This is a genomic window from Algoriphagus boseongensis, from assembly GCF_004362805.1.
GTDB classification, from domain to species: Bacteria; Bacteroidota; Bacteroidia; order Cytophagales; family Cyclobacteriaceae; genus Algoriphagus; species Algoriphagus boseongensis.
Genome location: NZ_SNYF01000005.1, coordinates 1,125,933 through 1,183,603, shown reverse-complemented (window position 1 = coordinate 1,183,603; position 57,671 = coordinate 1,125,933). Strand labels below are relative to the sequence as shown.

Here is a 57,671-nt window from a genome sequence, read left to right as displayed (position 1 = left end):
TCTATACAATAGCGGCTCCTGTTACTGAGTTTTTTGCCCCTCAATTAACTGCATTGGGACTAGATGTGGCAGGAATAAATTCAAACCCAAAGCTCGTAAGTACCTTGACTACTGACGGAAAAGGGAATACTATTTATTTTAATAATATTTTGAATAAGGCTCAGTTTGATTTGGAGGGGAATATTTCCTTTGAGGCACAAATCGAGATTGTCGGTGGGACAGGAATCTTCGTAGATGCCACGGGAACTGGAACTGTTTTTGGAAATGTTAGTGGCGCAAATGGCCAGGGAACGACGCTTGTAAAAGCTCAAATCCAGTTTAACAAATAACAACTCAATCACCCTTTACAAGTAAAAGCGGCTCTGAAATCCAGAGCCGCTTTTTTGTTTTATAAGGATACCCCTCTTTTCCAGGGGATAAAATCGTAATTCTTTTTTTCCTCTGCCTTTGTTAGAACCTCTCCGCTAGCCACTTGGATAATAAGTTCCAGCAATCTGTCTCCAGCTTCCTCCAAGGTTTCTTCACCTGTAATTATGGTACCCGCATTGAAATCTATCAAATCAGGCATCTTTTGGACAAGTTTTGAATTGCTTGATACCTTAATTACCGGACAAATTGGATTTCCTGTTGGAGTACCCAATCCAGTAGTGAAAAGAATGATATTTGCTCCGCTACCTGCCAAACCTGTTGTGCTTTCCACGTCATTTCCGGGGGTACATAGCAAATTCAAACCTGGGGTTTTGATGTATTCGGTATAATCCAAAACATCTGAAATGGGAGCAGAACCTCCTTTTTTAGCCGCTCCACAGGATTTAATAGCATCTGTTAGGAGTCCATCCTTAATGTTCCCAGGACTTGGGTTCATATCAAAACCGCTCCCCACACGTTTTGCAGCGTCATTGTAGGTTTCCATCAAATGGATGAATTTATCTGCCAATTCAGGAGTTTTACACCGACTGATTAGGTTTTCTTCAGCTCCGCAAAGTTCGGGAAACTCTGAAAGTATGGCTGTTCCGTCTAAAGCCACCAATAAATCAGAAACCCTTCCTAAAGTCGGATTAGCGGAGATTCCTGAAAATCCATCCGATCCGCCGCATTCCAGACCAATTACCAATTTGCTAAGAGGTGCAGGCTCTCTTTGAATTTTATTGGCTTCCACCAACTGATCAAAGGTCTCTTTAACAGCTTTTTCTAACAAAACTTCTGTAGTGCCTTCATTTTGTTGGTCACAGATTACTAGAGGCTTGTCGCAGCCTAAACCTTTCAATTTTTCCTGAAGGATTCTGACCTCCGCATTTTGGCAGCCTAAGCTCATAACTGTTGCTCCAGTCACGTTGGGATGATGAATGTATCCCGCTAAAAGTGCGCAGAGAGATTCTGCATCTTGTCTGGTTCCTCCGCAACCCATGGAGTGGGTTAAGAAGCGGATTCCATCCAGATTTGGGAAGATTTTGGAGCGAAAAGTCTGACTTTTTTGCGAAACCGTTTCCGTAAATTTTTCACCTTTCCAACCCGAAATTAATTCCTTAAGCTGGTCTTCGAAGGGGTTTGATTTGGAGAATCCCAGGGCTTTTTCAAAGGCCTCCTCCAGCAGTTTTATATTGGTGTTTTCACAAAAAACCATTGGGAAAACCAGCCAAATATTTGATGTACCTACTTGGTTATCAGTTCTTTTGTATCCTAAAAAAGTCCGATCTCTCCACTTGCTTACATCAGGGGGAGACCATTGGTATTTCCCAGTTTGAACCTGATAAGATTTCGTTTTATGTCGGATATTTTTCAGGGTAATTGCATGTCCGCAAGGAATTTCCTCGGTCGCTTCTCCCACGATAGTTCCATACATGAAAATGTCCTCCCCGAGCTTTAAATCTGTGATCGCAAATTTGTGTTTTGCAGGTACAAACTCCTGAATATGAATCGTTTTCCTATTGATCTCAACTAAATCTGAAGCATGAAGATCGGCCAAAGCCACTCCGACATTGTCTAAAGAATCCAAAAGCAGGACGGTGTTGTTCATTTGTATTATTGCTTAACTTGGTCAAATTAGAGAAAAATATTCTTCTATGAAGAAAGTAATAACCTTAGGTGAAGTCATGCTTAGACTTTCACCTCCCGGAAACCAGCGTTTTTTCCAAACTGATTCCTTTCAGGTCGAATTTGGTGGCTCTGAAGCAAACGTGGGAGCAGCTTTGGCTTATTGGGGTTTGGATGTGGCCCATGTCACTGCATTTCCAGATCATGAGATCGGTTGGGCTGCAAAGAGTCATTTGAGAAAAAATGGAATTGACACCAGCTTCGTGGAGTATGCTCCTGGTAGAATGGGAGTTTACTTTTTGGAAAATGGAGCTATGCAGAGAAGTAGCCAGATCATTTATGATCGAGCTGGTTCTGCTTTTGCAAACTTGAGTCCTTCTGCGCTTAACTGGGATGAAATACTTGAAGGAGTAGCTTGGGTTCATTGGTCTGGCATTACACCAGCTTTATCCCAAAACTGCGCTGATTTGACACTCCAGGGTTTAGAAAAGGCCTTTGAAAAGGGAATAAAAATCAGTGGGGACCTTAATTACCGAAGCAATCTTTGGCAATATGGGAAAGCTCCTCATGACATTATGCCCAAATTGATGGAGTTAACCCAAGTGATGATCGCAGGAACCCGCGATTTCAATCAATGCTTGAATGAAAACCATAAAAATTTCACTGAAGCCAAGAAGGATGCTTTTGATCGCTTTAAAAATTTGGAATATATAGTCAAGACTGATCGGGAATCTCATAGCTCTTCACATAATACTATGAGTGGGACTCTGTTTGGGAGCAAGAAATCACATTCCTCTAAATCCTATGAATTGACTCACATTGTGGATCGGGTAGGGACCGGAGATGCTTTTGCTGGCGGGCTTATCTATGGATTACTTCATTTTAAGCCTAAAGAAGCTATCGAATTCGCTATGGCAGCTGGTGCACTCAAGCATAGTGTTCCAGGTGATATTTTGATTTGTTCAGTCCAAGAAGTTATAGACCTCGCTAACGGAGAATCAGTTGGTAAAATAAAACGGTAATGAGAAATCCAACGCCATTTATCCAGCGCATGCATGCAGGTGGCATGATGCCAATCTTTTTCCATCCAGATGAGCAAGTTTGTTTGGACTTACTATTTGCTGCTTATGAGGGAGGAGTTCGGGTGATTGAAATGGTAAATCGTGGAAAAGAGGCCAAATCGATTTTTCCTAAAATCCGTGAGGCTGCTGACAGAATGCCCGGGCTTTACTTGGGCGTCGGTACAATCTACCATCCTTTCGAAGCTGAAGAGTTTATTGATATGGGGGCTGAATTTGTCGTGGCACCCGTGATGAATCCAAAACTTGGTGAATATTGTGCTAAGGTGGATGTTCCTTGGATCCCGGGATGCGGAACCGTTTCCGAGATTTTTTTTGCGCAAGAACTTGGTTCCCAATTAGTAAAAATCTATCCTGCAAACATTTTAACACCAGAATTTGTACCAGCCGTTCATGCCGTTTTGCCTAAAATCGAAATCATTCCAACAGGAGGTGTAGAGCCAACTGCCGAAAGCCTTACCAAGTGGTTTAAAGCAGGAGTCCTTTGTGTAGGTATGGGTTCTCAACTTTTCCGAAAGGATTTGATTGCAAAAGGAGCCTTTGGAGAAATTCAGGATATGGTTAAGAATGCAATGAATATTATCGAATCCATTCGAGAATCAAAACCCTAATGACCAGAATAAAATCTTTAGTAGTTGCCCTTTTCCTAATATCCTTCTTTATAGGGTGCAAGAGTGATTCCAGGGTGAAAATCATCAAAATGGGTCATGCACAAGTCGTGTCTCATCCTGTTCACAACGCAATGGTTTTTCTTGCCAAAAGATTGGAGGAAAAGTCAGGTGGAAAGATCAAGGTAAAAGTTTATCCAAATCAACAATTGGGTACGGAAAGGGAGCTGTTGGAATTGCTACAAATCGGAAGTTTGGGCATGACCAAGGTTTCTGCAGCATCCTTAGAGGCATTTTCCCCTGAAATCAGTGTCTTTGGCATTCCCTTTCTATTTCGGGACGATGAGCATATCCAACAGATTCTTTATGGGGAAATAGGAAGAGAACTTCTTTTAAGCTGTGAAAAGTTTTGGCTGAGAGGTTTGTGTTTTTATGATGCTGGAAAAAGAAGCTTTTATACCAAGGACAAGCCAGTAGAAAAGCCTGAAGATTTGATTGGATTAAAAGTTCGAGTTCAAGAATCGAAAATGGCTATCAATATGATTCGTGCCATGGGTGGTTCGCCCACTCCTGTAGCCTATGGAGAATTATATACCGCACTTCAGCAGGGGATAGTAGATGCTGCTGAAAATAATCCACCGAGTTTTTACAACTCCCGCCACTATGAAGTCTGCAAGTACTATTCAATCGATGAGCATACGGCTGTTCCGGATGTAGTATTGGTGAGTACCAAAGTCTGGGAGGAATTAAATGAGCAAGAGCAGCAGTGGCTACAGGAAGCTGCTGATGAGTCGGCGGTTTATCAGGCAAAACTTTGGAAGGAATCTGTGGATGAATCCATGAGAGAGGTTCAAAAAGCCGGAGTTCAAATCAGCTATCCTTCAAAAGAGCCATTTGCTGAAGGAGTCAAGGCTTTGTATGAAACCATTAAAGCAGAAAGTCCAGAATTGAGAATATTAATCGACCGGATCCAAAATACCCGAGAATGAAATTAAAATTGATTTTAGACCAATTTATCCAATGGTTGATCGCTGTGTTGATGGGCCTGATGGTAATAAATGTGACCTGGCAGGTATTTTCTAGATACGTGCTAGGTGACCCGAGTTCATTCACAGATGAATTGTCAAGATACATGATGGTTTGGTTGGGATTAGCCGGAGCGGCCTATGTGTCAGGAAAGAATGGTCATTTGGCCATTGATATTTTACCTGAAAAACTAAAGGGAAATCAATTGTTGTATTTGCAGCTTTTCATTCATGGAATGGTGGTGTTTTTTGGTGCAGTGATCATGATTTGGGGAGGTGGAAATTTGGTTTACATCACTCAGATTCTCCAGCAAAAATCAGCTACTCTGCAAATCCCCTTAAGCTGGATTTATGGGATTGTACCCATTTCTGGAGTTTTGGTAGTCTACTACCATCTTTTTCACATTGTTCAACTACTAAAAAACAAAGAGTAAGATGGAGTGGATCAGTATCGCAATTTTGGTTTTAAGCTTTGTAACGCTCCTGATTTTGGGAGTTCCAGTGGCTTGGAGTTTGGGACTTTCCAGTTTCTTTACCCTAATTATCACCGTGGCTGCTTTACCAGCTTCCACTACCATTGCCCAAAGGATGGCCACTGGCTTGGATAGTTTTGCCTTATTGGCAATTCCTTTTTTTGTGCTGGCTGGAGAAATCATGAACAGGGGTGGAATAGCCAATCGATTGATAGATTTTGCCAAAGGTCTCACAGGACGTCTCCCGGGTGGTCTTTTGTATGTAAATATTATTGCCTCCATGTTATTTGGGGCAATTGCGGGCTCGGCTGCTGCTGCTGCCTCAGCATTGGGGAGTATTTTGGGAAAAAGAATGGATGACGAAGGATACCCGAAGACTCTTGGCGCTGCTGTGAATATCACTTCCTCCACAACAGGATTAATCATTCCTCCTTCTAATGTCTTGATCATTTACTCCCTTGCAAGTGGAGGAGTATCTATAGCTGCATTGTTTGTTGCGGGGTATTTACCCGGTCTTTTACTTGGACTTTCTTTAATGGCCTGTGCGGCGATTTTTATCAAAAAGAATAACTTACCGAATGGAGAAACAGTGACCTTGGCTCAATTGGGAAGGTCTTTTTGGAGAGCTGTTCCAAGTTTGTTCCTATTGATTGTAGTGATTGGAGGAATTGTAATCGGTGTTTTTACCGCAACTGAAGCCTCAGCAATTGCAGTGGTTTATACCTTGGTTTTATCTTTTGCCTATCGGGAATTAAAGCTAAAAGAGCTTCCGGGGATTTTGGTAAGAGCATCTGAAACTACAGCTGTTGTTTTGCTACTTATCGGTACTTCTATGAGCATGTCATGGGTGATGTCTGCAGAAGATATTCCTCAAATGATCAGTGATTTTATGCTCAATGTGAGTGATAATAAATGGGTGATTCTGATATTGATTAATCTGATTCTATTGGGTGTGGGGATCTTTATGGACATCACTCCAGCTGTCTTGATTTTCACTCCAATCTTCTTACCTGTGGTGACCAAGGTAGGTGTGGACCCAGTTCATTTTGGAATCATGATGGTGGTTAACCTTTGTATTGGACTTTGTACTCCTCCTGTCGGCTCTCTTTTGTTCGTTGGGGTATCAATCGCTAAAATATCCCTTACTCAGGTTATTCGACCGCTATTGCCATTCTTTTTGGCGATGATTTTGGCCTTGGCGTTGATTATGATATTCCCTGAAATTACCTTGATTTTACCGAGGATATTTGATCTCCTTTAAAACAAAAAGCCCTCGGGAGAGGGCTTTTTTGTTAGCAGTCTTTTAAAAGACTAATAATTTAAGCAGTATTTTATTTGATATTGAAAGGAGCAGTTAACTTTACTAACTATTTATTTATAATTCGATTTCAATAGAGGTGTCCAAGCTACAAAGATCCAAACAAGCGATAATTGTCTTCCAGAAAAACTTTACACTTGGTAAAGTGAAAACTCGGTTAGCTGACACAATGGGTTCTGAAAAAGCTTTTGAAATTTACCAGGAGCTAGTAGATCTTACGTATCAATCTATTTATTCCCTTGATGCCCAGGTGTTTTTATTCTTTTCCGATTATGTCCCTGAGGATTTTACTCAGTCCGATTGGATATTGAAAGTTCAATCAGGAAAGGACCTAGGAGAACGGATGGAGAATGCCCTTAACTCGGTTTTCGATTTGGGATTTCCTAAAGCCTTGATTATAGGAACCGATTGCCCTTATTTAAATTCGACAATTTACCTGGAAGCCTTTGAGAAATTAAACTCTTTTGACTTGGTAATCGGGCCAGCTGAGGACGGGGGATATTACCTTTTGGGATTGAAAAAAAATGTTCCAAACATATTTAGAAATATGGAATGGAGTACCCCTAAGGTTTTTATTGAAACTGTTTCAAGAGCTAATTCAGAAGGATTGAGTTATCAATTTTTGCCTCGTCTTTCGGATATAGACACCGAGGAGGATTGGAATCAATTTTTGAAATCTAAACCGAATAATCCTTCAAAGATGAATTAGGCTAATTTAAGTTCTGAGACTTAAAAATCCTCTCAGCCAAGTTCACCAACCTATTAGCATAGCCGGATTCGTTATCGTACCATCCCACCACTTTGACCAAGTTGCCTTTTGCTGAGGTTAGGGCTTCATCAATAATGCAGGAATGAGGGTTTCCGATGATGTCCATGGATACAATTGGATCAGACTCCACCAGAAGATATCCTTTCAGTTCTCCGCTTTCAGCTTCTTTAAACGCCTTATTAATTTCTTCCGCGGAAACCTCAGTTTTCAACTCTACAATAAGATCTGTCAAGGACCCGTCAGGAACAGGAACTCGCATGGCAGAGGCTTCTATTTTTCCAGAAGTTTCAGGTAGGACTCTATCCAGGGCTTTACCAGCATTGGTAGTCGTTGGAATTATGGAATAAGCAGCTGCTCTTGCACGCCTTAAATCCCGGTGAGGCGCATCATGAAGATTTTGGTCATTGGTATAGGAATGAACGGTGGAAGCATATCCCTTGATCACTCCAAAATTTTGATCCAATACTTTGACCATAGGAGCGAGGCAGTTTGTGGTACAGGAGGCGTTGGAAATGATGGTTTCATTTCCAGTGAGAATATGGTCATTTACCCCAAGAACCACCATTGGAATGCTATCATCTGCTGCTGGAGCAGAGATGATTACTTTTTTTGTACCGGCAAGTACATGTTTTTCTGCTCCAGCTCTATCTGTAAATCTCCCCGTACATTCGATAACCAAATCAATTTTCAATTCCTTCCATGGGAGCTGCTCAGGATTTCCGAGTTGAAAAAGCCGGACAGATTGCTCATTTATGTTTAGAAATGGAAGATCCAGATGGATTGACTTTTCAAACTTTCCATGAATTGAATCATACTTGAGTAGGTGTGCTATTGATTCCGGATTGGCTAAATCGTTGATTGCAACCAATTCCATATTAGGATGATCAAGAATAAGTTTGGCAGTGTATCTTCCGATTCTACCAAAACCATTAATAGCAACTCTTACTTTTTTTGATAGGGTATTCATGGGTATTATTTTCAAAGACGAAATTAGCTAAAAGTCTTAAAGCTAAATCAATTGATTTTTTAGGGCTTTGGTTCAGTGGATTACCGAAATTCCAAAGAAATTTTTGCGGCTATTTTGGCTTTATAAATCTGACCGCCTATATTTGCACAACCTTTTGAAAAAGCACGTTTTTCGGGGTCTTTAATGGTCCGTTCGTCTAGGGGTTAGGACGTATCCCTTTCACGGATAAAACACGGGTTCGATTCCCGTACGGACTACAACAAGCTGAAAATCAATTTGATCTTAGGCTAATTTGAAATTTTTACCCCATGGTCCGTTCGTCTAGGGGTTAGGACGTATCCCTTTCACGGATAAAACACGGGTTCGATTCCCGTACGGACTACTAAGACATCAAAGCTCAATCACCGAGTAGTCTTAAACTTATTTTTGTTTTATGGTTGTTAGTGGTTAAAGTGAACAAAAACCCGATCCTTGATCGGGTTTTTTGTTTTTAAAACCATTTATACCAGCGGCAACTATCTCTTTTGCAATTTTTTTATTTTGCCAAATTAATTGCCGTCAGTTATGCCCAAGACCTATTCTAATTCCAAGCTTTTTGCTCCTTTAGCTTTCTCACTTCTTTTAATTGCCTGTAAAAAGGAAGAACCATTCGATCTCAGAATTCACACACTCACCAAAGAAGAGATTGCTCCCTTAGTGGAAGTAGCCAAAAATTCAATCAATCCAACCCTTGCTGAGGGTTTGAAATTGGAAATTTGGGCAGTGGATTCCTTGGTAAAAGATCCAATTGCCCTTCAGGTAAATGATGAAGGAGATATCCTTTATTCCAGATCTCCTAGAAGAAATAACTCAGAATTCGATATCCGAGGCCACCAATCCTGGGAAATCAGATCTATAGCCATTCAGACTATAGATGACAAAAGAGCCTTCCTTCGAGATGAGCTTTCTCCGGAAAGAAGCTCAGAAAATACATGGCTTAAGGACCTCAATGGAGATGGTTCCCATGATTGGAGAGATATGACCATCGAAAAAAATGAGGTTTACAAACTTCGTGATACCGATGGTGATGGTTTGGCTGATTGGTCACAATTGATGGTTCAGGACTTCAATGACGAGGTTGTGGATGTGGCTGGAGGAATCATGGAGACTGAAGATGCGCTCTATGTGGCTGCAGGTCCAGATATGTGGAAGCTCATAGACAAAAACGGGGATGGGATTATGGACGAGAAGCAATCCCTTTCCTATGGCTATGGAGTACACATTGGGTTTGGTGGACATGGAATGTCCGGAGTGGAAATGGGCCCTGACGGAAGAATTTATTGGGGAATCGGGGATATAGGTTTTAATGGAAAAGGTCCTGATGGGACAGAATGGAAATATCCAAATAGAGGAGTAATTGCCCGTGCAAATCCTGATGGAAGTGATTTTGAAATTTTTGCTATGGGTGTAAGAAATACCCATGAATTCGTTTTTGACCAATACAACAACCTGATATCTGCTGATAATGATGGCGACCATGCAGGAGAAAAAGAAAGATTGGTTTACCTCACCAATGGTTCAGATACAGGTTGGAGAATCAATTGGCAGTTTGGAAAATACAGAGATCCTGAAAATAACACCTACAAAGTATGGATGGATGAGAAGCTTTTCTTGCCAAGATTTGAAGGGCAAGCAGCTTATATTACTCCTTGTATTCAGAATTATGTAAGTGGCCCAACTGGGATGGTTTTTAATCCAGGTGCCGGTTTGGGAGAAAGATGGAAAGATCACTTTTTCGTTGTTGAGTTTGTGGGTAGCCCAGCTAGTTCCGGTCTTCACGCTTTCCAGCTTCAGCCAAAAGGAGCGAGTTTTGAATTGACAAAAACTGAAAAAATTGTTGGAGGATTTTTGGCAACAGGAATTGATTTTGGTCCGGATGGAGCTTTGTATATGGCCGATTGGATCAATGGTTGGGATGATAAGTTTTATGGTCGAGTATGGAAACTTACCGATGAAACAGCCAAAGGATGGACTTTGCAACAGCAAACTGCGGCAGAAATCAAGGCTGACTATAAGAAGCATTCCGAAAAGGAACTTCAATCCAAACTTTCCTTTGAAGACATGAGAATTCGAAGGAAAGCTCAATTTGAGTTGGCGAAAAGAGGAAAGAAAGGCTTTGAAACCTTCAAGGCTGTAATTCAAGATAAGTCCAATCAACTCGCAAGAATTCACGCCATTGTTGGAATTAGCCAGATGGCCAGATTGGAAAATATGGATTACGCAGATGCTTTGGTTCCGTTATTGAATGATTCAGATCCGGAGATCAAAGCCCAGGCAGCAAAATGGCTTGGAGATATTCGCTATTCCAAAGCAGGAGATCCTTTGATCAAAGGGTTGGTAGATGAAAATGCCCGTGTACGTTTCTTTAGTGCAGAAGCCTTGGGAAGAAGTAAAGAGGCAAAAGCTGTTCAACCCCTGATTTCCCTTTTGGAAGCGAATAACGATGTGGATGCCTATATCCGTCATGCGGCCTCTTTGGCTTTATCAAGAATTGGACAGGTAGAACCTATCGCTTCACTTTATAATCATCCTTCAAAGGCTGTCAGAATGGGAGCTGTTTTGGCCTTAAGAAGACTGGAATCCCCTGAATTAGCCAAATTCTTGAATGATTCAGATGAATATATTGTAACTGAAGCGGCAAGAGCCATTCATGATGATTTTTCTGTTCCGGCTGCTTTGCCGGCTTTGGGATCGATTTTGAGTACTACCCCTTTCCAAAATGAGCCTTTGATTCGAAGAGCTATTAGTGCAAACCAGCGGGTTGGAAATGCTGAAAACCTTAACCAAATCCTAGCTTATTTAGGAAAGCCAAATGCACCTGAAGTGTTGAGAAGAGAAGCACTGGCGGCTATTGGGACCTGGGCTAAGCCTTCTTTAGTAGACCGGGTAGATGGTCGATACAGAGGTCCCGTGACCCGTGATCCGGCTTTGATTCGTGACCAGGTAAAACCAGTTTTGGTTTCACAAATCAATGCCAAAGAGGAAAACCTTCGCTTAGAATCGGCCAAGGCTCTCGGTAAGCTTGAAATAAAAGATGCTGAAGGATTGCTTTTGACCAAACTTAAGTCCGATCCTTCTGATCAGGTAAAGATCCAGGCGCTAAACTCCTTGGTTGCCTTGAATGCCAGTAATTTGGGAGAAGCCATTTCCTTGGCAATGAAAGATCAATCCCAAGCTGTTCGGGTTGCAGGTCTAGGACATTTAGCTCAAACTTCTCTGCCAAATGATCAAAAAGTTGCCTTGTTGACAGATATCATCCAAAACAGAACCAACCCTGAAAAGCAAACTGCTTTATTGACCTTGGGAGGTTTGGAAGGAAGTCAGAGCTTACCTGTTTGGAATACATTGCTTGCTGATTTTGATCAGGGCAAACTTCCGGAAGTCACTTGGATAGAACTTGAGGAAGCAATAACCGCGACAGGATCTGCTGAATTGAAGACAAAATTTGAAGCTGCATTGGACAAAAAAGCAGGAGATGAACCTTGGAAGAAATTTGCTGGAGCATTGGCTGAAGGGAATTTTAGAGCTGGCAGAACTACCTTCTTTGAAAATCAAACTGCCCAATGTATTCGCTGCCATGCTTACGACGATATGGGTGGTAATGCAGGTCCTCCTTTGGATGGTATAGGGAATAAGCTTTCACGGGAGGAATTGCTTATTGCCTTGGTAGAACCTAGTAAGCGTCTGGCTCCTGGCTATGGTTTCATCACGATTGAACTGAATTCGGGTGATAAAATCAACGGTACCTTGATGGATGAATCCAACACTGAATTCAAAGTAAAGATTGGAGCTGAAGAAAAATCCATTTTGAAATCCGAGGTCAAATCCTCTCAAATGGCCGCATCCAGCATGCCTCCTATGGGAACTCTCCTAAGCAAAAGAGATATCCGAAATTTGGTTACTTATTTGAGTAGTCTGAGAAGATCAGAATGAAAAAGTGGCTGATTGTCTCTTTAGGAATTATTGGGTTTATCCTGTTGCTATCGCCTTGGATTCTGATCCTTTTTGCAAAAGGGCAATTGCATGACGCTGGAATCCCTCAAAGGAACAATCTGATTGAAGATGAGCCGAAGCAACGAGTTTTGGCTCTTTTTCCCCATCCTGATGATGAGGTGACCGTAGCGGGAACATTAATGAAACTTAAAGATCAGGGTCATGAAATTTATCTGGTTTGCCTGACCAGAGGGGAAAAAGGAAAATCTGCCGGAATAGAAGATGAAGTGGAACTAGCTAGACTTCGTACGGAAGAAATGAAAAACTCTGCTGCTGAAATAGGAGTAGATCAGCTTCTGCTAAAAGACTATCCAGATGGAGGATTAACTGCAATAGGCTTGGACTCCCTGAAAGAAATAGCGAAGGAAATCATTCTGGAGATTCAGCCCGATCTATTGATTTCCTATGATTCTAAAGTCGGACTATATGGACATCCAGATCATCGGCTTTCTGGATTGGCTGTTGAAGAGGTTTTTAAGGAAAACTTGACTAGTCCCGATTTTTCTCCCAAGAGACTATTTCAAGTTACGCTTTGTAGCAATCAAATTGATGTGGCTCTAAAACTTTCCTCGGGATTTCAGAAAAACTACCCGGATGACCTTTCCCAAGGATTGCCCTATCCTGATTTTTCAGTGAATACTCAGCCTTATTTTCGCAGCCTGCTCAAGGTTATGGCTGCCCATGAAACCCAGCAGGCGGTCTTGAAAGATCTGATGCCCTACCATAAGGAGGTTCCAATCTGGATTTATTCCCGAATTTTTGATCGGGAGTATTTCCATGAGGTGAAGTAGATTTGGTTTTTTTCACGATTCAAAAAAGGGTACTTTCGCCCCATGCAAAATTTACCTCCTTGCCCAATTTGTAAATCAGCATACGCTTATGAAATGGGTGATCTTTTAGTATGTCCTGAATGTGGGCATGAGTGGAGTCCTGAAGCTGAGCAAGAAGAAGTTTCTTCCGAGTTGGTGGTCAAAGACTCCAATGGAAATATCCTTCAGGATGGAGACTCTGTGGTTATCATCAAAGATCTTCCAGTAAAAGGAGCTCCTAAACCCATAAAATCTGGTACCAAAGTGAAGAATATCCGGCTTGTCGAAGGAGATCATAATATCGACTGCAAGATAGATGGATTCGGTTCAATGGCTTTGAAATCGGAATTTGTCAGAAAGGCCTAAACTTCCAGCTTTAGAACACTCTAATTAAACCACATTGGGACATAGGGATTTCCTTAATCCAATTTCAGATTTAGGGGATTGCTTCTGGGGAATCAGCATTTCAATTAAGTAAGACTTGAAAATCGCCCCTCGCAATGACGTAACATCGGACACTCCCGCATCCCACTAGTTGAAAAGATTGCTTCGGGGCATCAGCATTTCGATTCAGTAAAGCTTGAAAATCGCCCCTCGCAATGACGAGACATCGGACATCCCACATCGGTCATCCCACATCGGTCATCGGACATCCTACTTCAATACTTCCCGACCTCCTTACTTCCCAACTTTCTATACAGGATAATTTTCTTTCACGAAAGCCTCGGCATTGTTGTAGCAAAAATCGTCTACCCATTTTTCTACATCTTCACGGGATTTAAACCGAGATAAGTGCGTGTTTTTGGGATCTTTTCGATCTCTTTCTATTTCAAAAACCAAATTGTTGGCCATTAGCTCATATTCCAATGCGGTAGGATAGGGGTTAACCGGATCAATCAAGCCTTCAAAATCTGTCCCGATTGTGATGCATTTCCACACATTTTCTTTATCAGATTCGGAAAGTTTGGGGTTTGAATAGGCACTCTTGATTATTCCCTCGATATTTTCCCAAATCAACTGAATTCCATTTCTTTTCTGGGTTTGGTTTTTGTCGTCTTCCAAGTCTGCTTTAGTGATTCCCAGAATTCTTTGATCAAATGAAATCCCAAACAGGCCTCTGGTTTTGACTATCATTTCCACATCCTCATCGCACATATTGATATTCCAGGCATTGAATTTATTGCTTGGATCAGTATAGTCATCCTTTTCTAGCTTCTCGTTTTTGATGTGGTCTTCCAAAGTTTTGACTCCAGAATACCCACAATGGGATGCGATGATGGGGATTCGATCTCCTTTTTTCAAGAGATAATTGACCATTTCGTAAAAGTATTGCCTTGATCTGGCTGCCATATGCTTGACATCGATCAATATTCTGTACCCAAGTTTTGGATCAATTTTTAAGTTGCTATCCAAGCCAAGTGTCTCTCGAATGATTCGTTTTCCATTTCTTCTAAATCCCTCATTCATGTGCTTTTTCTGGCTCATCAGGATTTTTCCCATACCGGGAATAGAATGGGCATGACCACAAAGGTGATTGTCAAAATGGTGTGAAAATGTGATGAAGAAAACCGGAACCTCCCACATGTTTTTGATGAATTGAATGCGGTCCGAGATGTCCTGAACTGATTTGCATTTATCCGTCCCAAGGGAATGAGCTCCCTCAATGGTTAGAATCATGGTGATCTCCGTATCATCTGCCAGGGACTTGTTTAGCTCCTCTTTATTGGCTGGAATTCGGTAGCAGGCATCTTCTGCGACATAAGATTTCGGATCTGCTTTTGCCCGCTTTTCGGCAGCTTTTTTATCTCCAAAAAGTGCCTGAGGAACATGTATTTCATTCTTTTTAATCCGTTTACCGGAATCAATCAACACAAAATCCTTTTCCCGATTTAGGGATTCCCAGTAATCGTAAGTATCCGATTGAAAATAATCCACCACCTTATCCGGGATTCGCATGTAAGCCGTTTGCAACAAATCCCTGCGGATTCCCTTGTCTCCCAAGATTCCTCTGGCTACAAAATTATACCACTTGTCTTCCTTGATTTTGGGATCCATTCCCAAAACAAACTGCCTTTCAAGAGGATAAAGGGAATTGAAAGTAAGACGAAGGTTGGAATTCCAGCATTTGACCAAATCAATCTGGCTGTAGCTTGCCCCCATCTTTCCTTTGTCTTTGTTTTTGGAATTGGAAGCAATCACAGTCCAGGGGCTGAACTCTCCTTTTTTGGTAAATTTTTTCTCCTTTTCCTGTATGTGGAAATGAGCGCGCATGTGATTGTGGCAGTGGAGATCAGAAAATTTTCTTTTCATGGGATTAAAAAGGCTAGATGAAATAATTGAGTTTCAGAAAAACCTGAGGAAAATGGAATTTAAAAGACTCTAGGAATCCGAAAACTGAGAATAAGTTGATTATAAATCACCTGAAAATCAAGGGTGTTTGGTTTTAAAAATTCAAGTTGAGAATGGAGTTAAACCATTAAAATGGTTTTCATACGTGGTGGTGAAATAATATAGCCCCGGGTTTACCCGCGATAACTATCGGGGCCGGGGCTATTTATTGTTTAAAAAAGAGTCTATGTGCTTTTCCTAAAAATCTATTTTACATTTGAGACTACTTTGATTTAAATGAGCTACGAAGGCCTATTTAAAAATCCTGACAAGAAACTTTTGGCCTTGAGGGTACTGAGGAAGGCTAATAGCATCCTTAGAATTACCTCTACCGTTTTGATTTTCTTTTTTTGGATCCTTGACCTGGGATTTCCTGAAAGAACCATTAGAGAGCTGGAATCCTTGGTTTATGGAATTGGCCTCTTGATTCTGGGACAGAATTACTTCTATCGAATATTATTCATCTACAAGGAATCCAGCAAGACTCGACTTGGCTTTGAAATATTGCTTACAGCCTTACTCCATTTCTTCGCCTTGGTTCAGTTTGGATGGATAAATACCACTTCCTGGCCTCCGGGTTTGGAGACCAATCTGACCAATGTGCTGATCTTTTTGCTGTTTTTTATTGATCTGAGTAGGATTATTGTCGAGATCAATAAATTTTCTATCCATCCAGCACTGATTTTTATCCTTAGTTTTCTTATGGTCATCTTAGTGGGGACTATTCTGCTCAAACTCCCCAATTCGACCACCGACGGGATTTCATGGGTGGATGCATTGTTTACCTCTACTTCAGCAGTCTGTGTGACCGGATTGATTGTGGTGGATACAGCCACTGCCTTTACCGGCTTGGGAAAGACTATCATTCTTTTTCTGTTTCAAATTGGCGGCCTGGGCATGATGACCTTCACCAGCTTTTTTGGGTTCTTTTTCAAAGGAGGAAATTCCCTTCAAAGCCAATTGTTTCTAAAGGATTACATCAACGAAGACAATATCGGTCAGGTAGGATCTACCTTGATCAAAATCATTGTTTTTACCCTAGGACTGGAAGCTATTGCAGGGGTCATTATTTATTTCTCCATCAATAAAAATCTCTTTGATTCGGCATCAGAACAGGTATTCTTTTCTGTTTTCCATGCTGTCTCTGCTTTTTGTAATGCAGGTTTTTCCACCCTTAGCAATGGTCTTTACGAAGAAGGATTTCGAACCGAATACCATACCCATTTGGTTTTGGCTTTTGCAATCATTTTGGGAGGTATTGGCTTTCCGGTGATTGTGGCTTATTTCCAATTTGTCAAAGGATTTTTCAATCGCTGGTTTCATGTGATTACAGAGAAGGAGTCCTTTTTTCACCATGCTCCCAGAATGGTCAACATCAATACCAAGCTGATCTCCTACACCACCTTGATATTGTTGTTGGTCGGGTTTGTAGGTTACTGGTTTTTTGAGGCCAATCACTCTTTGAAAGGCTTGAATGGGTATGGCAAAGTGGTCACTGCCTTTTTTGGTTCGGTAACTCCTCGGACAGCAGGTTTCAATACCGTGGATATGCGTTCCTTGGCGATGCCCACCGTCTTGATTTACCTGATATTGATGTGGATAGGTGCGTCCCCCGGTTCAACGGGCGGTGGCTTAAAGACCAGTACCTTCGCAGTGGCAGTATTGAGCGCCTTCAGTGTGGCCAAAGGAAAAGATAGGGTAGAGGTCTTTCGCCGCCAAATCGACTACCAAACGGTCCATAAAGCCAATGCAGTAATTTTCTTATCCTTTATTGTCATAGGATCAGGGGTTTTCATGGTTCTTTTCTTCAATCCAGAATTGGCGGTTTTGGATGTGGCCTTTGAGATATTTTCGGCCTTTTCCACGGTAGGATTGAGCTTGGGGATTACTGCCCAATTAAGCACAGGCTCCAAATTGGTGGTCTCGCTGATCATGTTTTTGGGAAGGGTGGGCACCTTGACTGTTTTAGTCGCTTTTATCAAAAAAGCCCGAACCTTGCGGTACAAATATCCCAAGGAGGGCGTCTTTATTACCTAAATGTAGCAGCATATGAAATACATCATTGTAGGAATGGGAAACTTCGGGGGCTTTTTGGCCAGCCGACTTACCGAACTCGGACACGAAGTGATCGGAGTGGATTCCAGTGAAGTCAAAATAGATCAGGTCAAAGACAAAATCACTCATGCCATCATCATGGATGCCACGGATACCGAGACGGTCAAGACTTTGCCCTACAAGGACACGGATGCTGTAATCATCGCCATCGGTGAAAATGTGGGAGCCTCGATCATGGTCACAGCTATTTTCAAACAGCTCAATGTAAAGCGCCTGATCAGCCGCTCGATCAATGATGTCCACGAAACAGTCATCAAGGCCATTGGGGTATCAGAAATAGTTCACCCAGAGGAAGACTCAGCAGAGCGAATGGCGAAGAGGCTTCAGATGCGAAATGTATTGGATTCTTTGGATCTCTCGGACGATTACAATGTCATTGAAGTGAAATGTCCTTCCAGATATATAGGGATGACCCTGATAGAAACCAATCTGAGAAAGGAATACCAAGTCTCGGTAATTACGATCATCCGGGAATTGGAGCGAACCAACATGTTTGGAAATAAATCCACGATTCGAAAAGTCGCCGGGGTAGTAACTGGAGAAACCCGCATCCAGGAAGGGGATATCCTAGTTCTCTTTGGCTTGGCCAAGGATATAGAAACTATCTTGGCAATGTGATTTTTATGAATATAGCCCATGGATTACCCACGATAACTATCGGGGCATGGGCTATAGAAGGTTTTGGGTTTAGATATAAGGCTTACCAAGCAATTCCGTAATCATCCCCATAGTCGCTGGAACCACCCCAGAAGGTGCCGTGCTTCCAGTCAAACCAGATCGCATTGATTGGTCCTGAGGTTTTGTTCCAAAGGTCAATGGTGTATCCTCTTTTTGCTAGGTCTTTTCTTACCCAGTCTGGGGTGTCTTCTCTGAGGGTGATTGCTCCTGGTCTGATTTCATGATCTCCAAAGCTGCTTTGCATTTGGTAGGAATTGAAGTTTGCTGCTTCTGTTGCTTCCTGTACATCCATTCCAAATTCCACCACATTGAGGAAGAGTTGCAGCAGGTTTTGATCCTGAGAATCCCCCCCCTTGTACCGCAAAAGACAGATAAGGTTTTCCATCCTTCATGGCTAAACTTGGAGTAAGCGTAACTCTAGGTCTTTTTCCTGGTTCAGGAAGGTTATAAGGGTTTAGGTTAGGATCCAGGACAAAGCTTTGCATACGCTGCGATAGTCCCACACCACTGTTACCGGCAACTACTGCAGGAATCCAACCCCCACTTGGAGTCACCGATACCACCCAACCTTCTGCATCGGCTGTTTCTACGGAAGTGGTTCCGCTTTGGAAAGCTGAAAGAAAATTCTCATCCACTGTGGAATTGAAATCAGCTGAATTAAGGGAAGCTAAGGCTTCTTTGTTTTTGTTTAGTATATCCAGGTAGGGATTGGTTTCACCCTGAAATGGGTAGGGGTCACCTGCTGTGATTTTAGGATCATTGACATCCCGGATTAGTTTAGCTCTTTCTTTGGCATATTCCTTAGAAAGCAGACCTTTCATCGGAGATTTTACAAAAGCCGGATCACCGTAATAGAAATCACGATCTGCAAAAGCCAAACTCATGGCTTGGTATACAGTATGGATGTAATTGGAAGAATTATATCCCATAGACTTCAGATCGAAGTTTTCCAAAATATTCAAAGACTGCAATAAAGCAGGGCCTTGAGTCCATTCCTGAAGTTTATAGACATCGATGCCCTTGTAGTTCACATGCAAAGGCTCTTCGATTTTTACTTTCCAGTTCGCTAGATCAGTTTCGGTGAAAAGCCCACCTTGCTCTCTGGTTCCTCTAACGATTTCTTTGGCGATATCTCCCTTGTAAAAGCGATCATAAGCTGCCTGAATGGCTTCTTTTCTGGATTTTCCGGCTTTTAAGGCATTGCGTTCCGCTTCAACCAATTTGGAAAGGGTTTGATATAGGTCTTCCTGAACAAATATTTCCCCCGGAGATGGAGCCTCTCTTTCTTCTCCCAAATGGGTTAAGAAAATCTTTTTAGAATAAGGCCATTCCTTGATTCTTGCCTTTTGGGCTTCAATAGCATTGGCAGTTTGTGCTTCAATTGGATACCCCTTTGCCAGTTCCATCGCAGGCTTAAGTACCTGCTCCAAACTCATGGTGCCATATTCTGAAAGCATGGTCATGATCCCACCTGGAGTTCCTGGAGTAGTTGCGGCCAGAGGGCCATATTGAGGAGGGTAATCCATCCCTTGGCTTTTGTAAAATTCCACGGTAGCACCTGTAGGAGCATAGCCCATGGCATTGATGGCGATTACCTTCTTGGTTTTTGGATTGTAAATAAGGGCTTGAGTTTCTCCTCCCCAAGAAAGCACATCCCACATGGTTGATGTTGCAGCTATCATGGCGCAGGCGGCATCCACGGCATTTCCTCCTTGTTGGAAAATTGCTGCACCTGCTGTAGCGGCTAAAGGTTTACCAGTGATAGCTACCCAATTCTTTCCATGAAGAATCGGTTTGTTGTTCGGGGTGCTTCCTGCTCCCAGTCCGGGCAATCCCTGACCTTTCACATTCCATGAAAGCAGCACCAAGGCGATAAAGTAAAGTTTTCTCATTTGGGTGATGGTTTTTCTTTTTGTACAAAGTATCAAGTATCTAGTCCAAAATACCATTTCGAAAGTACCAAGTACTAATCTCTGAAATCAAGTATTTTTTGAGCAGCGGCTGAATCAGATTAAAATCTCTCTCCACTTTAAACTCTTCACTTTAAACTTTTCCCTTTAAACTCTTTTAATCTGTTTCATCCAGAAGCTGTGACATAATCGGCACAAAGCCTGGGAAAAGAGAATTGTAGTAGGTGAAAAGGGTGAAAACCGAGCTTTTTTCCTTGAAATTAATGGAGTTCTCTTCTGCGAATTTTTCCATTTCAGCAGCCTTATCACCAAATATTTCAAATATTTCTTTTCGCTTTTTAGGAACTGGATAGAGGTCTTTTCCTTTCAGGTAGTAGTAGACATTCCGTTTGATAATTTCATCGTTTCGGTTGCCCACCATTAAGGCCACATTGTAATTGGATTCTTTGAAAACAGCCAGTGTTCTCCTCATTAAGGGAAGTTCACCTTCGACAATCACCTCAAAAAAGCCCGAAATAGGCGCACCCTCTTCTCTAAAGTCCATACCGTTGACGAAGTATCTGGGTACTTTATAGGAACTGTCCATCCAAACGATGTTTTGTACCCTAAATCCCTGCATGGTAGAGACTAGGTTGTTTTCAGGTTCCATCAATTCAAACTGGTTAGAATTGATATTATATCTCGCCCGAAAACCTTCCAAAACTTGCTGATCACGATAAAGTAGGATAGAGGCCAGATTCCACTTGGTATCCAGGTAAAAATTACCTACTACCTCCTTTGGGGCAGGTGGAATTCCATAAAACATATTGCCTCCCACGAAATTGGGACGCTCAACCAATAAACGGCTGACATTAGCCGATCTGATGGTTTTTTGGAGTGCGGCTCCAGTTCCTTCACTTCCGAATTTCACCATTGGAATCACTCCTAAATCCAAGTCCTGATCCAAGCGGATGATCTTTTCATAAATATTATATCCGGGATAGCTGATGGCTAAGGTGTACTTTTCAGCCAAAACATTTTCTATACTAAATGAGCCTCCTGAATTTGTATTGGTACCGTATTGGGTATTTCTTAGCACTACTGTTACACCCCCTAGCGTTTCTTCAGTTTGGGAATCCACGACTCTTCCTCGGATTTGAAAATTCTGACCCTGCCCAAAAAGAGGCACTAAAATCAGGATACTCCAGATTAAAAATTTAAAGGATGTAGATAGTTGCATAGTGATTAGTTGGTATTCGATAGGTAATATACTTCAAAAGGACAATTCATGCTAAATCAATCTCCAGAAGGGGCAGATTGTTTTGCAGGTTAGCATTAGCGGATTTTAGGGCTTATATTTGAGAGTATTGGTTTTTGAAACCAAGCTCTTTTTACCCGTTAAATCACCTATACTTTGGATTTTAGAACATTCCAATTCGAGGAAAATCTTCAGGATGGTCTCGATGCCATGGGCTTTGAACAGCCTACCCCCATACAGGAAAAAGCCATTCCAGTTATTATGGAAGGAAAAGACCTGATCGCCTGTGCCCAAACTGGAACAGGAAAGACTGCCGCTTTTATTCTTCCCATTCTCAATAAAATTTCCAAAACAGGTTCTGAAAAGCTTAATACCTTGATTTTGGCTCCAACCCGTGAACTCGCAATTCAGATTGACCAGCAAATTCAAGGTTTTGCTTATTTCTTGGGAATCAGTTCCATTCCAATCTACGGAGGTGGAGATGGAGTAGTTTGGGAGCAACAAAAAAGAGCACTGGAAACCGGAGCTGAAATTGTGGTTGCTACACCGGGAAGATTGATTGCACTGCTTGCAGGTGGAAAAATGGATCTTTCCTCTCTTGAACACCTTATCTTAGATGAGGCAGACCGGATGATGGATATGGGGTTTTCTGATGATATTTTAAAAATCGTCAATTACTTGCCTCAAAAAAGGCAAACCGTACTTTTCTCGGCTACCATGCCTTCGAGAATTCGGCAATTCAGCATGAAAATCCTGAATAAACCGGAGGAGATTTCCATTGCCATCGGAAAGACTGCGGAAGGGGTGACTCAATCCATGTATTCCGTCTATGATCCCCAAAAGGAGGATTTGGTACGACATATTCTTTCCCAGAAACCCTACGAGGCAGTTATCATTTTTGCCTCGACTAAGGAAAAAGTGAAGGCTTTATACAAGGTTTTGAGAAAAGATTTTGATGTGGAAGCTTTTCACTCTGACTTGGAGCAAGTGGAAAGAGAAAAGATCATGTCCAACTTCAAAAACAAAATGGTCAAGATCTTAGTGGGTACAGATATTATTTCCAGAGGAATTGACGTGGTGGGAATTGAGTTGGTAATCAATTTTGATACCCCAAGTGATCCTGAGGATTATGTGCACCGAGTAGGAAGAACTGCACGTGCGGATAAGGAAGGAGAGGCCATCACTTTTGTCAATCCTAAAGATCAGCACAAGTTTGTGCGGATTGAGAAGTTGATTGGAATGAATGTCACTCAGATTCCTTTGCCAGAAGGCCTGGGAGATGGACCTGTGTATTCAGGAGAAAAAGCAAAATCAGATTCTTCAAGTTCTGGGCCAAAGTTCAAGGATAAGAGCAAAAAGAAAAAGAAGAAGCCATTTAAACCCAGGGAGAATGAACCTGCCGGAGAGGAAAGAAAACAGGAGCCCAGAGAAAATAAGCCTATAGAAAACAAACCCGCTCAATCTCCTCCAAGCAATTCTGGTGAGGCCAAGCCTAGTAAATTTGGTCAAAGAAAAAATGTGATTGATTCCTGATTTTCAGGACTTTTATTCTGGATTTTGTGAAGTACTTCTGGTAACTTGGAAGTACTTTTCCATTTTTAACCCATTCTATTATGCAATATCTCAAGCTCAGATCCAGAGGAGAATTTGTTTCATATCTCCAGGAACTTCTCACAAAATTAGGCTATGAAATCCCCGCCACGGGATATTTTGGCAATATGACCGACGCTGCTGTCCGGGATTTCCAGAAGAAAAATGACCTCGTCGTAGACGGGGAAGTAGGAATCAAGACCTGGACGGTTTTGATTGAAAAAACTCGTCCCGCCCAGCAATTGGAAAGCAAGTTTTTGGGAGAAGGAGATTTAAAGGATTTTGCCTCCAGACATAATCTTGAACTGGCAGCAGTCAAAGCAGTCAATGAAGTGGAAAGCAGCGGAAAGGGATTTTTGGTAGATGGAAGACCGAAAATACTTTTTGAAGGCCATGAGTTTTGGAAGCAGTTGAAGGCTAGGGGAATCAACCCGGCTTCCATTTCGAATGCATCCAATTCAGATGTGCTGTACTCTAAATGGACCAAGGTGCATTACATCGGAGGAACAGGGGAATATTCCCGTTTAGAAAAAGCGATTGCTTTATCTCCAGATCCAAGATTTAAGGAAGCTGCATTGGCTTCGACCTCTTGGGGAAGCTATCAGATTATGGGCTATCATGCGACCAAGTTGGGATATCCCACTGTTCAGGCTTTTGTGGATGAAATGTACCAGCACGAGCGAAATCAGCTTAAGGCTTTCGGAAAATACATTGAGGCTTTTGGTTGCATCAATCATTTACGATCAAAAAACTGGGCAAAATTTGCATATTGCTACAACGGACCACAGTACGCCCAAAACAAGTACGACGTCAAAATGGCCAATGCCTATAAAAAATACCAAGCTTAATTTATGACTTTAGAAGAACTTAATCGGCTATTTCAAAGAGACTTAGACAAATTAAAACAAGAACTCGAACTCTATTCAAATGAGGAAAACCTCTGGAAAGTAGAAGGAGAAATAGCTAATTCTGCGGGCAATTTAGCCATGCATCTCATCGGGAATTTGAAGCACTTTATTGGATTTGATCTGGGAGCTGTTCCTTATGAAAGAAATCGTGAAAGAGAATTTGGGGCAAAAGGGGAACCTCGAGATGGTTTGATTGCAGAGATTGATGAGGTAAAGAAGATTCTTGAAAATACTTTACCAAAGCTTCATCCCAAACGATTAGACGACATGTCTATCCACGCTTTTTTCGGACATTCCATGACCATAGGTTTTTTCCTGATCCATCTGTATGGGCACTTCAATTATCATTTGGGACAAATCAATTACCATAGGAGATTGCTCGATAGGAACTAAAAATTGTTAAAAAAGAAACGGTGGCAGAAAGAATCTAAACAGTTCGGCCACCGTTTTTTACTTTTAGATGAATGGAAAGTCTAACCTTAAATCTGGTCTTGTTTATGGGGATTTTAATCCTCCTGAATGTTCCTGCCTATTTTTTGGGCTTAAGGTTTCAGGGTAATGAACCCCAAAAGCGGCTTTGGTTTGAGCCACCTGGATTTGTGATTCCATTAGTTTGGGTCGGATTATTCACGCTTTTGGCCATACTTCGTCACCAATTGCTTCTGGAAGGCCAAAATCAGTTGGCCATGATGATTGTGATTTTGGCTGTGGTATGTGCTTCCTATGCCTATTACACTTTGGGATTGGAAAAACTGACCGGAATCTCCGCCTTGAAATTTGGTCTAGCAGGAAACATTCTAGTGCTTTTAGCCGCGTTTTGGGTAGGAGTTCAGGTAGCTGACCTTTCCTCCAATCTTTCTTACCTTATTTTTCCGATCGTTGCTTGGACATTTTTTGCAACCATGATAATTATAGGTCAGCTTCGTCGAGCTTAATAATCAAAGCTTAGGAGACTTTTTTGTCGAAAAGAAAAATCAGAAATCCGACTCCTACAATTCCCAGACCTGAAATACTCTCCCAAGGTTTGTCCCAAAACAAATAAATCAATACCGAGGTGCTAAAAATCAGGTAGAGATACTGGGGGATAGGCTTAAATGGTGTGATAAAGCCTGTTTCCTTTTTGATTTTCAAGGAGGAAAATACCGTTATCGTTCCCATCAACTGAAGAACAAAACCTGCATAAACCATGACTTGCTCAAAGGAACCTGAGAGGAAAAGAGCCAAACTGAATAAGGTGTTTAATAGAATCGCCCGAACCGGAATTCCATGGGAATTGACTTTTGCCAAAGGACTCCAAAGCCGAAAATCTCTGGCCATCGCATAGGTGATTCTTGGCCCAACCCAGCTGTAGCCCGAAATTGTGGCAATCAACTGAAGAGCGATAAAGAAACTGACCCATAAGGCTCCGGAGTTTCCAAACAGATTTCCAAAAGCAATATCGGCCACCTGGACTTTTCCAGTAAGTTGATCCACTTGAGCATGCTTAAGCAAAATGACCTGAAGCAAAACATAAACTACCATGACTAGCAGAGTGGAAGCAATTAATGCCTTGGGAAGATTTTTCTGGGGTTGGTCTACTTCTTCGATAATATAGGCAGCGGAATTCCACCCCGTATATGCATAAAATACATAGATCAAGGAAACAGCGAAGCCAGGGAGGATCACTTCATTTTTCCATGAAGAGGAAAAATCAAACGAATCAGGACTTACCCGAGATGAAAAAAAGAAACCAAGGCCTATAAGAACTAGCATGAAAAGAACTTTTACCAAGGTGAAAAGGTCTTGGAAAATGGCTGACTTACCGATGGAAATGGTATGAAAAAGTGGAATAACTAACAGGAAAAATAGTCCGGGAAGAATTGTTTCTCCCAACATGGGTGTCAGGTAATTGTTCATTGCCATGGCAGCAATGGCAATGGGCGCTGAAAATCCTACTGTCAAAGAAACCCAAGCATAGCTATAGCCGATGGCTGGATGAATGGTCTCTGAAAGGAATATATAGTCGCCCCCAGTCTTCCGGAAATGGGTCCCCAATTCTGCATAAACAAAAGCCCCAATCAGGGCCATGATTCCCCCGAGAATCCAAAGCAGGAGAATAGACCAGGTATTTTGAACTTCAGCCAATTGAAATCCCAAACTGGTGAAAACACCTGTTCCGATCATGTTGGCGATGACTAATCCAGCGGCTGTTTTCCAGGAGATTTTTGAAAGGGATTTCATTGGGATCAAACTTCTTGAAACTTTGGGATTAAAAAAAAAGCACCCTGAAAAATCAGGATGCTTTTTTTGAAAAGGTTTGGGATGATTAATTCTTTATGGCTTCGAAAAGATCGATTTGGGTTGCTTTGACTTTTTCTTCATAAGCTTTCCAATCTCCACTCATGAATTCATTCACTTTTGCGATAGCTTCTTTGGCAGCTTCCTGACCATGATTTAGCAAGCGTTGTTCAGTCGCTCCAGGCGCTCCATAGCTTGAGCTAGCATAGCTTCTAGGTGCAAAAACACGGTTCATGGTAGTAGGATAGAGGTTTCTGACAATACCTTGACCTTCTCTTCTAGGCCCATTAAATGCTTCTCTTGCGGTGTCAAGTTTCTTTTTGATCTCCTTAGTAGCATCGGCCAAAGCTTTCGCTTCATCGGTCTTCACATCTTTGATCAAAGCATTGACCTTGTCGATTACTTTTTGAGCTTCATCCAGTTGTTTGGTAGCAGCGCTGACCTCAGATGAAAGGGATTCAACCTCCTTAAGGAAATTTTCTCTGGCTTGAAGATTTGCCAATTGGTATTCGATTCTAGGATCCATGTTTACTTTGATCGAAGTCTCAGAAGATTCCCCTCCGTATTCGAATACCACTTTGTAGGTGCCTGGAAGTGCATCTCCACCGGATGGTTCAAAGAAACCGGATCTACGTCCGCCTCCGCCTTGACCACCACCAAAACCACCGCTCATTTCTGCAGTTGATTTTCTGTCCAGATTCCATATAATTCTATTCACTCCTTTTTCAGGAAGTGTTTTCAAGGTTCTAATTTGTTCGCCTGAAGCGTTGAAAATTTTCACTGTGACAGAGTCTAACTTTTCCTTGTCATCGTTGATGAAATAGCTCAAACGACCACCAGTCTGACGGTTTTCTCCGGCATATTTTGCGTCTGCTGCAAATCTTTCCCCATGAGGCTGCTGGATTTCTACCTGATATGCTTCTGGAGCAGGGAACGCAGTGATTTTTCCAGCTGGAGCTTTTCCTGAATTCTTGGCAAAAGCTCTCAAAGGACGGATGTCATCTAAAATGTAGAAAGCTCGTCCAAAGGTTCCGATTACCAAATCCGCTTCTCTTTCCTGGATGGTCATGTCATAGGTAGACACTGCCTTAGGATAGCCATGTTCCCACTTGTTCCAGGTTTTAGCCTTGTCAAAGGAAACATACAATCCGAATTCAGTTCCAAGGAAAACCAAGTTTGGTTCTTCAGTATCCTGCTTGATAGAAAGGGTATATCCCCAAACCTTGCTGTCGTCAGCGATTCGAGTAAAGGTCTTTCCAAAATCAGAACTATGGTAAGCATAAGCGCTGAAGTCATTGTTTCTGTAGTTGTTGGCCACAACCCAAACTTCTCCAGCATTGTATTTAGAGGCTTGAACTTGAGGAATCCACGAATTTTTTGGAAGGCCAGTCATTTTGGAAACCACATTGGTCCAGGTTTTTCCACCGTCCTGAGTTACTTGGAGATTTCCGTCGTCAGTTCCTACCCAGATTACATTTTTATCAACTGGGGATGGAGCAATTGCAATGATGGTGGTATGATTTTCCGCACCGGTAATATCATAAGTCAAGCCTCCTGTGAATTGCTGTTTTTGCTTTGTAGAGTCGTTGGTGGTCAAATCTGGTGAGATGATTTCCCAAGTTTCGCCTGAATCAGTTGATTTATGCAGGAATTGAGAGGCATAGTACACCGTGTTAGGATCATGAGGATCCTGAGCAATCGCCGCATTCCAGTTAAATCTCAAGAAAACATCCTTGTCAGGGTGAGTAGGACGGATAGTTCGGTTGTGTCCAGTTAGTTTGTCAAATCGGGAAACATTTCCTCCCTGAGACATGGTATAGCCATATCTTGAATTTCTAGGATGGGATACCACATCAAAACCATCCCCGAAAGAAACTTCCTGCCAGTAGGTATTTCTGATTCCGTCATTTCTCCAGATATAAGCAGGACCCGTCCACGAGCCATTGTCTTGCATACCGCCATAGACGTTATAAGGAATTTCATTATCCACATTTACATGGTAGAATTGTCCAACAGGAAGGCCTTCTGCAAACATCCAGGTTTTGCCCATGTCGCGGGAAATATTCAATCCACCGTCATTTCCATCAATCAAAAGTGAAGGGTCATTTGGATTGATATACCAAGCATGGTGATCTGGGTGGACTCCGGAATATTGAAGCAATTGACGGAAAGATTTTCCTCCATCTTCAGTGACACCTACTCTTGAGTAAAGCGTGTAAACTCTATTTTCATTTTTTGGATCTGCATGAATTTCGAAATAGTAGAATGGTCGGTCGCCGATTTCATCTTTATCATTGATCATGCTGAATTTTTCTCCTCCGTCCTCAGAAACATACAGGGCGTTTTTGGAGGATTCGATCAAGGCGTAAACCTTATTGCTATTTGCTTTGGAAATAGCCAAGCCCATTCTTCCCAATTTTCCTTTTGGTAAGCCGTTATCCTCAGCGTTAAGCTTTTTCCAATTTTCTCCACCATCATAGGTTACATATAGGCCTGAAGATTCTCCTCCGGACTCAAAAAACCATGGATAGCGGCGATGTTGCCACATGTTGACAAAAAGTTTGTTGGGGTTGTTAGGGTCCATGATCATTTCGCCAACACCGGTCTTGGTGTCGATATAAAGGATTTTTTTCCAAGTCTTTCCGCCGTCGGTAGTCTTGTAAAGGCCACGATCTTCTTGCTCACCCCATGGAGAACCGATAGCTCCCACGAATACTGTGTTTGGGTCATCTGGGTGTACAATGATTCTGTGAATAGCTCGGGTCTTTTCCAAACCCATCAATTGCCAGGTCTTTCCCGCGTCGAGAGATCTATAAACTCCATAACCCATATTGAGTGAGTTTCTGGGATTTCCTTCTCCAGTTCCTACCCAGATTACATTTGGGTTTTTCTGATAAATGGAGATCGCACCGATAGAGTGCACGCGTTCATTGTCAAAAATCGGTTCCCATTTGATTCCCCCTGAGGTAGATTTCCATAAGCCCCCAGAAGCTGAACCTGCATAAATGATGTTTGGGTTTTCGGCTACAGCGTCAATGGCTGTAATCCTCCCACTCATACCGGCAGGACCGATACTTCTAGCCTTCATGGATTTGAATTGGTCCATGTCCACCTGCTGCGCAAAAGTGCCTAAGCACAGCATGCTGGCCAAAATCAGTAAATAAATTTTTCTCATGTATTTGGTGGTTTTTATTCTAAAGGTAAATAAGCGAAAAGAGCTGGGATTGGGATGAAAAATTTGATAAATGACTGCCAAATGTCCATTCACCCATTCTTTTTGATTACTGGTTTGGGAAGGGAAAGAGATTTCCTTTTCTTAGCAAGAAAAAAAGTTTCTATGCAATTAAGTAAATGGAAGCCTTTGGTCGGGCTTTTTCTTTTTGTAGGTATTGCTTCTGGATTTGCTCAGACGGGTAGATTTCAGCAAGCTGTAAAGTATAAAATGGATGTCCAAATGGATGTCAAAACCAATCAGTACACCGGTACTCAGGAATTGGTGTATACCAATAACTCTCCGGATACCTTGACCCGGGTATTTTATCATTTGTATTACAATGCTTTCCAACCTGGAAGCATGATGGATGTCAGATCCAGAACGATAGCTGATCCAGATCGAAGAGTGGGGGATAGAATTTCAAAGCTAAAGTCTGATGAAATCGGATACCTCCATGCCAAATCTTTGACCATGAATGGCAAGCCTGTTCAATTCAAGGAGGTAGAAACTATCTTAGAAGTGACTCTTCCTGAACCGATTTTGCCAAATACTTCTACAACTTTTCAAATGGAATTTGAAGGACAGGTTCCATTGCAAATCCGAAGATCAGGCAGAGACAGTGAGGAAGGGGTTCGGTATTCCATGTCTCAGTGGTATCCAAAAATGGCCAACTATGACGAGCAGGGATGGCATGCAAATCCTTACATAGGAAGAGAATTTTATGGAATTTGGGGAGATTTTGATGTGAAAATCACCATTGACAAAACTTATGTACTCGGAGGAACCGGGTATTTGCAAAACCCGAATGAAATCGGTCATGGATATGAAGATGAAGGAGTGAAAGTTCCTGAGCCAAAAGGAAATACCCTAACCTGGCATTTCGTAGCTCCTCAAGTACATGACTTTATGTGGGGCGCAGACTATAAATACAAGCACGACAAAGTTCAGATGGATAACGGAATCACCGTACACCATTTTTATATCCCAGGTCCTAAGACCACTGAAAATTGGGAGAAACTCAAAGAATATACGCCTAAAGCGATTTCCTACATGTCTCAGAGATTTGGGCAGTATCCATACAAGCAGTTTTCTGTTGTTCAAGGCGGAGATGGAGGAATGGAATATGCCATGTCAACTTTGATTACAGGAGAAAGAAATCTAGCAAGTTTAGTGGGAGTAATGGTTCATGAATTGGCTCATAGCTGGTTCCATGGTGTTTTGGCATCCAATGAATCGCTTTATCCTTGGATGGATGAGGGATTTACATCCTATGCAAGCGGTTGGACTATGTCAAACATTTTCCAGGAGAATGCTAATCCAAATAGAGGCTCCTATTCTGGCTATTACCGATTAGCCCTTTCTGGGTTAGAAGAACCTATGTCTACTCATTCGGATCATTACCACACCAATCAGGCCTATAGCTCTGCAGCTTATTCAAAAGGCGCTGTATTCTTGGCTCAATTGGGTTATGTGATTGGTGAGGAAGCAAGAGATAGAGGAATGCTTCGCTATTTCAATACCTGGAAGTTCAAACATCCAAACGTGAATGATTTGGTAAGAATCATGGAAAAAGAAAGTGGGATAGAGTTGGATTGGTACAAGGAGTATTTCGTCTCTACCACCAAAACCATTGATTATGGAATCAAGGAGGTTATGGCAAGTGGGGATAACACAGAAATTACTTTGGAAAGAATCGGATTGATGCCAATGCCTATAGACTTGGTGATTACCTATAAAGATGGAAGCCAGGAGTCAATTTATATGCCTTTGGTGATTATGAGAGGAGAAAAGCCTCAGGAAAAAGGAACTCCAGTCCGTATCCATACAGATCCTTGGCCATGGACCAATCTTAGCAAAACCTTGGTCTTAACTAAACCATTTGGCTCGATCAAGTCAGTGGAAATTGACCCGAGCAAGCGAATGGCGGATGTTCATCAGGAAAACAATAAGAAGGAATTTTAATCCGGAATAGAATTTAAAAAAAGGCGGTTTTAACCGCCTTTTTTTTGTTTTTACTTTATTTCAATTGATTGGCTTTATCCAGATGTTTCGATAAAGTACTTCATGACCTTCGGCTTGAAGTTTAAGTCCTCCTGGGGTATCGGTAATCCCTTTCCCTCCATCGTTACCTCCGTCAATTCCTGAATTGGGCCCACCCCAAACTTGTTGGATTTCTACATTGTCGTGGATTTTTTCACCATTGAAATAGATGGTAACTCTAGCCTTTTCAGTGAGTTTTCCATTCACAAATCTTGCCGCTCTGAATTGGATGTCGTAAGCATTCCAAGCTCCAACTCCATTGTACACGGTCTTCGCAGGGAGGTGCTCATTGATTACTGCCGCCATTCCGTGCAATCCATAATCTCCATCCAAAATCTGGATTTCATATCGGTTTTGTAAATACACTCCGCTGTTTCCCCCTTCATTTTTTACCAAAAACTCTACATGGGCTTCAAAGTCACGGAATTCGTCTTTGGTCACAATATCGGCTGCTCCGTACTTTCCACCAGCTCCGGCTGGATCATTGGAAGAGATTGCGGGTTTTCCATCCACAGGATCCTTCACCTCGGCCCATTTGATAGGCATTTCGGCTGAAAATCTTGGGCCTTCCCAATATTTCCAGTTTTCATGAAGTGATTTGGCTGTTCCATCCAAGTAAAGCTTTGCGCCTTTTGGAGGTTTGGTACCGAGGTAGAAGTTTGCCTTTTGTGCAATTGATCCCGAGATAATTCCGGTGAATAGAAGCAGGGTGAAAAAAAGAGTTTTCGATTTCATAGGTTTAGGGTTTATTATTTTTGAATGAAAAACTGAATTCTGGTTTTCCTCTAAACCAATTTGGTTATTTTTATTCGAAATCAAACTTTTTATCCCATGAAATGGCAAGGAAGAAGACAAAGCTCAAATGTAGATGATAGAAGGGGGCAAGGCGGTGGAAGTGGAGGAGGATTTAATCCTTTGCTGATCGGTCCCTTGATTAAAATCCTTTTTTCAAAAACCGGACTGGTGATCATCGGATTGTTTTTGGCAATCTCTTTTATCACCGGAAATAATCCTCTTAGTCTTCTTGGAGGTTTGCTTGGAGGGGGTGGAAGTCAGGGTTTTACCACTGAGACAAACTATACACCAACCGCTGAAGAGGAGGAAATGGCTCAATTTTCTTCAACAATTCTTGCTGATACAGAAGACGTTTGGAATCAGTTAATTGAGGACTATCGGGAACCAACTTTGGTTTTATTTACTGGTTCGGTGTCATCTGCCTGTGGAAATGCCAGTAGCTCTACGGGTCCTTTTTACTGTCCAGCTGACGAAAAGCTCTACATAGATTTGAGCTTTTTCGAGGATATGGAGACAAAACTTAGAGCAGGCGGAGACTTTGCCTATGCCTATGTCATTGCACATGAGGTGGGCCATCACATTCAAAAAATCATGGGGATCACTGACCAAGTTCATAGCCTTCGAGGTCAAGTCAGCGAAAAGGAATACAATCAAAACTCTGTGAGATTGGAATTGCAAGCTGATTTTTTAGCAGGAGTTTGGGCTCATCATAGTCAGAGAAGTTCTGCGATGATGGAAGCTGGAGACCTGGAAGAAGCCCTAAATGCGGCTAATGCCATAGGAGACGATCGTTTGCAGAAGCAAGCAACAGGAAGAGTGGTGCCAGATTCTTTTACCCACGGAACTTCAGCACAACGGATGAAGTGGTTCAAAAAGGGATTTGAAACTGGAGACTTGCGTCAGGGAGATACCTTCAGTGCCCGGGATCTTTGATTTCAAAGGTTTTTAAAACCAACCCATTACCGTTCCTACGCTCTTCATTCCCAGAATAAAAGTGATTAACCAGATTAAAATACCAATGCTGGTAGCTAAAGAAGAGTTTTTGTATTTCCCTAAAAAATCAGCCTGACTTCCTGCCCAAATCAGCCAGCCGCTGATGACTGGAAGGAGAATTCCATTTGCCAATTGAGCCAAAGTAATTAAGGTTACTGGCCGGATTCCAAAGGAAGAAAATACGATTCCCAAAATCAAAATTATCCCCATACTTCCTCGCATGGACTTGGATTTGATTTCCTGACTCCAGCCTAAGACTCCACAAATAACCAAACCTCCTGCCAGAGGAGCTGTGATAGCTGAAGTCATTCCAGCAGCCATTAGGCCGAAACCCATCAAGAAGCTTCCCAAATCACCAAACACACCAGAAAGACCTTTGGCTATGTCTTGAGCATTTTCCAGTTGAGTGGATGGATTGGCGACTCCAACTACCAATATCCCCATGGAGACTAGGCCACCTAAAATCACCGAAACGCTAATGTCTGTGCGCATGGAAGGTAAAGAACTGGGATTTCTCCATTTCTTTTTCACCAAACTTGCATACAGGAAAAGATTGTAGGGAACTACCGTGGTTCCGATTAAGGCAACCACTGTAGGAAATTTTCCAGGATCAAAACTCGGGACAAAGCCTATTGCTAATTTTCCTAAGTCCGGTTTTGTCAAAATCGCGGAAACAATAAATGCCAATGACATGGTCAAAACCAGACCCACCAGGACTTTTTCGATTCGGTTGAAATTACCAGACCAGAGTAGAAGTGATGCTAAAATCCCAAAGAGCAGACTTCCGGATTGGATGGATAGTTGACCTATATCCCAAACCGGAGCTTCCCAAAATACCCCTAAACCCAAATTGGCTCCGGAGATATTTCCACCTTGATAAGCAGCATTTCCCAAGCCAATGGCTGCCAAAATCAATATAACGGAAAGGAGCTTTATTACTTTTCTCGGGGTTTGATTTCGTATTAACTCGCTTAAGTCCTGTTGGGTAATCAGTCCTATTCGACCTGAGATTTCTTGCAGATACACAGTAGCTAAAATACTCAAAGCCAAAGCCCAAAGCAGTGTAAAATCATAATCGATCCCTGCAAGTGTACAGACAGTTACCGTTCCGGGACCTATAAAAGCAGCAGTAACCAAAGGGCCTGGACCGATCTTTTCAAGAATTTTTTTGAGTTGCACCAGAGAAGTTTTTTGGGAAAATAGAGAATTGGGAAGATTTTTTGTAGGTTTTGTTTCATTGCGGAATAAAAAAATAACACATGCTTTGGTTGAAAAGAATTGCAAAGATCATCTCCGTCCTAGTTTTGTCTCTGGTGTTTTTTCTTGGTTTGATGTATCGTGCAGATATTCCTTCAGAAGAATTAGTGGAAAAGTACAGTACCCCACAGTCTCATTTTATTGAGGTGGATGGATTAAATGTCCATGTCAGATTTATGGGGGAGGGTGACCCAATATTTCTTTTGCATGGGAGTTTTTCTTCCCTGCATACCTGGGATGTGTGGCAGAAGGAATTGAGTCCTTATTTCATGACCATCTCTTTAGATTTTCCAGGACATGGCTTGACTGGCCCTGATGAGTTAAAGCGCTATTCCATTGAGGATTACAGTCACTTGGTTCAACGGATAGCTGAAAAGCTTTCAATAGAAAAATTTCACCTGGCAGGAAATTCCATGGGTGGGGCTGTGGCTTTGGAAATTGCTACTTCAAGACCTGATAAAGTGCTCAGTCTAAATTTAATTGATGCTTCTGGAGCTCCTCAAAGAGCCCAAAGGACTGTTTCTACGGGAGATTCTACTCAAACCACTTCCAGACCTTTGATCTTTCGCGTTGCTGAAAACCCTGTCTTTTCAAAGATTTTATTGAAATGCACTCCCAAGTTTTTGTTTGCTAAAAACCTTCAAGAAGTCTATGGAGATAAATCCAAAGTCAATGAAGCGGCAGTAGATCGATATTATGAATTGATGCTGATGCAAGGGAATCGAAAGGCTACTTTAGATCGACTTAGCCAGTCCAGAAGAAAGGAATTCGACTTTTCAAGATTGACCATGCCTACCCTGATTTTATGGGGAGAAAAAGATTCTTGGATTTCGGTATCCAATGCATACAGCTTTGAAAGTGCGATTCTTGGTTCAAATCTGGTCATTTTCCCTGAGGCTGGTCATGTGCCCATGGAAGAAATCCCGACGGAATCTGTCTCAGAATACCTTTCTTTTTTAGGGGTGGAAGTAAGGAAAAACTACCTTGATCCCTCCAAACAATTAGTCTATGCAGATTGAATACCTGATATACTTAGTACTTGCCCTCCAAGTCGGATTGATTTTTTGGTTTTTGATTAGGAAAAAGGATGATCATAAAGCACTATTAGCCGAGGAATTGGCAAAGATCAATCGTGAGTTGGGCGTATCTCTGGCAGAAGGAAGAAGAGAATCGGGAGAAACCCTGACTAGACAATTCCAATTAGTTTTTGACCATCAACGAGCAAGCGCCAAGGACCAAGGTGAAGCTTTGCGGCTTTTCGGAGAAACAGTCCGACAATCCATGAAAGATCTTCAGGAAATGCAGCGGGACAGATTTTTTGAGTTGGGAAGAAGTCAGGACGAGTTGGTGAAAAATACAGAAGCCAGATTGGAGAAAATAAGGGAAACCGTAGAGGAGAAGCTTCAAAAAACGCTAGAAGTCAGATTAGGTCAGTCTTTTGAATTGGTTAGCAATCAACTTCAGGCAGTTCAGAAGGGACTGGGAGAAATGCAGAGTTTGGCGAATGGTGTCGGTGATCTGAAAAGAGTTTTGACGAATGTGAAAAGCAGGGGCGTTTTAGGGGAGTATCAACTTCAAGCCATTTTAGAAAATCTCCTTTCTCCCGATCAATATATTGTAAATGCGGCAGTCAATGGAAGTAGGGATCGAGTGGAATTTGCAGTAAAAATGCCAGGCCAAGATGAGGTGGTTCTTTTGCCAATAGATTCCAAATTTCCTCAGGAATCTTTTCTCAGATTGGTTGATGCTTATGAAGAAGGTGACAAAGTAAAAGTGGATTATTATCGGACGGAGCTTGTTAAAGCTGTAAAAAAATCAGCTGGGGAAATTCAGGGAAAATATATCCATCCGCCCGGAACCACGGATTTTGCCATTCTTTTTCTTCCTGTAGAAAGTCTCTATGCCGAAATTCTCAGAGAACCTGGTTTAGCTCAGCAAATTCAGCAGGATTACAAGGTAATTGTGACTGGACCGACTACTCTTTCAGCAATTCTTAATTCACTTCAAATGGGCTTCCGAACTTTGGCAATTCAAAGAAGAAGTGCAGAGGTCTGGCAGATTCTTGGAGCTGTGAAAAATGAGTTCGGGAAGTTTGGGGAATTATTGGAGCGAACTCAGAAAAAGCTGAATGAGGCAAATTCTGAGCTAGATAAATTAGTGGGAGTAAGGACCCGGGTGATCCAAAGAAAGCTGAAAGAAGTTCAAGAATTACCCGATTCTGAAAGCCAAAATCTTTTGGAAGATTAAATCCAAAACCTAGTCCAAGAGTAAAAACCTTGGATTTATTTGTTTTTAGCCAAATGGAATCCTTACTTTTCATCAGGATTCAAAAAGAAAGTTCTTCGGACAATTTTAGGAATAGAAAAGCCCTTAATTTTGCCCTCACTAAAATACACTAATCTATCTCTATGGGGATGAATATAGTAATCGCCGGCGCCGGAGATATGGGATATCACCTGGCAGAGCGATTGAGTTATGACAACAAGGACATTACGCTGATTGATACCGATCGCAATGTTCTAGATTATGTAGCATCCAAACTTGATGTTTTAACAGTTCAAGGAGATGCCACTTCCCTTGATGTCTTGCAGCAAGCCAATGTAGAAGAAGCCAGTATGGTTTTGGCGGTTACCACTTCTGAAAAAACCAATTTGGTAACGGCGGTTTTAGCTAAGCAGCTTGGAGCCAAGAGAGTTATGGCTAGGGTAAGAAACCACACCTATCTCAAAGAAGATAATATTTCCTATTTCAATAATCTAGGAATTGACAACTTGATCTCTCCGACAATGCTTTGTTCTAGGGAGATTTATAAAATGATTGAAAACTCAAGTTTTACTGAGGTTTTCGATTTTGGAGGAGGAAAGCTGAATATCGTAGGCATTACCCTAGATCAATATAGTCCTTTGGTCAATCAAAGGATCATGGATACTAAAGAAGATCCTATCTACGAGGATATTCGAATTATTGCTATCGTAAGGGATCAAAAGACTATCATACCAAGAGGAAGTACGATTATTCGAAATAATGACCATGCCTTCTTTATCTCTCACAAGAAAAATACTGAGACGATCATTGAAGCTTTGGGTCAGAAAAAGGTGAAGATCAAAAACGTCATGATTATCGGTGGAGATGACATGGCGGTGACTACTGCTATCAAGCTTCAAAAAGATTATCGCGTCACTTTGGTCAACAATGAAAAAGAACGCTGCAAGTGGTTGGCTGAGAACTTACCAAATACCTTGGTAATCAATGGAGATTACAAAAATATTGAACTACTGGTAGAAGAGGGGCTCGAGGAAATGGATGCTTTTTTGGCGCTGACTGAATCTTCCGAGACGAATATTATTACTAGTCTTTCCGCCAAAAACCATGGGGTTTACAAAACAATCGCTCACGTAGATACTCGAGAATACATTCACATTTCACATAGTATTGGGGTCGATTCACTGATCAATAAAAAGTTGGTGGCGGCGAATGAAATTACCCGATACCTCAGAAAAGGTACCGTGGATGCTGTGTCAGGGATATATGGCGTAGATGCTGAATTTATCCAGTACAGTGTGACCAAAACCAACCGCTTAACCAAACACCCTTTGCGGGAACTACATTTTCCTTCCACGGCGATTGTTGCTGGAGTGATACGTGGTGAGAATGTATTTATCCCTGACGGTGACTTCACCCTTCAAATTGATGACAAAGCAATTGTTTTAGCCTTGCCAGAGGCTAAGCAAGCGCTGGAGAAACTTTTCCATTAAGCATGATTCATTTTAAGGCCATTGGAAAAATCATGGGAGCCCTGATGTTTTTGATCGGGGTTTTGATGCTTCCTGCTGCTTCGATTTCCTGGATTTATGGAGAAAACTCAGTTCCGATCATGGCGTCGGCTGCGATTTCCCTTTTCATTGGAATGATATTTTTCTTCTCATTCGCTAAGTACGACCAATTGATCAGAAAGCGAGAGGGATATCTTGTCGTGGCGATTAGCTGGTTGATCATGACCATCTTTGGTATGCTTCCATTTCTGCTTTCTGCAGAAATCACCTCGATATCTGATGCTTTATTTGAGACGGTTTCAGGATTAACCACCACAGGAGCTTCTATTTTAACCGATATTGAAGGTATGCCAAAAGGCTTGCTCTTTTGGAGAAGCATGACCCAATGGATAGGAGGCTTAGGGATAATCGTTTTGACTGTCGCTATTTTTCCCCTTTTGGGAATTGGTGGATCTGAATTGTTTGTAGCCGAATCACCCGGTCCAACTTCGGATAAAGTTCACCCGAGAATATCAGAAACGGCAAAAAGACTCTGGTATGTGTATGTGGGTTTGACTGTAGCGGCTGCCTTGTTGTATTGGGTAGGAGGAATGACTTTTTACGATGCAGTCAATCACTCCCTGACAACATTGGCTACAGGAGGATTTTCCACCAAAAACGCCAGTATGGCCTTTTATGATTCTGCCTTTATCCAGTATGTGGCGGTGATTTTTATGTTTTTAGCAGGCACCAACTTTACCCTGATCTATTTCGGGTCAGTTGGAAAGTTTTCAAGAATCTTGAAAAGTGATGAGTTTAAGGCATATACAGGTGCAGTAATATTGTTGACCCTGATTGTTTTTGCCGGGATTATGATCAACTCCGAAACTGGTACTGAACTGGCTTTTAGAAATGCGGCTTTCCAGGTTGTTTCTTTGATCACTACAACTGGTTATGTAACCGATGATTATACCCAGTATGGAATGGGAATCACGTTTATTTGTTTTATGCTGCTGTTTTTGGGTGGCTCGGCTGGTTCCACTGCAGGTAGTATCAAGTTTGTAAGACACGTGGTTTTCTTAAAGAACTCCTGGCTAGAATTCAAACGAATTGTTCATCCTAGAGCGATTGTTCCACTAATTATCAATGGTGAAATGGTAAGCGGAAGGATTATCAATAATATCATGAACTTCCTCCTCATTTACCTGAGCACTTTTGTGATCGGCTCTTTGGTAATATCCCTTTTGGGCTATGACTTTGCTACTTCTTTAGGTTCAGTAGCTACCTGTCTGGGCAACGTAGGGCCAGCAATTGGAAAAGTAGGGCCAGTAGACAATTTTGCTTTCTTCTCGCCTGCAGCCAAAGTCGTTTTATCCTTCTTGATGCTATTGGGAAGATTGGAATTGTTTACGATTCTGATTCTTTTCACTCCCTTCTTTTGGAGAGCGAATTAATCCACTTCCTGCATTTGAGCCAATATTTTTGCGACCTTATCCTCTATAGATTCGGAGGAAATATTGGTTCTGTTTAATCGGTCGACCATGATCGGGAAGGAAAAGGGCGTAAACTGAACTGGTCTTTCTATGACTATTTTCAGTCGATTCAGCTTTTGGATTGCATTGATAAACATGTCCTTTTCCATCTGCTGGTTCAGGGATTCTATTCGAGCTTGTTTCAAGAGAAGGTTATTGGGATCATACTGCTCAAAAACCTGGAAAAGAAGGCTTGAATTGGCCTGAATATGCTTAAATGAAGCGGGTTTGCCCGGATATCCCTGAAAAACCAAGCCTGCGATGCTGGCAATTTCCCTGAATTTTCGTCTGGACATTTCGCTTTCATTCACGCAATGAAGAATATCGTCCTCGATATTTTTAAGGCTCAGAATATCCTCTTCGAAAATCTCTTCTGGAGAAATGTAAACATCTGAAAGAATCTCAAATCCATAGTCGTTCATGGCCATGTTTAAGGAAACAGAATAGCTTTGTGAAATGCGATAAGCGATGAGCGCACTCATCAGTTCATGCATCATCCTACCCTCGAAAGGGTAGAAAAACAAGTGGTGGCCATCCTGACTTTGCAATGACTCAACCAAAAAAGTATCCCCGTCAGGAACAATGGATAATTTGCTTTGAAGATCTAAAATGGGAAGTACTTTCCGAACCTCTTCGGAATTCACCAATCCTTGATTGTATTCCTTGAAAATCTCCCTGATTTTATCGGAAAGCATGGAAGAAAGGGACATTCTAGCACCCATCCAGCTCACGACATTTGAGGTCTTTTTCTCAGAAACTTTGACGAAGGCATCAAGTCCTTTGACCTGAAGAAGTTCAAGATTTCTCCCTGCAAAAAAGAAGCGGTCTCCAATTTTTAGCTTGGCAATAAAGTATTCTTCTACAGTTCCCAAATAGGTTCCGTTTTTGAATTTTACCCTTAGACTAACATCAGAAACGATAGTTCCCATGCTTAGCCTGTGGCGCATGGCGATTCGTTTGCTTGTGACTCGGAACAATCCGTCTTCGCTTTTTTCTACTTTGAGAAAATCCTCATAATTACCCAAGGAAACACCTCCTTTGGTAATAAAATCGATGATCCATTCCTGTTCAAATTTTTCCAAGTTAGAATAGGAATAGGTTCTTTTGACAATGGGAAAAAGGACATCTGGATCAAAGCCATCTCCAATTGCCAAAGTGACTAAAAACTGAATAAGCACATCGTAGGGAAGTTCCGGGGTAAATTGAGATTCCATTTCCTCCTTTTCAATTGCATTTCGTAGTGCAGCGGCTTCGATCAATTCGAGGGCATTGGTGGGAACAAAGTAAATCTCTGAGGGAAGGCCAGGCTGATGGCCAGCTCTACCTGCCCGCTGGACAAAACGGCTAACTCCTTTTGGACTTCCTACTTGAATCACCCGGTCTACAGGTCTAAAGTCCACCCCCAAATCCAAGCTAGAGGTACAAACCACCAATTTCAGAACTCCTTCATGAAGGGCATTTTCTACCCAAGCCCGGACAGACATGTCCAAGGATCCATGATGCATAGCTATCCAACCTGCCCAATCTGGCCTCGTTTCTAGGATTTTTTGATACCATATTTCTGTTTGAGATCGGGTGTTGGTGAAGAGAAGAACTGTTTTTCCCTCCTCAATAATCTTAATTACCTGATCCAACATCCGGATTCCCAGATGTCCAGCCCAAGGATATTTTTCTATTTCCTCCGGGAAAACAGAATTAATCAAAATCTCTTTTTCAACTTGGGCCTTGATGATGTGTATAGGAAGCTCATTTCCGAGGAGTACTTTGGCGGCTTGATTTAAATTCCCGATAGTTGCTGAAATCGCCCAGCGACGAAAAGTCTGCGGACAGATTGCCTGGATATATTCCAAAGCCAATTGCACTTGAATACCTCTTTTGTTTCCAACCAACTCATGCCACTCATCTACTACGATGCATTGAAGGCTGTGGAAAAGTTCCTGGTGACCCTTTTGTGAAATCAGAATGTGCAAAGTTTCCGGTGTGGTGATCAGGCATTCAGGAGGTCTTTTTTTTAGGGCTGCTCTTGTTTTGGGGTCGGTATCCCCATTTCTTACGGCAACCTGCCATGGCAAACCGATTACCTCGCATACTTCCTGCATGGCCTTTTGAATATCCTGGGCTAGGGCACGTAGGGGAGTTACCCAGATCAATTGGATTCCATTGTTCTTTGGCTTTTGCCATGTATCTGGGTTATTTTGGATGTATTCCAAAATTGCAGGAAACCAAAGCGCAAAAGTTTTTCCTGAACCCGTTGGAGCATTTAATAAGCCTGATTTTCCATCCAAATAATCCTTCCAGGCCTGTATCTGAAAAGGGAAGGGAGTCCAGTTTTTTTTCTGGAAATAATCAAAAGCTACGTTGAGTCTTTTATCCTCCATTGGATAGGCTCTTTGGTTTTTTTAAAGTCGGAAATTCAGGCTATTTTTTTACAATTCCATTTTAATGGCATAAAGTGTCGGGTGAAAAATTTAGCCATCTGTGACGAGAGATACCTCAATACTCGTTTTTCTTGATAATTTTAGTAATTCATAAACCGAAGTGTCTCCATTTCGTTTTGAATACAAAACCCCGAATAAATGAAAAAGTTGTTCTTCATAGCGATTGTCCTCTTGGGCATTTCCTCCTGTTCAGAAACTGAGCCAGATCAATATACCGGTAGAGAGTTGAATTTCGAGCTTTTCAAATCAAGTGACTATGATTTTACCGGTACTATGAATGTGAAGGAATTAGTAGCCGGTGGATTGGAGCTCACGCTAAGAATGAATGGGGTCAAAGCCAATTCAGATTATAGTTATCCTGCTCATTTGCATTTTGGGAGTTATGACCAAGCAGATGCTCCTATTGCCTTTATGCTAAACCCTGTTTCAGCTAAAACTTTGGAATCAAACACGATCCTAGGAAAATTGTCCGATGGCTCTCAGCTTGATTTTGAAGCCATGCGGATGTTTGATGGCCATGTAAAAATCCATTTAGCAAATGAAGGTCCGGACTATCAGGTAATTCTTGTAGCTGGAAATGTTGGTGCAAACCCCTCAGCATTCAATCCTGACGATTTAGCTATTTGCGGAAAGGGATTTTAAATGATATTTCAGAAAGCAAAAAAGGCAGCGGTTAGGCTGCCTTTTTTGTTTTTCTTTTAGTGAGTATTAATTGATCACCACAGGGAAAGTGATGTCTAGATCAGTTTCTCCTCCTGCTTGGATGTAGTTAGCGAAATTTGGATTGTTTGCGCCTGGGAAGTTTTTATCCAGATCATGTCTCAAGATTACTTGAAGTTGGGTGTTGTTTGTTCCAGGAGAGGAAGAAACTGTTACCAAGTTTTTCAATCCTAAAGCAACACCATTTCCATCGGCATAGCTTGTGGTAAGAATATTACTTGTAATTCCTGATCCAAGGAAAAAGAATTGATGTTCATCTGCTTCTGCCAAAATCTCCTCTGTGATATCTTCTCCTTCGATGGAGTTCAGAACTTCGATTGTCATTTGATACTTCTTGCCCTTTGTGACATTTACTGGCTGAATTGTTGGAGTTGCTCCAACCTCAATGCCTTGTGGATCGCTTGCCTTGAAGGATACAGCAGCACCAACTGGGTTATTCGAGGCGTCAAGTTCCTGAAAAGTTAAGATCACATCAGTAATTACCTCTCCATCATTTTCTTTTTCCGGATCTTCACTTTCACAAGATGCAAATCCAAATGCAAGAATTGCAAGTAGGTAGAGGGGTAGCTTTCTTAGGTTTTTCATAATAATTGATAGTTAGAATTGGTAATTGAGTTTTAAAGAAATGTTTCTTCCCATGTCTGAAGTAAAATACCTGAATCTATTCATGTATTCTTTGAATTCAGTGTCAAATAGGTTATTTACTTGAAGACCAATATTGAATTGGTTATCAGCTAGTTTTATTTTTTTCTGATAGGAAATATTGATTAAAGCATATCCCGGAGGTGCAGGTGCCAAATCGAAATCAGGTTCTCTGGATTGCCTTGCAACCAAGAGATTACTAAGGGTAATCAGATCAGAATTTTTAGAATCGCTTTTTCCCAAGGCATAGGAAACTCCCCAGTCCATTCTATCGGAGGGTATAAAAGGGAAGAAGTTGTTTTCATCCAGATTTCTAGCCCGAATAATCGATCCTTTCATGTAGGCATTTAGGCGATCTGAGAAAGAATAGCTTCCGGAAAGGTCAAAGCCATATAGAAGTGCGTCTGCCTGTAGGTATTCGTAGACGTTGAAAGTACCTCGGAGACTGACAAAAGTCTCACCAGTTGGATTGAGATAGATGTAATCGTTGATCCGATTCACATACCCGGTGAGTTCAATAAGAGCCTTATTGCTTTCAAACTCTAGCTCATTGACCCATTTAATTGACTTTTCTGAATTTAGATTAGGATCTCCAATTTCAACTGCTGCAGCACCATGATGGAGACCTTGGCTGAAAAGCTCATTCACATTAGGTGGTCTCCATGCTGATCCCAAATTGGAAGAAAAGGAGAAATAGGGGCTGAGTTGGTATAATCCTCCGATAAAGGCCGAGAAATTCTGGTAACTCAGATCGGACTCTTGCAATTCTTCTCCTACATATCTGGCTGCTTGAACTGTCCTGTAATCGTATCTGGCTCCAGCTTCTATTTCCAAAGGACCTTTGAGATACTTTTCCATCAAATAAATCCCTGCATTCAGCATGTCATAATTAGGAATCAAAGGGGTAACACCAGTTCCTGGAATATTGCTGTTTGCTTGCTGGATTAGATTAATTCCGAATGAGCCATTCCAGTTGCTCTTAAAATTGTGATCAAGAAAAAGATCTACCGTGTTGGTGAAAAGCTGCAAATCCAAACTCGGTTTTGCATTCAAATCTCCACGTCTTCGATCGTACTCCTGTCGGTTATTTGCCTGAAATCCATATTGAAGATTAAGCTTCCAATCTGTATTTAGATGGTAATGCGCTTTGATTTTAGCCAAATGATGTGATACTACCTGCTTGGGATTGGAGATGTCGTAAGAGAAGTCAGGTTTTAGGAATGGCTCTCCATTTTCAATGATTTCATTGAGATCAGAAAGATTTCCAGTGTGGGCATCCCGAAGAATCCCCAACTCAGTATTGAAAAAGCTATAATATCCTTCAACTCCAAGTTTATCTCTGCTATAGCCTATGGAGGAAGAAAAATTATACTCCGACATTCCCGTATTTGCCTGGTAGTATCGTGGAGATCTGATGTATCCAGCTCTTTTCCCTGAAGCCTGAATACGATAGCCTAAGCCTTTGATTTTATCTGAACCTCCGGTATGGGAGGTAGAAATATTTCCCATTCTTCCATTGGTACTTCCCAAAAGATGAATTTCAGTCAAACTCTTTTTAGAAGTAGGCAGGGCAGGTGGATTGACCATAATCACTCCACCCATTGCTTCTGGACCAAATCTTACCGTTTCTGCACCTTTTATTACCGTGATTTCATCTGCCAAAAACGGATCAATCTCTGGTGCATGTTCTGCACCCCATTGTTGTCCTTCCAAGCGGATTCCATTATTCAGAATCATGATCCTGTTGCTGTGAAGGCCATGAATCACAGGTTTTGCAATCGTATTTCCCGTAGAAAAAGTAGTGACTCCGGCTACACGCTTAAGGCTTTCTCCTAAGCTTTCTCCTCTTGCCATCAGGAGGTTTTCTCCATAAAGAGAAGTTACTGCAGTAGTCGTTTGAACCGCTTCCCGATGTCCGTGAACTTCCACTCCTGAAAGATCGAGCGATTCTTCCTCTATTCTAAAAGTTTGATTTAGGGTATTTCCTGTTAACTGGATCGTTTGAAGAATTTCTTTGTGACCCAAAAATTGAACCCGGATGGTATAGGTACCTGGGCATAAATCACGGATGGTGAAATTTCCATTCTGATCTGAAACTGCCCCTGTCCGGTTTTCCATAATCCAGATATAGGCAGCCTCAACAGGCTCATCATTTTCCTGATGAAGAATCTTTCCCTTCAGTGTAAGATTACACTTTTGCGCATGTGCAGTCTGAAAACTGAACAAGACAGTTACGAAGAGAATGAAAAAACCTGCTTTTTGTAACATCGTTGCAAAACTATAGAATGGCATTTGTTTAAACCAAAGTTTTTGAAACAAAGTTGCATAAAATGTTGAGTGGTGAAAAAATCGGATCAGCATAAAAAGAGGATGATCAAAAAAAATCCGGCCACTAGGTAGCCGGATTAAAAAGAGAAGTTTTTTAGCTTATCCCAGCCAATTGGCCCAAGGAATTCTGCTTAGGATTAAAACTAATCCCACAGCATAAAGCATGTAAACACTTCTGAATTTTGCTCTGGAATTGGAAAGTTTTTTGGTGCGGATGTACCCCAGAGAAATCAAAACGATAGCAATGATATTGATCAAAGGATGCTCAAGAGCAGTCAATCGGGCTGCTGCATCACTCATAGCCCCTCCACTAGTCAATAGGGAGAAACCAACTGGACTGACGAAATAAAGGATGAGCCCAAGGAGCAATTGAATGTGAGAAAGGATAAAGCCGATGAGGGCAATTTTTCGGTCTTTCTCTGTAAACTCTCTACCTGACAGAGAGCCTATTAAAGCCCAAAAGATCACAAAGATCAAGGCAGCTAATGCCAGATAAGCTACTCCAGAATGCGCGTGTTGTATTCCTGTATACATAGATTTTTATTTATGGAATTGAAATTAGTACAAAACTGATAGTAAAAAGGATTGTTTGAGAGGATTTTTACTCGACATAAAGAACCAAGCCTTTAAGGTATTCCGTCTCAGGATGAAAAATATTCACCGGATGGTCGGCAGGCTGGGAGAGATGATGCAAAATCTTAACCTTTCGTTTACTTTCCATCGCAGCGGCTGTGATGGTGTGATTGAAAAGATTTTTGTCCACCACCTGGCTGCAGGAAAAGGTAAATAAAATCCCTCCCGGTTTAATTTTTCTCAAGGCTTCTGCATTTAGCCTTTTGTAAGCCTGAACTGCATTATGTCGGGCTTTGATGTTTTTAGCAAATGCGGGTGGATCTAAAACGATCAGGTCGAAATCATCGCCAATTTCTCTGATGTATTTTACTACATCGACTACTATGGATTGATGCTTTCCAGAGAATCCGGAATTCAACTTTACATTCTCCTCAGTCAATTCAATCGCCTTTGCGGAGATGTCCACAGAATGAACTTCTTTGGCTCCTTCCTGAAGCGCCAAGACCGAAAATCCTCCTGAATAGCAAAAGGTGTTTAGAATTTTTTTGCCTTTGGAATAGGTAGAAACCAGTTTTCGGTTTTCTCTTTGATCTATGAAAAAGCCTGTCTTTTGGCCTTTTTCCCAATCTATCTTATAAGTCGCTCCATATTCCTGCACCAAATCAGTTTCTGCTTTCCCCCAAATCCATTCATTGGATTCAATTTCCAGATTCTTGGGAAGTGTTTCGGCACTCTTGTCGAAAATACCTTTCATTTGGTCTCCATATACTGCTTTCAATGCCTGCGCAATATCTTCCACATGCCTATGTATTCCCACATGATGGGCTTGAATTACCGCTGTTCCGTTGTAAAAATCCACAATCAATCCAGGAATCAAATCACCTTCGCCGTGAACCAGACGATAGACATTGGTTTCGGAGTTTTCTGTCAGTCCCAGACTTTTTCTCAAAGCAAAGGCTGAGGAGATTCTTTCTTTCCAGAATTCGGAATCAATTTCCCTTTCCTCAAAAGAGATGATCCTAACCATTATGGAACCTTGGGAAAAATGACCGATCCCAAGAAATTCATTTTTCGAAGAGTAAACAGAAACCAAACCCCCATTTTCAATTCCTGTATCGCTTTTTGCAATCGCGCCAGAAAAGACCCAATGATGTCTTCTATAAAGGGAGATCTCTTTTCCTTTTTGCAGGAAAATTTTAGGATAGTTCATCGGTAGTATGGTTTTGGTCCGGGAAAGAAAAGGATCCAATCAGCATGGATAAAATGCTAAAGGCTAATCCAATTAAATGTGTTTCTGGTAATTCTAAATTTTCAGCGACTAAATAGGCAATCATACCAATAACCATGGCCATGAGTGCACCCATTTTTGAGGCTTTTTTCCAATACAATCCAGCAGTCAAAGGAACAAAAAGGGAAACAAGCATCAAGATGGAAGCTCCTGCAACCAATTCATAAATGTTGGATTCCCAGGTCGCTATCAGAGTAGCAATCACAGCAACTGAGGCGATATTGATTCTCAAGATCCAAAGCAGATGCTTGTCTTGCAGTTTATCTCCGAAGTAAGGCCGGATGATATTTTCGGAAATAATTGCCGATGGAGCCAATAATCCCGAACTGGTTGTACTCATAATTGCAGAGATCAATGCCCCGAAAAACATGATTTGAATAGGTAAGCCTCCATGCTGAAGAACCATTGAGGGAAGGAGCATCTGTTTGTTTTCCAAATAAAGCTCTGGATATAAAACCTTCGCACCCAGCGCAATGAATAGTGGTAATAAACCAAAGCTTAAATAAAATGCTCCTGCCAGATAGGTAGATCGAACAGCAACCTTTTCTGATTTGGAAGACATCACCCGCTGATAAATATCCTGAGATGGAATACTTCCCAAACCAAGGATAGCCCATGCTCCAAGATAATTGGTCCAACCAGATAAAGTATTCTCCGGAAAAAACTGAAAGCTTTCAGGTGGAGCTTGAGAAAAGATCGCACCAACTCCGCCAGCCTCCTGCGCCACCATGATTGCGACCCAGACCAATCCAATTACAATCATGGTAGTCTGGATAAAGTCAGTAATCGAAATTGCCCACATGCCTCCTAAGAAAGTATAGAAGACTACTATTCCTGCGGAGATTAGGATTCCTTGAGTCAAACTTATATCAGCAACGGTTCCCAAAACCAAGCTTAAGGCCACCAATTGAGCAGCCACATAGCCGAAATAGGCTGGGATCATGAAAATCGAAGCAAAAAACTCAATCCGCTTTCCAAAAAGCTTCTGAAAAACGTCCCCGATGGTTAAGACATTCATCTTATACATGGGTCTCAGGTAAAACATTCCAAAAAGAACCAGACAGAGTGCACCTCCAAATGGATCTTCAATTACGCCTATAAGCCCATCCTCAAGATAAACTGAAGAGGCTCCGAAGATTGTTTCAGATCCAAACCAAGTGGCAAACAGGGCAGAAGCAGAAAGAAAAAGAGGCAGGGATCGCCCTGCCAATACAAAGTCACTGGAATTTTTAACCAACCTGGAGGACCAAGCCCCTACAGCCACAGTCAAGCACAAATAGATGATGATCGCGGTGAGCAGCAAGTCCGGTTAGCTTATTTTTTTGCCATACATTTTCTCACGGAGAGCTTTGATCTCATCGCTGCCTAGGTAATCGTCATAGCTCATTCTTCTGTCGATAGTTCCGGTAGGAGTGAATTCCACAATTCTGTTACAGGAAGACTGTACGAAGGTGTGGTCATAGGAAGACATCAAAACGGTTCCCTGAAATTCAACAATCGCATTGTTGAAAGCGGTAATGGATTCCAAATCCAAGTGGTTGGTTGGCTCGTCCATAACCAAGAGGTTAGGGTTTTGAAGCATCATTCTAGAAACCATGCATCGTACTTTTTCTCCTCCTGACAGTACTGAGCATTTCTTCAAGGTTTCTTCTCCTGTGAAAAGCATTCTTCCCAAGAAAGTTCGGACATAGGCCTCTTCCTGGTTGGTGGAATACTGTCTCAACCAGTCAATCAAGTTTAACTCTGTTTGAAAATATTTGGAGTTGTCATTAGGTAAATAGGCCTTGTTGATAGTTACTCCCCACTTTAAGGTTCCTTTGGAAGGTTTACTTTCTTCCATGATCACTTGGAAAAATTTATTAACCGCCTGCTTGGTCTTGGAAATGAAGGCGATTTTATCTCCTTTATCCACCATCAAATTTACGTCGGTGAAATAGGTAACTCCGTCTTCTTTGAGTTCCAGATTTTCAGTCATAAAAATCTGATCTCCGGCTTCTCGCTCAGGTTTGAAAATGATTCCCGGATATTTTCTGCTCGATGGCTCAATGTCGTCCACATTTAGTTTTTCCAGCATTTTCTTTCTGGCAGTAGCTTGACGAGACTTAGCCACGTTGGCCGAGAATCGTGCAATAAAGTCCTGAAGTTCTTTTCTCTTCTCATCCGCTTTTTTATTCTGATCGGATCTTTGCTTCAGTGCAAGTTGAGAAGATTCGTACCAGAAAGTATAGTTACCGGAGTAGATCTTGATTTTCCCAAAGTCAATATCCACGATGTGAGTAGATACAGTATCCAGGAAATGTCGGTCGTGAGATACGACGATTACCAAATTTTTGAAATCAATCAAGAAATCCTCCAACCAAACGATGGTTTCCGCATCCAAGTCGTTGGTAGGTTCGTCAAGGATCAGGATGTCAGGATTGCCGAAAAGCGCCTGTGCCAAAAGCACTCGTACTTTTTGGTTACCTGCCAATTCTTTCATTTGCATGTAATGGAGTTCCTCGGAGATTCCCAAACCAGAAAGTAGCGCCGCAGCATCTGACTCAGCATTCCAACCGTCCATTTCAGCAAATTCTGCCTCAAGTTCGGAAGCTCTGATTCCATCCTCCTCGGTAAAGTCAGCCTTCATGTAGATCGCGTCCTTTTCCTCCATGATGGAATAAAGTTTTTTATGCCCCATTAAGACAGCTTTTAAAACTTCCACTTCATCAAATTCAAAGTGGTTCTGCTTCAAGACGGCCATTCTCTGTCCTGGAGTGATGTTTATAGCTCCTGAGGTGGAATCAATTTCTCCGGAAAGGATTTTCAAAAAAGTGGATTTCCCAGCTCCGTTTGCTCCGATTACCCCATAGCAATTGCCTGGAGTGAATTTGAGGTTTACGTCTTCGAAAAGGGTACGTTTTCCAAATTTTAGGGAAAGATTATCTACTGAAATCATGAATTTGTTTGGCTTTTGAGAGGCGCAAAGATAGGGAATAAAATTTTTTTGAACCTTTATCCCAAATTCACATTCTACCATTTGAGAATATTAATCTCAAAATATTTTGAACGTTAATTATATTGACGGGCTAATTACCCTTAATTCCTTCTATGAGGCATTTATACCTCCCATTTCTTATAGTTTCACTTTTGCTTTTTGCCTCTTTTTCTTCTTTGGCGCAGCAATCCACCGTGGGTAAGGAATTCTGGGTTGGATTCATGGAAAACAACAGGGTATTTGCCACCGGTCCCAACAACCAAGGTGCCCCAGACTTTGCTGTTTTGGTCATCACTGCAACAGAAAATACAACTGGAGCAATTGAATATCTGGGTAATCAGCAGGCTTTTACTCTTTCCGCTGGGCAGCAATTTACCCTGAGGGTTCCATCAGAAGATTTGGATCTTTTGCACCGGTCAAGTGGTAATATTGAGAATAAAGGAATTTATATTTCTTCCTCGGGTAAAATAGCAGTTCATGCGTTTAATGAACGTTTTCGAAGTGCGGATGGAACAGTGGTTTTGCCAGTTGGTACGTTAGGAAAGGATTATTACATCACCTCCCATTTTGAGATCTTAACTGCCAGTGTCAATTTCAATGGGAATATCAATAATGAAAGTACACTTTTGGTAGTTGCAACAGAAGACAATACATCCATTGAAATTTCCACCTCAGTCGAAACTATTAATGGAAACCAAGCTAGAACTCCTTTTTCCATAAAACTTAATAGAGGTCAGAGTTATCAAATCAAAGCAAGAGGAGATTTGACTGGGTCTAGAGTGAGAGTAATCGGTGATAATGCTGATGATTGTAAAAAGATTGCAGTTTTCGGAGGGAATAAATGGACTGGAGTTGGGAATTGTGGTCAAGCGAATGATCATTTGTTTCAGCAAGCCTATCCTGTAAACACCTGGGGGACTTCATTTGTCCATGTGGCATTGGAAGGTAGGTCTTCAGGGGAATTGGTTAAAGTTGTAGCCGCTGAAAACGGCACAGTGGTTAGAGTAAATGGGACATCAGTTGGTACTTTAAATCAGGGAGAATGGCTGCCAATAGAATTCAATGAAGATGAGTCCGCAAAAATTGAAACATCAAAGCCTTCTTCTGTTACCGTTTTTTCGAAAAGTATGGACTGTAACCGTCTGAATTCTCCAGAAGCCAGAAATGGTGATCCTTTTATGATTACCTACAGCCCAGTAGAGCAAAGTCTTAAGGATATTACTTTTAATGCGATGGCTTTGCCTTCCATTACTAACCACTACATCAATATTGTAGTACAAAGTGGTACAGAAAATCAGACTTTTTTGGATGGACAAAATGTGGGAGCAAGGTTTTCTCCATTACCAGGAGATAATCAGTTTTCGATAGCCAGGATTGAAATTTTTCAAGGAGCCCATAAGATTTCTAATAAAGATGGTTTTACGGCTTATGTCTATGGTTTTGGAGAAATAGAATCCTATGGATATGCTGCTGGAGCTGCACTGGACAATTTGAATTTTAAAACAGATACCAAATACGACTTTGAGGTAGAAGGGGAGCGGGTAGCTTGTTTGAATGTGGAAGGATTATGGGATATTCTTCCCGAAAACCCTGATTTCACTTATTTCCTTTGGGATTTTGGTGACGGATCTGCAGTAAAAGAAGGAAAAGAAGTACTGCATGAATTTAAATCACCAGGGATTTTTGAAGTAACTGTAACCGCAGCCTTAAGTCCAAACTCCTGTGATGAGCAGGAGGAGGTTGTGTTTGAAATTCAGGTTTTGGAAACTAAAGCCGAGATAGTCGGTGAACAATCCGTCTGTCCTGATATAGAGGAGATTGTTTATTACCTGAAAGGAAAGGAAAATTTTTCCAAAGGTGTTTTTGAAATCGAGGGAGGTGAAATTATCCAAGATTATGGAGATTCGGTCTTGGTAAAATGGGGAGGAGCAAATGATAATGCCAAATTGAGAATTCTTCCATTTTCCCCTAATGGATGTCCTGGAGAACCCATAGAATTGCCCGTGGTAATCAACCAGCGAATTACAGTCACTGAAGCAGAAGGACCTATTGACGTGTGTTTTGACCCTGCGGCATCCATCATTTATTCTGCCCCGAATCCGCTTTCAGGTCGTGGATATGAATGGACAGTGACTGGAGGTCAAATTATTTCCGGACAAGGATCACCTGATTTGGAAGTAGTTTGGGATCAACCTGGAATAGAAGGAAAAGTGGAATACCTGGCCTATAGCTTAGATGACAATCAATGTGAGGGTAAAGCTCCTGCGATTTCTGTAAAAGTATCTCCTGAATTTACAGCAAAGACTTCCAATGTCACTTCTATTTTATGCTTTGGACAATCTACAGGCTCCATTTCCTTGGATGTTCAAGGAGGAGTGCCGCCTTACTCCTTCAAATGGTCTCATAATTCAAGTTTAGTTTCTCCGATTGCCCAAAATTTACCAGTTGGTCAATATTCAGTAGAAATCAAAGATCAATTGGGATGTGTGAGGATTTTGGAAAATATTGAAATCACCCAGCCGGAACTATTAGAGGTGGTTAAAAGCGAGCCTCAAGGAACCTCTTGTTATGGAAAGCCAGACGGAGAGATTCGATTGGAAATAAAAGGAGGGGTTCAGCCTTATGTTTTGGATTTTGATGGAAGCTCCTTTTCCGGTTCGCTTTTGGTAAATGATTTACCTCAGGGAAAATATTCCTGGAAAGTGACCGATGGCAATGGATGTATCGTTCCTCTTGAATTTGAAATTACCTCTCCATCACCACTAGAGGTGGATGTCAGACTAGAGAAACCTGCTTGTCCAGGTGGCTCAAATGGGGAATTGTTGGCACTACCAAAAGGAAGTTTCGGTCCCTACTTTTATCAATGGAAGGAAGTTTCCAGTTCTTCAGCCTATGTTACTGAACTGGCTAAAGGGATTTATGAATTAGAGGTTACAGATTCCAAAGGTTGCGTAAGTATTGGTAAAGGGGAGGTCAAAGAAGCAGCTCCAATAATCAGAATGCCTACTGGATTTGATCCAAGAAAGGATAATGGGATTTTTAAAGGAGTGTCAAATTGTGAAACATCGTTTGACCTATGGGTATTTAATCGCTGGGGCCAATTGATTTATTTTGGGAAAGAAGGCTGGGATGGCACAGTTTCTGGTAAAGATGCGCCGAGTGGAACATATTCCTTTTCTGTGAGTTATTACTTCGAATTGGATGGAAGTCAACAAATAAGTAATATTAAAGGATATTTCACCCTAGTCAGATAACACCACCCTTAATTAAACCGAGTTGATACACCCTTATTTGTAAAATGAAGCACAACAAAAGATTAATAATCTTTTTGGTGTGCATTTCATTTTTCTTGAGCCTCCACGGAATGGCTCAAAGCACGATTGGTAGAGATTTTATTGTCGGGTTTATGGAGAATAACCAAAAACCAACTCAGCCCGACAAAGCTGTAATTGTAATTACGGCAAATGAGGATGCCTCAGGAACTTTCAGTTTCCAGGGACAGGTGGAGACTTTTTCCCTTACCAAAGGTCAAATTTTTAAAAAAGAATTTCTTTCGACCACCAACGATATCATTCATAGAAATTCTGATGCAATAGAAAACAAATCTGTTTTCATCAATTCCTCCGGTGATCTAGCTGTCTATGCTTACAATACTCGCCAAAACAGTACCGATGCCACGGTTATTTTACCAGTTTCAAATCTCGGTAAGGAATATTTCGTAACGGCCCATTTTAGTCCAATAATTGCCGGTCCTGATAATTCATCATCCACTGCATTAATTATCGCCAATGAAAATGGAACTGAAGTGGAAATTACGCCTGCAGTTACTACCGAGAGTGGGAAAGCCGCCAAAGCCCCTTACACGATTACATTAAATGCAGGTGAATCTTATCAAATCAAGGCGTTAGGAGATCTTACTGGCACACGTGTTCGTGTGGTTAATTCCACTCCTGGAGATTGTAAAAAATTGGCTGTATTTGGGGGAAATAAAATGACAACTGTAGCCGATTGTGGAAAAACAGGTGATCATATGTTTAATCAGTCCTTTCCTGTCGAATACTGGGGTAAATCTTATATCCATATTCCTCTGAAAAACCGTACCTCTGGGGAAATAGTGAAAGTCCTTGCTGGTACAGATAACACTTCGGTTTTAGTAAATGGGGTGAATAGAGGGACAATAAACCAAGGAGAATTTTTAACCTTGGATTTTGCTGTGAATGAAGTAGCAACAATTGAAACTTCGAACCCTTCAGCAGTATCTTTGCTTTCAAAGAGCCAGGATTGTAACACCTCTCCAGGATTAATTGGTGATCCATTTTTATTGACCTACCAAAGCAATGAGCAAAGAATTCAGAATATTGAATTTTACTCTGTAGATGAATCTGGGTTTCTTTTTAACAATGCTAATATCATTGCTCCGACAAGTTCTCTAAGTCAGATTCGTTTGAATGGAGGTTCCATTACCTCTCAGTTTAAGCCAGTACCGGGAAACCCTTCTTTTTCTTATGCACAAGTAAATTTAAATGACGGCTACAATTCTTTTACAAGTGAGGAAGGAGCAATAATTTATGTTTATGGTGCAGGACAAAGGTCATCCTATGGATATTCGGCAGGATTTTCGGTTCCCTCGACTGAGCTAGTAATTCAAGATGATCAAGGTGAAGAAATTGGCAGCAACTCAGTCTTTTGCCTTGGAGAGGAAAATGTTTGGGAGATCAGTTCTTCCCTTTCCCAGTTTGAAAACTTCACCTGGGATTTTGGAGACGGATCTACGCCCAAGTCAGGAAAAACTGTCACTCATGCCTTTGACAAAGCTGGGAATTTTACTGTGAAAATTACAGCCAGTACAGGAACTGGTAATTGTGCCGTTCAGGAGACTAAGGAGTTTGAAGTAGAAGTAGAAGAAATTGTAGCGGAGGTAGTAGGTCCATTGAGCGCTTGCCCAGGAGCTGAAGTGACTTATTTTTTGAAAAATGAAGAAGTCCCTGTTCCTGGAAATTGGCTAGAAATTTCAGGTGGACAAATTTTGGATCAAAAAGATGATCAAATTACAATAAGATGGCTGGAAGGCTTCGAAATAGGTAAAATTATTGTAGCTCCAAAATCCTCCTCAGGATGTTTGGGTGAGGAAATTACCCTTGAGATTGAGATTGGAAAAGGGGAATCGCTTCCAAAACCTATAGGGCAATCAACCCTATGTGGCCCCATACTAGAATCTTATTTCTACGAAGCTCAGATTGAAAAAAACTCTCAAATATCTTGGACGGTAGTTGGAGGAGAAATAATATCAGGTGATGGTTCCTCCAAGGTGGAAGTTCTTTGGAAAATCGATTCTCAAAATTGGGAAATTTCCTTCCAGGCAAACAATGTAGAAGGGGATTGTGGCTTATCCTCTCAAGTATTAAAACTCGAAAGATCGGAGCCAATAGTTATAAAGCCTTTTGAAATTTTAACACCATTGTGTCCAGGGGAAGATAGCGGTTCTGCAGAGGTTAAAATCGAAGGAGGTTCTGGTAATTACGAAATTCAATGGAGTCATGATCCTCAGGCTAAAACTTCAAAAGTTGATGGTTTAGCAGCTGGGAAATATACAGTTACTGTTAAGGATAAAGATGGATGTGGTAGCGCTCAATTGGAAGTGGAGGTAAAGAATCCTCCAGGTATGAGATTGTTGTCAGAAATAGAAACCAAACCAGAGACCTGTGAAGGTACAAATTCCGGTAGTTTCAGAGTTAAAGTAGGAGGTGGAGTTCCACCCTATACTATAGAAGGATTAGAATCCTCTTGGGATGGTCAATTTTTGAATGTCTCTGGACTTTCCAAAGGTCCTTTTAATCTATTTGTACTTGATTCAAAGGGTTGTTCACTTTCAATCCAGGGCCAAATAGGTGCTATAACTCCAATGACTTTGACATTTGTAGAGGAAAACCAAGGTTGTTCAGGTGGAAATACTGGATCATTAGCAGTTGAAGTTTTAGGCGGTGTACCTCCATACAAATACGAATGGAGTTTTGATGGAGGAGTTGCGATAGCTTCAACTAGTACATCAACATCTACGAGATCAGTTAGCTCAGGAAAGAGAATAAGTTCAATGCCTTCCGGAGGCTATTATGTCCAGATTACAGATGCAAATGGTTGCACTGTCAGAGGATTAGGGATGATTTCTGATGCGAAGCCTATTGTAAGAATGCCAACTGGTTTTATGCCAAAAGATGGTTCCTATGAACCGGTTTCCAATTGCTCAGTTTTGTTTGACATGAAGGTCTTTGATCGATGGGGGAATTTGATTTACTCCGGAACAGAAGGCTGGGATGGTGAGTTAAAAGGACAAGAGGCCCCGATTGGAACTTATTCTTACAGACTGGTTTATTATTATCCGATGAATGGTGAAGAGCTATTTGAGGAAATCCAAGGAGTTTTCACCTTGATCAAGTAAATTGGAGGAGAGTGATGGGGAAAGGGAAAAATGCTTGCCAGGATCAGATTTAAATTCTTTTTTATTTTTTTTCTGGGTTTACTAACCTCCACGTCTTCTTTTGCCCAACTCAATACCCTCGGAAAAGAATTTCTAATCTCATTCCTTGAAAATGGAAGGCCTCTGGACACCGTAAATACGGCAACCGAAAAGGTACTTCTCCTCATAACAGCGGCTGATAAAACCTCAGGGACCATAGAAACTCCCAAGCAAACCCTGTCTTTTTCTTTGGAAAAAGGACAACAGTTTTCTGCGGAATTTGATGCTATTCGGGAAGGTTTGCTTCACCCAGTTTCTGGGATAGTAGACCAAAGAGCAGTCAAGATTATTTCCACAGCTGACATTGCAGTTCACACCATCAATGGACGGGCTTATTCTTCTGACGGGACAGTGGTTCTTCCCATTCGCTCGCTTGGGTTCGATTATATGGTTT

General features: G+C 41.6%; 41 protein-coding genes, 2 tRNA genes and 1 pseudogene (2 of these 44 cut by a window edge). 28 read left to right on the top strand and 16 right to left on the bottom strand.

Translation table 11 applies throughout. The features are described 5' to 3' along the window. Window positions 1–329: the 3' end of a hypothetical protein gene (locus tag DFQ04_RS05135; RefSeq protein ID WP_133553333.1), read on the top strand. Its footprint begins 334 nt before the window's first position; 329 of the gene's 663 nt are visible here — the last part of the coding sequence; its start codon lies beyond the left edge, outside the window; the stop codon is at window positions 327–329. A 59-nt stretch (window positions 330–388) separates the two neighbouring features. Here DFQ04_RS05135 and DFQ04_RS05130 read toward each other — a convergent pair whose 3' ends face one another. After that, window positions 389–2,017, bottom strand: coding sequence for a UxaA family hydrolase (locus tag DFQ04_RS05130; RefSeq protein WP_133553331.1), 1,629 nt, complete (start codon window positions 2,015–2,017; stop codon window positions 389–391). A gap of 46 nt (window positions 2,018–2,063) precedes the next feature. Here DFQ04_RS05130 and DFQ04_RS05125 point away from each other — a divergent pair, with 46 nt between their 5' ends. From DFQ04_RS05125 to DFQ04_RS05100, 6 genes are all read left to right on the top strand, one after another. Next, window positions 2,064–3,056, top strand: a complete 993-nt coding sequence (locus tag DFQ04_RS05125) for a sugar kinase (protein WP_133553329.1) — start codon at window positions 2,064–2,066, stop codon at window positions 3,054–3,056. Continuing rightward, on the top strand, window positions 3,056–3,724 hold the full coding sequence (locus DFQ04_RS05120) for a beta/alpha barrel domain-containing protein (RefSeq protein WP_133553327.1): 669 nt from the start codon (window positions 3,056–3,058) through the stop codon (window positions 3,722–3,724). The genes DFQ04_RS05125 and DFQ04_RS05120 overlap by 1 nt, the downstream gene beginning before the upstream one ends. Further along, window positions 3,724–4,710, top strand: a complete 987-nt coding sequence (locus DFQ04_RS05115; protein WP_133553325.1) for a TRAP transporter substrate-binding protein — start codon at window positions 3,724–3,726, stop codon at window positions 4,708–4,710. The genes DFQ04_RS05120 and DFQ04_RS05115 overlap by 1 nt, the downstream gene beginning before the upstream one ends. Further along, window positions 4,707–5,180: a TRAP transporter small permease gene (locus DFQ04_RS05110; RefSeq protein WP_133553323.1), complete on the top strand. Its 474-nt coding sequence runs from the start codon at window positions 4,707–4,709 to the stop codon at window positions 5,178–5,180. The genes DFQ04_RS05115 and DFQ04_RS05110 overlap by 4 nt, the downstream gene beginning before the upstream one ends. A 1-nt stretch (window position 5,181) precedes the next feature. Further along, window positions 5,182–6,480 carry a TRAP transporter large permease gene (locus DFQ04_RS05105; protein WP_133553321.1) on the top strand — a complete coding sequence of 433 codons (1,299 nt, stop codon included), beginning with the start codon at window positions 5,182–5,184 and terminating at the stop codon, window positions 6,478–6,480. 136 nt (window positions 6,481–6,616) lie between these two features. Continuing rightward, the gene (locus DFQ04_RS05100; protein ID WP_262709427.1) at window positions 6,617–7,246 is read left to right on the top strand and encodes a TIGR04282 family arsenosugar biosynthesis glycosyltransferase; all 630 of its coding nucleotides are present in this window, start codon (window positions 6,617–6,619) and stop codon (window positions 7,244–7,246) included. Between the two features lies 1 nt (window position 7,247). Here the strand turns inward: DFQ04_RS05100 and gap are convergent, their stop codons facing one another. Beyond that, window positions 7,248–8,273, bottom strand: coding sequence for a type I glyceraldehyde-3-phosphate dehydrogenase (gene gap / locus DFQ04_RS05095; protein ID WP_133553317.1), 1,026 nt, complete (start codon window positions 8,271–8,273; stop codon window positions 7,248–7,250). A 185-nt stretch (window positions 8,274–8,458) separates the two neighbouring features. Between gap and DFQ04_RS05090 the strand changes: the two genes are divergently transcribed. The 5 genes from DFQ04_RS05090 to DFQ04_RS05070 all read left to right on the top strand — a co-directional run bounded on the left by DFQ04_RS05090 (window position 8,459) and on the right by DFQ04_RS05070 (window position 13,480). Further along, window positions 8,459–8,530, top strand: a tRNA-Glu gene (locus DFQ04_RS05090). A gap of 53 nt (window positions 8,531–8,583) precedes the next feature. Continuing rightward, window positions 8,584–8,655 (top strand) — tRNA-Glu (locus DFQ04_RS05085). Between the two features lie 182 nt (window positions 8,656–8,837). Continuing rightward, window positions 8,838–12,245 carry a HEAT repeat domain-containing protein gene (locus tag DFQ04_RS05080; RefSeq protein WP_133553315.1) on the top strand — a complete coding sequence of 1,136 codons (3,408 nt, stop codon included), beginning with the start codon at window positions 8,838–8,840 and terminating at the stop codon, window positions 12,243–12,245. Then, window positions 12,242–13,096, top strand: coding sequence for a PIG-L deacetylase family protein (locus tag DFQ04_RS05075; protein ID WP_133553313.1), 855 nt, complete (start codon window positions 12,242–12,244; stop codon window positions 13,094–13,096). The genes DFQ04_RS05080 and DFQ04_RS05075 overlap by 4 nt, the downstream gene beginning before the upstream one ends. A gap of 42 nt (window positions 13,097–13,138) precedes the next feature. Further along, window positions 13,139–13,480 carry a zinc ribbon domain-containing protein YjdM gene (locus DFQ04_RS05070; RefSeq protein WP_133553311.1) on the top strand — a complete coding sequence of 114 codons (342 nt, stop codon included), beginning with the start codon at window positions 13,139–13,141 and terminating at the stop codon, window positions 13,478–13,480. Window positions 13,481–13,807: 327 nt separating this feature from the next. Here DFQ04_RS05070 and DFQ04_RS05065 read toward each other — a convergent pair whose 3' ends face one another. Then, on the bottom strand, window positions 13,808–15,424 hold the full coding sequence (locus DFQ04_RS05065) for an amidohydrolase family protein (protein WP_133553309.1): 1,617 nt from the start codon (window positions 15,422–15,424) through the stop codon (window positions 13,808–13,810). Between the two features lie 315 nt (window positions 15,425–15,739). On the opposite strand from DFQ04_RS05065, the gene DFQ04_RS05060 reads away from it, so the two are divergent. Further along, complete coding sequence (locus DFQ04_RS05060; RefSeq protein WP_133553307.1) at window positions 15,740–17,539, top strand: TrkH family potassium uptake protein; 1,800 nt, start codon at window positions 15,740–15,742, stop codon at window positions 17,537–17,539. Between the two features lie 12 nt (window positions 17,540–17,551). Continuing rightward, window positions 17,552–18,235, top strand: a complete 684-nt coding sequence (locus DFQ04_RS05055) for a potassium channel family protein (protein WP_133553305.1) — start codon at window positions 17,552–17,554, stop codon at window positions 18,233–18,235. An 82-nt stretch (window positions 18,236–18,317) separates the two neighbouring features. Here the strand turns inward: DFQ04_RS05055 and DFQ04_RS05050 are convergent. Beyond that, window positions 18,318–20,187 (bottom strand): annotated as a pseudogene (locus tag DFQ04_RS05050) (gamma-glutamyltransferase family protein). Between the two features lie 175 nt (window positions 20,188–20,362). Beyond that, window positions 20,363–21,424 (bottom strand): carboxypeptidase-like regulatory domain-containing protein, encoded by a 1,062-nt coding sequence (locus DFQ04_RS05045; RefSeq protein WP_133553303.1) that lies wholly within the window; start codon window positions 21,422–21,424, stop codon window positions 20,363–20,365. Window positions 21,425–21,652: 228 nt separating this feature from the next. Here DFQ04_RS05045 and DFQ04_RS05040 point away from each other — a divergent pair, with 228 nt between their 5' ends. The 4 genes from DFQ04_RS05040 to DFQ04_RS05025 all read left to right on the top strand — a co-directional run bounded on the left by DFQ04_RS05040 (window position 21,653) and on the right by DFQ04_RS05025 (window position 24,875). Then, window positions 21,653–22,975: a DEAD/DEAH box helicase gene (locus tag DFQ04_RS05040; RefSeq protein WP_166637281.1), complete on the top strand. Its 1,323-nt coding sequence runs from the start codon at window positions 21,653–21,655 to the stop codon at window positions 22,973–22,975. 80 nt (window positions 22,976–23,055) lie between these two features. Further along, the gene (locus DFQ04_RS05035) at window positions 23,056–23,880 is read left to right on the top strand and encodes an N-acetylmuramidase domain-containing protein (RefSeq protein ID WP_133553299.1); all 825 of its coding nucleotides are present in this window, start codon (window positions 23,056–23,058) and stop codon (window positions 23,878–23,880) included. Window positions 23,881–23,883: 3 nt separating this feature from the next. Then, entirely contained in the window at window positions 23,884–24,333 is a 450-nt protein-coding gene (locus tag DFQ04_RS05030) for a DinB family protein (protein ID WP_133553297.1), read from the top strand. 71 nt (window positions 24,334–24,404) lie between these two features. Then, entirely contained in the window at window positions 24,405–24,875 is a 471-nt protein-coding gene (locus tag DFQ04_RS05025; protein ID WP_133553295.1) for a tryptophan-rich sensory protein, read from the top strand. 10 nt (window positions 24,876–24,885) lie between these two features. Here DFQ04_RS05025 and DFQ04_RS05020 read toward each other — a convergent pair whose 3' ends face one another. Together DFQ04_RS05020 and DFQ04_RS05015 are read right to left on the bottom strand one after the other, a co-directional pair. Further along, entirely contained in the window at window positions 24,886–26,160 is a 1,275-nt protein-coding gene (locus tag DFQ04_RS05020) for an APC family permease (RefSeq protein WP_133553293.1), read from the bottom strand. An 85-nt stretch (window positions 26,161–26,245) separates the two neighbouring features. Further along, on the bottom strand, window positions 26,246–29,392 hold the full coding sequence (locus DFQ04_RS05015) for a VPS10 domain-containing protein (protein WP_133553291.1): 3,147 nt from the start codon (window positions 29,390–29,392) through the stop codon (window positions 26,246–26,248). A gap of 267 nt (window positions 29,393–29,659) precedes the next feature. On the opposite strand from DFQ04_RS05015, the gene DFQ04_RS05010 reads away from it, so the two are divergent. Continuing rightward, a complete protein-coding gene (locus DFQ04_RS05010; RefSeq protein WP_133554362.1) occupies window positions 29,660–31,393 on the top strand; it encodes a M1 family metallopeptidase in 1,734 nt (577 codons plus the stop codon). Between the two features lie 60 nt (window positions 31,394–31,453). Here DFQ04_RS05010 and DFQ04_RS05005 read toward each other — a convergent pair whose 3' ends face one another. Further along, complete coding sequence (locus DFQ04_RS05005; protein ID WP_133553289.1) at window positions 31,454–32,206, bottom strand: 3-keto-disaccharide hydrolase; 753 nt, start codon at window positions 32,204–32,206, stop codon at window positions 31,454–31,456. Window positions 32,207–32,302: 96 nt separating this feature from the next. On the opposite strand from DFQ04_RS05005, the gene ypfJ reads away from it, so the two are divergent. Further along, window positions 32,303–33,199 (top strand): KPN_02809 family neutral zinc metallopeptidase, encoded by an 897-nt coding sequence (gene ypfJ, locus DFQ04_RS05000; protein WP_133553287.1) that lies wholly within the window; start codon window positions 32,303–32,305, stop codon window positions 33,197–33,199. A gap of 12 nt (window positions 33,200–33,211) precedes the next feature. Here the strand turns inward: ypfJ and DFQ04_RS04995 are convergent, their stop codons facing one another. Next, the gene (locus DFQ04_RS04995) at window positions 33,212–34,438 is read right to left on the bottom strand and encodes an NRAMP family divalent metal transporter (protein ID WP_133553285.1); all 1,227 of its coding nucleotides are present in this window, start codon (window positions 34,436–34,438) and stop codon (window positions 33,212–33,214) included. An 80-nt stretch (window positions 34,439–34,518) separates the two neighbouring features. Here DFQ04_RS04995 and DFQ04_RS04990 point away from each other — a divergent pair, with 80 nt between their 5' ends. The 4 genes from DFQ04_RS04990 (at window position 34,519) to DFQ04_RS04975 (ending at window position 39,722) form a co-directional block, all read left to right on the top strand. Then, on the top strand, window positions 34,519–35,535 hold the full coding sequence (locus tag DFQ04_RS04990) for an alpha/beta fold hydrolase (protein WP_133553283.1): 1,017 nt from the start codon (window positions 34,519–34,521) through the stop codon (window positions 35,533–35,535). Beyond that, entirely contained in the window at window positions 35,525–36,763 is a 1,239-nt protein-coding gene (locus DFQ04_RS04985; protein WP_133553281.1) for a DNA recombination protein RmuC, read from the top strand. The genes DFQ04_RS04990 and DFQ04_RS04985 overlap by 11 nt, the downstream gene beginning before the upstream one ends. A 161-nt stretch (window positions 36,764–36,924) precedes the next feature. Next, window positions 36,925–38,271, top strand: a complete 1,347-nt coding sequence (gene trkA / locus DFQ04_RS04980) for a Trk system potassium transporter TrkA (protein ID WP_133553279.1) — start codon at window positions 36,925–36,927, stop codon at window positions 38,269–38,271. Between the two features lie 2 nt (window positions 38,272–38,273). After that, window positions 38,274–39,722 carry a TrkH family potassium uptake protein gene (locus DFQ04_RS04975; protein ID WP_133553277.1) on the top strand — a complete coding sequence of 483 codons (1,449 nt, stop codon included), beginning with the start codon at window positions 38,274–38,276 and terminating at the stop codon, window positions 39,720–39,722. Here DFQ04_RS04975 and DFQ04_RS04970 read toward each other — a convergent pair. Beyond that, window positions 39,719–42,178 (bottom strand): ligase-associated DNA damage response DEXH box helicase, encoded by a 2,460-nt coding sequence (locus DFQ04_RS04970; protein ID WP_133553275.1) that lies wholly within the window; start codon window positions 42,176–42,178, stop codon window positions 39,719–39,721. The genes DFQ04_RS04975 and DFQ04_RS04970 overlap by 4 nt on opposite strands. A gap of 198 nt (window positions 42,179–42,376) precedes the next feature. On the opposite strand from DFQ04_RS04970, the gene DFQ04_RS04965 reads away from it, so the two are divergent. Beyond that, the gene (locus DFQ04_RS04965; RefSeq protein ID WP_133553273.1) at window positions 42,377–42,880 is read left to right on the top strand and encodes a hypothetical protein; all 504 of its coding nucleotides are present in this window, start codon (window positions 42,377–42,379) and stop codon (window positions 42,878–42,880) included. 66 nt (window positions 42,881–42,946) lie between these two features. Here DFQ04_RS04965 and DFQ04_RS04960 read toward each other — a convergent pair whose 3' ends face one another. The 6 genes from DFQ04_RS04960 to DFQ04_RS04935 all read right to left on the bottom strand — a co-directional run bounded on the left by DFQ04_RS04960 (window position 42,947) and on the right by DFQ04_RS04935 (window position 50,724). Further along, a complete protein-coding gene (locus tag DFQ04_RS04960) occupies window positions 42,947–43,543 on the bottom strand; it encodes a hypothetical protein (protein WP_133553271.1) in 597 nt (198 codons plus the stop codon). A 12-nt stretch (window positions 43,544–43,555) separates the two neighbouring features. Next, window positions 43,556–45,892, bottom strand: coding sequence for a TonB-dependent receptor (locus DFQ04_RS04955; RefSeq protein ID WP_243739633.1), 2,337 nt, complete (start codon window positions 45,890–45,892; stop codon window positions 43,556–43,558). A gap of 135 nt (window positions 45,893–46,027) precedes the next feature. Beyond that, window positions 46,028–46,462, bottom strand: coding sequence for a hypothetical protein (locus DFQ04_RS04950; RefSeq protein WP_133553269.1), 435 nt, complete (start codon window positions 46,460–46,462; stop codon window positions 46,028–46,030). Between the two features lie 67 nt (window positions 46,463–46,529). Beyond that, window positions 46,530–47,711 (bottom strand): class I SAM-dependent rRNA methyltransferase, encoded by a 1,182-nt coding sequence (locus tag DFQ04_RS04945; protein WP_133553267.1) that lies wholly within the window; start codon window positions 47,709–47,711, stop codon window positions 46,530–46,532. Further along, a complete protein-coding gene (locus tag DFQ04_RS04940; protein ID WP_133553266.1) occupies window positions 47,698–49,092 on the bottom strand; it encodes a sodium:solute symporter family protein in 1,395 nt (464 codons plus the stop codon). Before DFQ04_RS04940 ends, DFQ04_RS04945 begins: the two co-directional genes overlap by 14 nt. A gap of 6 nt (window positions 49,093–49,098) precedes the next feature. Next, complete coding sequence (locus DFQ04_RS04935) at window positions 49,099–50,724, bottom strand: ABC-F family ATP-binding cassette domain-containing protein (RefSeq protein ID WP_133553264.1); 1,626 nt, start codon at window positions 50,722–50,724, stop codon at window positions 49,099–49,101. A 152-nt stretch (window positions 50,725–50,876) separates the two neighbouring features. Here DFQ04_RS04935 and DFQ04_RS04930 point away from each other — a divergent pair, with 152 nt between their 5' ends. The 3 genes from DFQ04_RS04930 to DFQ04_RS04920 all read left to right on the top strand — a co-directional run. After that, complete coding sequence (locus DFQ04_RS04930; protein WP_133553262.1) at window positions 50,877–54,017, top strand: PKD domain-containing protein; 3,141 nt, start codon at window positions 50,877–50,879, stop codon at window positions 54,015–54,017. 110 nt (window positions 54,018–54,127) lie between these two features. Continuing rightward, window positions 54,128–57,199 carry a PKD domain-containing protein gene (locus DFQ04_RS04925; protein WP_166637253.1) on the top strand — a complete coding sequence of 1,024 codons (3,072 nt, stop codon included), beginning with the start codon at window positions 54,128–54,130 and terminating at the stop codon, window positions 57,197–57,199. A gap of 267 nt (window positions 57,200–57,466) precedes the next feature. Then, window positions 57,467–57,671, top strand: the beginning of a protein-coding gene (locus DFQ04_RS04920; RefSeq protein ID WP_166637252.1) for a PKD domain-containing protein. It continues 2,693 nt past the right edge of the window; the window shows 205 of its 2,898 coding nt (coding positions 1–205); its start codon is at window positions 57,467–57,469; its stop codon lies off the right edge, out of view.

What these genes read in the sequence shown, in the direction of transcription:
- DFQ04_RS05130 (WP_133553331.1), bottom strand. Translation starts at nt 2,017, where the DNA reads ATGAACAACACCGTCCTGCTTTTGGATTCTTTAGACAATGTCGGAGTG.
- DFQ04_RS05125 (WP_133553329.1), top strand. Translation starts at nt 2,064, where the DNA reads ATGAAGAAAGTAATAACCTTAGGTGAAGTCATGCTTAGACTTTCACCT.
- DFQ04_RS05120 (WP_133553327.1), top strand. Translation starts at nt 3,056, where the DNA reads ATGAGAAATCCAACGCCATTTATCCAGCGCATGCATGCAGGTGGCATG.
- DFQ04_RS05115 (WP_133553325.1), top strand. Translation starts at nt 3,724, where the DNA reads ATGACCAGAATAAAATCTTTAGTAGTTGCCCTTTTCCTAATATCCTTC.
- DFQ04_RS05110 (WP_133553323.1), top strand. Translation starts at nt 4,707, where the DNA reads ATGAAATTAAAATTGATTTTAGACCAATTTATCCAATGGTTGATCGCT.
- DFQ04_RS05105 (WP_133553321.1), top strand. Translation starts at nt 5,182, where the DNA reads ATGGAGTGGATCAGTATCGCAATTTTGGTTTTAAGCTTTGTAACGCTC.
- gap (WP_133553317.1), bottom strand. Translation starts at nt 8,273, where the DNA reads ATGAATACCCTATCAAAAAAAGTAAGAGTTGCTATTAATGGTTTTGGT.
- DFQ04_RS05080 (WP_133553315.1), top strand. Translation starts at nt 8,838, where the DNA reads ATGCCCAAGACCTATTCTAATTCCAAGCTTTTTGCTCCTTTAGCTTTC.
- DFQ04_RS05075 (WP_133553313.1), top strand. Translation starts at nt 12,242, where the DNA reads ATGAAAAAGTGGCTGATTGTCTCTTTAGGAATTATTGGGTTTATCCTG.
- DFQ04_RS05070 (WP_133553311.1), top strand. Translation starts at nt 13,139, where the DNA reads ATGCAAAATTTACCTCCTTGCCCAATTTGTAAATCAGCATACGCTTAT.
- DFQ04_RS05065 (WP_133553309.1), bottom strand. Translation starts at nt 15,424, where the DNA reads ATGAAAAGAAAATTTTCTGATCTCCACTGCCACAATCACATGCGCGCT.
- DFQ04_RS05060 (WP_133553307.1), top strand. Translation starts at nt 15,740, where the DNA reads ATGAGCTACGAAGGCCTATTTAAAAATCCTGACAAGAAACTTTTGGCC.
- DFQ04_RS05055 (WP_133553305.1), top strand. Translation starts at nt 17,552, where the DNA reads ATGAAATACATCATTGTAGGAATGGGAAACTTCGGGGGCTTTTTGGCC.
- DFQ04_RS05045 (WP_133553303.1), bottom strand. Translation starts at nt 21,424, where the DNA reads ATGCAACTATCTACATCCTTTAAATTTTTAATCTGGAGTATCCTGATT.
- DFQ04_RS05040 (WP_166637281.1), top strand. Translation starts at nt 21,653, where the DNA reads ATGGGCTTTGAACAGCCTACCCCCATACAGGAAAAAGCCATTCCAGTT.
- DFQ04_RS05035 (WP_133553299.1), top strand. Translation starts at nt 23,056, where the DNA reads ATGCAATATCTCAAGCTCAGATCCAGAGGAGAATTTGTTTCATATCTC.
- DFQ04_RS05030 (WP_133553297.1), top strand. Translation starts at nt 23,884, where the DNA reads ATGACTTTAGAAGAACTTAATCGGCTATTTCAAAGAGACTTAGACAAA.
- DFQ04_RS05025 (WP_133553295.1), top strand. Translation starts at nt 24,405, where the DNA reads ATGGAAAGTCTAACCTTAAATCTGGTCTTGTTTATGGGGATTTTAATC.
- DFQ04_RS05020 (WP_133553293.1), bottom strand. Translation starts at nt 26,160, where the DNA reads ATGAAATCCCTTTCAAAAATCTCCTGGAAAACAGCCGCTGGATTAGTC.
- DFQ04_RS05015 (WP_133553291.1), bottom strand. Translation starts at nt 29,392, where the DNA reads ATGAGAAAAATTTATTTACTGATTTTGGCCAGCATGCTGTGCTTAGGC.
- DFQ04_RS05010 (WP_133554362.1), top strand. Translation starts at nt 29,660, where the DNA reads ATGGATGTCCAAATGGATGTCAAAACCAATCAGTACACCGGTACTCAG.
- DFQ04_RS05005 (WP_133553289.1), bottom strand. Translation starts at nt 32,206, where the DNA reads ATGAAATCGAAAACTCTTTTTTTCACCCTGCTTCTATTCACCGGAATT.
- ypfJ (WP_133553287.1), top strand. Translation starts at nt 32,303, where the DNA reads ATGAAATGGCAAGGAAGAAGACAAAGCTCAAATGTAGATGATAGAAGG.
- DFQ04_RS04990 (WP_133553283.1), top strand. Translation starts at nt 34,519, where the DNA reads ATGCTTTGGTTGAAAAGAATTGCAAAGATCATCTCCGTCCTAGTTTTG.
- DFQ04_RS04985 (WP_133553281.1), top strand. Translation starts at nt 35,525, where the DNA reads ATGCAGATTGAATACCTGATATACTTAGTACTTGCCCTCCAAGTCGGA.
- trkA (WP_133553279.1), top strand. Translation starts at nt 36,925, where the DNA reads ATGGGGATGAATATAGTAATCGCCGGCGCCGGAGATATGGGATATCAC.
- DFQ04_RS04975 (WP_133553277.1), top strand. Translation starts at nt 38,274, where the DNA reads ATGATTCATTTTAAGGCCATTGGAAAAATCATGGGAGCCCTGATGTTT.
- DFQ04_RS04970 (WP_133553275.1), bottom strand. Translation starts at nt 42,178, where the DNA reads ATGGAGGATAAAAGACTCAACGTAGCTTTTGATTATTTCCAGAAAAAA.
- DFQ04_RS04965 (WP_133553273.1), top strand. Translation starts at nt 42,377, where the DNA reads ATGAAAAAGTTGTTCTTCATAGCGATTGTCCTCTTGGGCATTTCCTCC.
- DFQ04_RS04960 (WP_133553271.1), bottom strand. Translation starts at nt 43,543, where the DNA reads ATGAAAAACCTAAGAAAGCTACCCCTCTACCTACTTGCAATTCTTGCA.
- DFQ04_RS04955 (WP_243739633.1), bottom strand. Translation starts at nt 45,892, where the DNA reads ATGCCATTCTATAGTTTTGCAACGATGTTACAAAAAGCAGGTTTTTTC.
- DFQ04_RS04950 (WP_133553269.1), bottom strand. Translation starts at nt 46,462, where the DNA reads ATGTATACAGGAATACAACACGCGCATTCTGGAGTAGCTTATCTGGCA.
- DFQ04_RS04945 (WP_133553267.1), bottom strand. Translation starts at nt 47,711, where the DNA reads ATGAACTATCCTAAAATTTTCCTGCAAAAAGGAAAAGAGATCTCCCTT.
- DFQ04_RS04935 (WP_133553264.1), bottom strand. Translation starts at nt 50,724, where the DNA reads ATGATTTCAGTAGATAATCTTTCCCTAAAATTTGGAAAACGTACCCTT.
- DFQ04_RS04930 (WP_133553262.1), top strand. Translation starts at nt 50,877, where the DNA reads ATGAGGCATTTATACCTCCCATTTCTTATAGTTTCACTTTTGCTTTTT.
- DFQ04_RS04925 (WP_166637253.1), top strand. Translation starts at nt 54,128, where the DNA reads ATGGCTCAAAGCACGATTGGTAGAGATTTTATTGTCGGGTTTATGGAG.